Source organism: Pseudoalteromonas sp. T1lg21 (assembly GCF_002964625.1).
GTDB classification, from domain to species: Bacteria; Pseudomonadota; Gammaproteobacteria; order Enterobacterales; family Alteromonadaceae; genus Pseudoalteromonas; species Pseudoalteromonas gelatinilytica.
In genome coordinates, this window is the sequence record NZ_PQBX01000061.1 from 115343 (window position 1) to 173013 (window position 57671).

Genomic DNA, 57671 nt, shown 5'->3' on the forward strand with positions numbered 1-57671 from the left:
CCATATCGCAAATCAAAAAAACGCATTCATAGGATAAAGAAGGCTATTTTTGCATTTAAAAATAGCGGCCTAATCATAACTCACGAAATACGCCACGAGCCGTTATTTGCCGGCTCACTACTCAATGTCTGGGTAGTCAGAGTTCACTCTGATAATACTAGTGAGGGAATTGTACGCAAATATACTTTTCCATTGTGGTAATGCAAAAGCGTATTGCCAACGATAATGTAAGGCGAGGCTTAAGGGCAATGAAGGAGTAGCGTGCTACTCCTTTTTTAATGTAAACCCCTTAGCTTTTGAAAGTTTTTCTTATTTAATCTATTTTAAAAAACAATAGGTTACCAAATTGTAATACAAATATTTGTGTAAACGTTTACATTCATGTGTTTCATAGTGTACATTTTAAAAAGTTAAAACTCTGTTATGAAATATAGAGTTTCTTGCATTGCTTTAATAAATGAGAACACACATGCATCGATTTTATTTGAATACAATTTTATCTTTGAGCTGTTTACTTTTGATTTCTTGTAGTAAAAGCATTACAGATGATAGAGGGGACAACAACACACAATACAGTGGCTATTTGTTTACCTATTTTACAGGGAATAAAGTTAATGAGGAGCAAGTCTATTTTGCATTAAGTGCAGATGGATTTAACTTTGAAGCACTCAATAATAATAGCCCAGTGCTTAACTCATCTTTAATTAGTTCCTCGGGTGGTGTCAGAGACCCTCACATCCTCAGAGCTGAAGATAACTCCTTTTTAATGGTACTTACAGATTTACAAGTAGAGTCTATGGGGTGGGAAAATACAGGTATTGTGTTATTAAAGTCTCCCGATTTAATAAACTGGACACATACTACGATTGATATTCCTAAAGCATTCCCTGAAAAGTTTTCAAATGTTAATCGGGTATGGGCGCCTCAAACTATTTTCGACGAAAAGTCAGGAAAATACATGATTTACTTTAGTATGCGCCAGCAGCAAGGCCCTGACATTATATACTACTCATATGCAAATGATGATTTCAGTAGATTAACTTCAGAACCAAAACAGCTTTATTATCCCCCTGAATGGGCGAAAAGTAAGGCGTCAATTGACCCCGATATTGTTAAATTTGAAGATCAGTATTATTTATTTCATAAGTCCGAAGATGTTAACTCAGGAATAAAGCTAGCAATATCTGATTCGTTGACTCAAGGCTATAAATTAGTTGGTGAGAACAGAGTTGATCACGAAACTAATCCAGTTGAAGGCAGTGCCGTATATAAGCTTTTTGATAGTAATGAATACTTGTTAATGTATGACGTTTACACTCAAGGTAACTATAAGTTTGCGCAAAGTACAGACTTAAAATCATTTCATACCCTCAAAAATAATGTGTCGATGAATTTTAAACCCCGCCATGGATCAGTTATTCCCGTCACTAAGTCTGAGATAGATAAACTGATAAAGACGTGGGGATACAGTAATACTGGAATAGTTTCTTCGAAAAGTGATGCTGTAAAAAGCTTAAATATTACTGTTAACACTGAAGATAAATCTGTTTTCTTACCGGTTAAAAGTGGCACAGATCTATCTAAATACGACCCTAAGTTAATAGTTAGTCCCGGGGCCAACATTTCTCCAAATGGAATACAAGACTTTACGAAAGGTTCAATTCGTTACCTAGTTAGCTCTGGTCAATCTACAGAAGAGTATCTTGTAAATGTTGCTATTAACAATAACCCAGTACTTGAAGGGTACTATGCTGATCCCGAAATTATATATTCCAAAAGAGATAATAAATTTTATATGTACCCTACCAGTGATGGTTTCACCAGTTGGAGCGGTACTTATTTTGAAGCTTTTTCAAGTAGTGATTTAGTTAACTGGGAAAATGAAGGAGTTATTTTAGATTTAAAAAAAGATGTAGTTTGGGCTGACAACAAAGCTTGGGCTCCTGCTGCAACTGAGGTCCTCATTGATGGTGAGTATAAATACTTTTATTACTTTTCCGCAGCCCAGAAGATTGGTGTAGCTACTTCATCAAATCCAACAGGTCCGTTTATTGATTTAGGCAAGCCTTTAATTGATAAGTTTCCCCCTGGTGCAAGTTTTGGTCAGCAAATTGATCCGGATATTTTTACTGATCCAGTTTCTGGAAAACATTATTTGTATTGGGGAAATGGGTACATGGCTGTTGCTGAGTTAGGTGAGGATATGATGAGCATCAAAGCAGGCTCTGAAAAATTATTAACCCCTGATTCAACATATAGAGAGGCCACTGAGGTCTTTTACCGAGATGGTACTTACTATTTTATCTGGTCAGAAAATGACACGAGAGATCCTGAGTATAGACTTCGATATGCCACTGCTCAGTCACCTACAGGCCCTTTGTTTATTCCGAAGGAGAATTTAATTCTTGAACAGGATCCTCAAAAAGGGTTGTTTGCAACGGGACATAATTCAGTTATTCAGCAGCCTGATACTGATAATTGGTTCATCATTTATCATCGATTTGTGCGTCCGAATGGAATAAAAATGGGTCGTGCAGCAGGTTACCACAGAGAGGTGAGTATTGAGTCTTTGAAGTTTAATAGTGACGGCACGATCAAGCATGTCATTCCTTCAACGAAGGGGGTTACTCCCATATCTCTTCTGAAAAATGAACAACATTAATAAGGAATATATATGTCAAAATACAACTTTTTATTCAGTTTTATATTTTTATCAATATCATTTTACTCTAATGCTGAGTGTGAGAAAGTCAGCTATCCACTTTCCACTCAACAGCAGTATATTGTAGATACTAAGAACTGCAAAGTTACCCTCAGAAGTGTAAATTGGTTTGGTGGGGAGTCTGAGGCATTTACCCCAGGCGGTCTAGATTTACGACCTGTATCATCCTTGATATACCAGATAAAAGATGCTGGTTTCAATTCTATTCGTTTGCCGTGGTCAAATGAGATGGTAGCAAAAAACCCAGTTATAAAGGATAGATTGTTATCAGCAAATCCTCATTTACAAGGAAAAACAGCCCTCGAGATTTTTGACTATATCATTGAAGAAGCTGGAAAAGCGGGCTTAATGATAATTTTAGATAATCATAGAAGTCGAGCTGACTGGTGTTGTGATGCAGATCAAGGTGATGGTCTTTGGTATTCAAAGGAATATCCACAAAATATTTTTTTCGAACACTGGGTAAAATTAGTCAATCGCTATAAAGAAGTGCCAAATGTCGTTGCCGCAGAGCTAAGAAATGAGATACGACCTGATCCTACTATTGATTTAACGCCAACTTGGGGTACGGGAGAGGTCGAAACCGATTGGAAAGCAGCCGCCACTAAAGCAGGTAATTTAATTTTAGAGAACAATGCAAATTTACTAATCATGGTAGGTGGCCTCCGCTGGCAAGTTGATCTTGAAGAAGTAAAAGAGCAGCCAATTAAGCTTAAGTCAAAAAATAAATTAGTCTATGTGGCTCATGACTATGTTTGGAATCATGAAGAAGAAGATTTACATGATCCGCAAAGATTTGCATCGTCAGCATATAAACGATGGGGGTTTGTTCTTGAGCCAAATAAACCTTATACAGCTCCGTTATATTTGAGTGAGTGGGGGGGATGCACTCAATTAGGAGCTGATAATAAGCCCTGTCCAGAAAATCGTTACCAGTTCTTAACAGCATTTGTAAACTACCTTTGTGATCTTGAAGAAGGCTCATCTGTTAGTTGGGCTTATTGGCCTCTAAATGGTACTCAATTAATGGGATATAACAGGATTGAAGGAGAAGTTGAAGCATATGGTCTATTAAAGCCAGATTGGAAAAGTTGGGCATCTCCAAGGTTAGTCGCGCGCCTAAACGGCAATTCTTGTAACTCAATTTCACCGAGAGGCAAAGCCCTATGAGTTATTCCCGTAAAATATTTAATGGGTATAACTATTTCTTGTTCTTTGCTGTGCTTTCTGTCTTTATATTATTAGGTTGTTCAGAAAAAAAAATGCGCGAAGTAGGATCTGTTTCTGTTTCTGTTGAGAATCAAGAATGGCAAGATTTATCGATTTTCAAGGTAAACACTTTAAAACCCAAAGCTAGCTTTATTCCTTATAAGACAGCTGAAAATGTGCTGTCAGATGAACCTGAAAAGTCAGTATATTATTATTTGCTGAACGGGAATTGGCAATTTGAACTTTACCCAAATCCTGAGAGTGTCCCTAAAAACTTTCAGGATAAAAACTTTGATCGACAGAATTGGTCAAAAATGCCCGTTCCTGCAAATTGGCAAATGCATGGTTTTGATTACCCTGTATATACAAATGTTAAATACCCATTTCCAATTACTCCCCGTTTAGTTCCTGTTAAAGAGAATCCTACAGGGGCTTACTATAAAGTATTTAATTATAATAAAGCCAAATCTAGTATGCGATATATTTTACACTTTGCGGGTGTTAACTCTGCATATTATGTTTGGCTAAATGGTCAGTATCTGGGGTATAGCGAAGGAAGTAAAACACCTTCTGAGTTTGATATCACAAATGAAATAAAAGAGGGTGAGAATACTATCGCTCTTAAGGTTTTAAGATACAGTGATGGTAGTTATTTAGAAGATCAAGATTTTTGGCGGGTGAGTGGCATAGAGAGAGATGTTTACATATACCAAACTTCACCTATAAGTATTCAAGACTTTTTCGCAAAGACAACGCTTGAAAATAATTATCTCGATGGTGTGTTAGATCTGTCAGTCGATATTAGTAACCCAAATCTCCACGAAACGAAGACAGTATCTTTAGTCGCAACTTTATTTGATGAAAATGAGCAAATCATTGAAAAAAAAGTGCTGCCTTTACCTGATAAATTGCAGCACTCTTTGTCTATCAAAACCAAATTTTATGTCTCCAATGTTGGCAAATGGAGCGCAGAAATACCAGAGCTTTATTCTTTAGTCTTAAATCTTGAATCAAACACACAACCAGAAACTCAATATGTTGGAAGTAAGGTCGGTTTTAGAAAAGTAGAACTGAAAAAAGGGCAAGTTTTAGTTAATGGTAAAGCTGTGCTTTTTAAAGGGGTAAACCGGCATGAGCATGATGAACGTGAAGCACATGTTGTGAGCAAACAGTCAATGCTAAAAGACGTTCAGCTTTTCAAACAAAATAATATAAATGCCGTGAGGACTTCTCATTATCCTAATGACCCATATTTTTACAAGTTAGCTGATAAATATGGTTTGTATGTTATTGATGAAGCAAACATTGAAACGCATGGTTTTGGTTATGAATCAGATAAAACACCTGCGAATATGCCCGAATTTGAAGCAATGCACCAAGATAGAATTGAGCGAATGGTTGAACGTGATAAAAACCATCCATCAATCATTTTTTGGTCGTTAGGAAATGAAGCCGGTGATGGACCTGCTTTTATAAATGGGTATAAATGGGTAAAACAAAGAGATAGCTCAAGGTTGGTACAATATGAACGCGCTGAGCGTCATCCTACTGACTTTCATCAGTGGCACACAGATATTTATAGTTGGATGTATGCTCCACTAGAAGAAGTTCAAAAATATCTTGATAGTAAACCAAAACGGCCTTTTATTTGGATTGAGTATGCCCACGCTATGGGTAATAGTACCGGGAATATGGAAAAAAGCTGGCAAGTTATACGTCGTGAAAGGCAGTTTCAAGGTGGGTTTATTTGGGATTGGGTTGACCAAGGTCTGATAAAAACTAATAAGCAAGGAAAGGAATTTTGGGCATATGGAGGTGACTTTGAACCCGCAGGAGTATATAACGATGGAAACTTTTGTCTAAACGGCTTAGTAAACCCCGATCGTACACCACACCCTGCATTGTACGAGGTGAAGAAAGTATATCAAGATATTCATTTTTCATCACTTGGAGAAGGTAAATTTAAAATATTTAATGAGTACTTTTTTAAGAACACCGATACACTTCAGTTCAATTGGCGCTTAGTTGCAGAGGGGAAGGAAGTAAAAGTTGGTATTCTAAAAGTGAACCTTGAGCCACAAGAAGAAGTAATTTTTGACCTTAAGAGTGAATTCACAGATTTAAATCCCGAATTAGAGTACTTTATTGAATTTTATGTAAAAAATAAGCACGCTTCTGAGTTAATTGATAAGGGGGAGGTGTTAGCTAAATCACAGCACTTGGTTCAAAGCAGACCCACAGTATCACTGAAATTAGAGCATAGGGATGCTATCAAGCTTGAGCAATTTAATGAAAATATGAGAGTAATAGCTGGTAATGCCCTAATTAACTTTGATAGCGAAGGTTATTTAACTAGCTACTTATTGAATGACAAAGAAATGATCCTAGCGCCTTTGAAATTAAATTTCTGGCGGGCACCAACCGATAACGATTTTGGAAGTAGCTTTCAAAGTAGAGCAAAAATATGGAGTGTAGTTACAAATCAACAGGTTAGTCTAGGTGCTAAGGTCGTTTTTCAATCAGAAGAACAGGTGATCTTAGAACAAAGCATTTCTTTAAACCCTATAGATCGAAATGCCAAAATCCGTTATCAAATAAACAGCGTTGGCGAAATCAAGGTTGATATAAATATAAATCTATCTGGTTTAGATGATTCTATTAGTGAGTTACCTCGAGTAGGTAGCTTGATGCAAATGCCTAAAGAGTTTGATCACGTAACTTATTATGGAAGGGGTCCTTTCGAAAACTATAGTGACCGTAAAACATCACAATTCATTGGTTTATATACAGGAGAGGTTGCTGACCTTGGATTTAGTTATATTAGACCACAAGAGAACGGTAACCGAACTGATACTCGCTGGTTTTCTATTACTGATAAAGTAGGGGAAGGTTTGAAATTTCAAGGCCTACCAGTTATGGAGTTTACTGCACGTCATCAAGTTATTTCAGATTTTGATGCAGGTCTAACAAAAAAACAACTTCACTATATTGATATACCAAAACGACCCTTGACAGAGTTATCTATAGATTACAAACAAAGTGGTTTAGGAGGTGATGATAGTTGGGGGGCTAAAGCCCATTCAGAGTTTCTTCTACCTGCAAAGGACTATCATTTTGGATTTATTATTTCGCCTCTGTTTGACCGCTCAGCAAGACTAGTTGCTGAACAAGCTAATATAGCAAGCTCTATTTCAGGTATTGAAGCTAGTAAAGATGAGTGGGCTGATTTCACCAAAGGTAATAATGTATCTCATGATCCTTCACGCATGTTGTTTTCTGATGGGCGTTGGTATATCTATAGCACTCGTTATGAGTATGCAAAGTCCTCCAAAGATGGAATAACTTGGCAAAATGAGACTTCACCTTTAGAAAACGGCTTTCCGGCTTGGGTAAAAGACTATATTCCAAATGAGAATCAAGGTCTTTGGGCTCCTGATATTATTTTCTTCAATAATCAATATTTATATTATTATTCGGTATGCGGTAAAGGAGCGGGCGCTCCTTGTTTGATGGGACTGCTATCTAATACAACACTGGATCATAATTCAGCCAATTATAATTGGGTTGATCGAGGTTTAGTCGCACATAACCCAAGGAATAGTGAAACGATTCAGTTTTCCGCTATTGATGCTGGACCTGTGGTGGATGAGAATGGTGATTTATGGTTAGTTTGGGGGTCTGGTTATGGTAAAGATCCTAAGCGTGATCAGATTTTTGTAACTAGACTCGACAATGAAACAGGCTTACCTATTAAAACCGAAGCTGGTTATCAGGGTGTTATTCAACAAGGGTACCCTTTAAAGCAAGGTATAAAAGAGGGAGCATATATTCATTACAGAGATGGGTATTATTACTTGTTCTGGAATGAAGGCGGCTGTTGTTTTGGTACTGATAGCGATTACACTATTTATGTAGCGCGCTCAAAGAAAATTACAGGCCCTTTTAAAGGGGATCGCCTTTTCTTTGCTACGACAGAAGGGAGACACGGTCCAGGTCATATTGCTATTACTAAAACATGTAACCGTGAAGTGTTTAGCTATCACTACTATCCTGATGAAACCCCGGTTTTAGGTATTAATAATTTGAATTGGGACGATGAGGGGTGGCCTCAAGTAGGTAAGCCTAACTCAGAGCCTTTCAAGTATTGCGAGTAGTTAAGTAACCTCTTCCGTAAATCATATACGGAAGAGGTTTAGATCCATATAATAGAATAAAGTTAGGAAAGTGTTTGGCTTAATGGCTACTATCAAAGATATTGCGAACGCAGCAAACGTGTCCATAGCATCCGTTTCTCGAGTTATTAATAATACGGGGAGTGTTGCCCCTAAAACACGAGAAAAAATTTTAAAATCAGTTGCAGAGTTAGGCTACCGACCTAATGCAAATGCAAGAGCTTTGAAATCTAACCAAGCAAACTCATTAGGTCTAGTTATTGCTGATTGGCATGGAGCTTTTTTTTCTTGTTTGGCAAAAGGTGTAGAAAGCGTAGCAAGAAAAAGAGATGCAACGCTACTAGTAAGTACAGGTGCTTGGCAAGCAGAAACAGAATTAAAAGCGATTGAGTTGTTACTTGAGCAGCGCTGCCAGTCATTAGTTGTTCACAGTAAATTTTTATCTGATGATGTACTTGTTGATCTAAGTAAAGAAGCTCCTATGGTTTTTATAAACCGGTTCATACCACAAGTACCTCAGCAATGCATCTGGCTTGATAACAAGATCGGTGGCGTTATGATGACGCGTTATATCTTAAGCAAAGGTCATCGTAATTTGGTCTTCATTAACAGTAATCAGCATATCGAGGACTCTATAGATCGAGAGGCTGGCATAAAAACTGAGTTAGCAAAGCAAGGGTTGACATTTGACCCTGAAAGAACTGTATATGTTAATCCAAATTATGATGGCGGTGAAGCTGCAATACAGCAGTTTATTGCAAAGGGGATAGAGTTTTCCGCGGTTATTGCCTATAACGATGCGGTTGCTTGTGGAGCAATGTCATCCCTACAAGACTTTGGTGTTGATGTGCCAAAAGATGTATCAGTAATTGGCTTTGACGATACTGATATTGCTAAATACTCCCGTCCAAAACTTACTACTTTAAACTACCCAATTACAGAGATGGCAGAAGTCGCAGCAAATTTAGTACTTGATATGGTACAAGCTAAAGAAAATATAAAACCTTATAACCTATCTTATGTACCAAGTTTGACCATAAGGCAATCTGTTATAGGTTCAAGCAAGTAGTTTTTAGGCAATTTTATTTGATAAGTTTGAAATGCACATTTCTAATAAGCTGAATTTGTGATAATTATTTTCTAGTTTTGAGAGAAGGCATTATGATCGCTCCAATCGTCTTAAAATTTCCAGAGCTTATCCATGTTGGTCACGTATGCAATTATAAGAAGAAACAGACTTTACTAAATGAAGGTGATATCTGTGATTCGGTTTTTATTATTGAAAAAGGTTGTGTTAGGGCTTGGTTTAATGGTGATGGTCATGATGTTACTTTTCAGTTTTTCTTTGAAGGGGATATAGCCACTTCTTTTGAAAGCCTCAAACGTGGCCTTCCTGCTCTTTATAATATAGAGACAATTACAGATACTCGCTTACGAGTCATTTCTAAAAAAGCGCTACTTCATTTACTCAATAGTAATAATAATATACAACAGGCCGTTGATGACTTCATTTCTGAGCGTCTGTATCATTACCAAGCCTTATTCATTTCTCGAATAAAAAATAATCCAAAACAAAGGTATGAAGAGCTACTCAACCTTCAGCCTAATATCTTTGATAAAGTACCACACCATTACATAGCGACTTATTTAGGCATGACTCCTGTGTCGCTAAGCCGAATTAGGGCAAAAAATAGGTGAACAGTTAACATTTGTTAAGGCTGTAAATTTGGATAGATATAAAGTGCTCACCATTCATGATAATGCATAAGGTGAACATAATATGAAAACACAAATTCTGAGGGTCGGTTTTATTGGTCTTGGTAAAATGGGGGCAGGTATCTGTGAAAATATTCAAAAAGCAGGATATCAATTAACGGTTTTCAACAGAACGATATCTAAAACGCTGCCATTTCAAGAGAGAGGCGCAAAGGTTTCTCGTAGTATTCGGGAACTCGTTGAGCAATCCGATATCATTTTTACTAGCTTGTTAGATGACAAATCGATTATCGAGTTATGTTGCGATGAAGGTGGCATGCTTGCTTCTATGACAAGTGATAAAATTCATGTTGGTTTGACTACTATTCAACCCTCCATTGCAGAACATCTAAAATTAGAACATGAGAAACTTGGATGCCAATATATTGCAGCTCCAGTTGTTGGTCGTCCCGATGCTGCAGCTGCAGGCAAACTTATTACTTTCCTAGCAGGCGAACCGAAAGCTATTGAGGTCGTTAAACCTATAATAGCGTCGTATACAGTGAAACAACTAAACGTTGGCACAGTGGCAAGCTCAGCGAATGGTATGAAAGTATGTGTGAATTATATGGTTATGGCACAGCTCTCAATGTTAGGTGAAGTATTTACATTTGCCGAAAAAAGCCAGTTAAATAAAAGACAACTATTAGCTGTTATTCAAATGTTTTTTGCAGGTAATGAAGCTATGTGCTCTTATGCTGAAAAGATCGCATTAAGAGATTTTGATACCGTTGGTTTCGATCTAACTGCTGGTTTAAAAGACGCATTAATATTCGAAACTGCTTTCACAGCTTGTGGCGTAAAGCCATCTGCAATCCAAGGTGCTAAAGATAACTTAGTCACAGCAAATGCAAACGGACTCGGGCAAAAAGACTGGAGCGCATTGACAGAAGTATCTCGATTATTAGCTGGACTAAATGATAAAGCAAAAAGACATTAGGGCTATTCAAAATAAATAGCTCAAATGATGAGTCGTTATTTGCTGGCTCACTACTCAATGCCTGGGTAGTCAGAGTTCACTCTGATAACACTAGTGAGGAATTGTACGCAAATATACTTTTCCATTGTGGTGATGCAAAAGCGTATTGCCAACGATAATGTAAGGCGAGGCTTGAGGGCAATGAAGGAGTAGCGTGCTACTCCTTTTTTAATTCATTAGCTCACTTAATGCAGTGATAATTTTAGATATAGTGGATACTTTAAATAATTAGATATGAAGGCACTGAAGTGTGGCTTAGTCATAGATTCATTATTGTCCTAATTTGAATTTCCCTTGCATTATTGACCAATGACCAGGCGATGCGCAGAAAAAGATATATTCATCTTCTTTATTGAACAAATCGCTTTTAAAAGTCACTGAAGTAGACTCACCTCCACCAATAACCTTCGAAACCACAATTGCTCTCGAGTCATTAGGCTTTACATAATTATTCTTAAAACCAGCTTCAAAGCTGTCATTCGTTAACCCTATTAAATTCTCTTTTTTGGAGATAACCAAATTATGTCCCATTAAAGCTGCGGGTAATTTCCCAGTGTTTTTTAAATTAACAGTGATTGTTGAGCATGTTGCAGGTACGGTTATTTCGTCCTTAGAAAATGTCATATTGTTAGTAGCTTCTATATCGACAGTACAATTGTCTTGTGCATGAGCAGCTGAAATGAACCCTGTGAAAAATAGACCAAGTAAAATGTTACGGATAGACATGTGACCTCATTTATAGTTGGATAAATTAGAATTGAAATTACCAAGTTACGGTTTAACTCTCTAACTAATAAATTAAATCTATTTGATTGATAAAATAGATGCTTTAGTGGCAATAGATAAAGGTTTCTATTAAATAAACGTTGGTTTCATATTTTAAGAATGTAAGGTAAAAGAAGAATGGGGAAGGCATTTAGACTGAGCTAATAACTGACTCGAAAAAGTAGTAATTAAATACATACTTTCAACGACAGATAAAAATGCTTACTCAAGAAGAGGACAGGGTTAACTTATCAAGAGCTAGTACATTTTAAATTCACTGCGAGCCACACCTTGCAGGCTCACTACTCAATGTCTGTGTAGTCAGAGTTCACTCTGATAACACTAGTGAGGGAATTGTACGCAAGTATACTTTTCCATTGTGGTGATGCAAAAGCGTATTGCCAACGATAATGTAAGGCGAGGCTTAAGGGCGATGAAGGAGTAGCGCGCTACTCCTATTTGTATACTTATCATTTAATGCAATAAGAAGCAGGGCTAGTATTCCAACTCGTTGCTGCCCCTAAACGAGTTAACGTAAATGCTCTAAGGATGGCTTTGGGGCTGAACGGACATTGATGATCATAAAAGCTCCAAACCATGTAAGCTTGGACATTACACATCATTGTTAACCATCCGAACTGTTTAAGTAATATTTCCTCTATCAATATCCTGCTATTTATTATTCAAAATCACTCTAGTAACTCCCTTATTTTGGTGACATTTCAGTCACATTAGTTTTGCTAGTATCCCATCATCTCATCAATTAAATTCGCTTGAATGGTGGAGGAAGACGATATGAGCAAGCAATTGAAACGAGTGTTGTGGCTATTGAATATAGGAGCGTCATTATGAGCTGGAAAGTTGATAAACTATCGTGGCTGCTGGCCTTGTGGGTAGTTCTTTTTAGCGTGCCATTGTTTTCCTACGCAGCAGAGGCTCCCGGCGCACTAACTATTATCGTGACATCGAAAAAAACAGAACGACCGCTTCCCAACGTACAAGTTACTCTTAAAAAGCGAGAAACCGCTTCAATACAAACACTAACCACGGATAAACAAGGGCGCATTGTTGTTGACTTGCTTGATCCGGGTTTATACGCGTTAACATTAAAGAAAGATGGCTTTGCTCCACTTTATGAGCCGAGTATTCGTGTCGTTACCCGCAAGAATATGAAAGTAGAGTTCGAGCTAAACGAACAGATCATTGAGGTGATTGAGGTACGAGCACAACAAGCAGATAAAGCGGGTTCAGGCTCAAACACCTATCTGGACAGAGAGGCATTACGTGGTGCTGTTGGTGGAGGTGCAGACCCTTTACTGTCATTAGATGGTTTGCCGGGCTTGGCATCTTCAAGTGAATTCGCGAGCTTCAGTGTTCGTGGACGAGGACCGAGGGATAATCTGGTATTTGTGGATGATCTTCCTTTTGATAAGGCGGTGCATTTTGATGCAACACTTGGAGAAGAAGAAGATGTAGGCGGCGGTGGTCGTTTCTCAATTTTTGCGCCAAACGTTATCGGCGGTGCAGAATTTTCTCCAGGAGGCTGGGGACCTGCATATGGTGGACGTGCTGCATCATTACTTAAGCTTGATGTTGCCGATGGCAACCCAAGTCCATCAGCAAGCTTTCGTTACGATCTTGCTGGCTATGAAGTAGGGTATGATGGCCCTATGGGAATAACCGAAGACGCCACTATGCTGTTTTCTGCTCGACGATTAGACTTTGGTCAATTATTTGAAACAATAGAAGAATTAGACATAGGAAACCCAGTTTTAAGAGATATTATCTTAAAATCGGTTGTACCGATAAATCAGAACCATACTGTTGAAGTTTTATTAATCGATACGCACGAAGATTATACTCGCGATGTGAATCATGTCTTTGCATCACCTAACTTTGAAGATGTTGCTCTTCAAGATGCTGAACAAGATAGTGATTTATATGGTGTAACCTTACGTTCATTGGTTGGCGAAACATCGGTTTGGACAAATAAGTTGTACTACCGTAAAAGTGATAAAGTCAGCTCAGAGGGTGAAGCTTTTCCTGATCTCGTCCCAGAGGGGACACCAGCCTCGGATTTTCCAGTACGTGAAGATATTATTACCATTAGTGAAGGTGAAAAAGAGCTTGGCTGGAGAAGTGATTTTGAAATAGAAAATCAATGGGGTATGTTCAGCGCTGGTGCTAGAGTCACTCAAATTGAATTGGATTACAGCACGGTTTTAGACGGTGATTGGATTCGATTTGTTTATGATGACGATGACTTTAGACCTGACTCAACACAGCGTTATATTGTATTAACACCCCAGAATATGGATTCTTCAATACGTCAAAAGGAAATTAACTATACTGGCTATGTTAATCAAGTATTTGAATTTGATAACTGGAACTTTGCAACGGGGTTGCGCTTTGAACAGGACGGTTTTGCTGACGAAAGCTTGTTTTCTCCCCGATTCAACATTAACTGGACGCCAAGCGATTCCGTTAAATACTTTGCCACGGCAGGGATTTTTCATCAATCACCACGCTATTTAGACATTGCCGCTAATGAAACGAATGATTTGAAGAACGAAAAAATCACTCATAGCAGCATTGGCTTTCAATACTTTTCGAATAATAATTGGTCCATATTAACGGAGGCTTATTACCAAAGTCTTGATGATCTTGTGGTTGACCTGGACCGAGCGAGTGGTACGTTTGCCAATATCGGGGATGGAACGTCATACGGCGTAGACATTGTCGTTAATGCCACTATTTTTGAAGGTCTTTACGCGACTTCTACCTATTCTTACAATGATGCAGTTGTTGATCGCAAAGATGGCCGTGGTGATGTTAGTGCTGAATTTAGTCGGGAGCATGTTGCGACTATTGGACTGACATGGGAAATTAATGACCGTTGGAAAGTTGCTGGTCGTTACAAGTACCTTTCTGGTTTACCTGATGATGAGTTTATAATTCACGAAAATGTATTGGGTGATGGACAACCGTTACGCTATTCCAAAGAAATCATTGAACGTAATATTGGTCGTAAAAGTGGTGCTGGAATATTTAACGTCCGTGTCGATTATCGCAGGGCTTTCGGCCCGTTCGATATGACAGCTTTTCTTGATGTCATTAATGTTACGGCGGCTTCTTCAAATGATGAAAGTGAGTTTGACTACCGTCGTGGTGTTGTTGTTAAAGATGATAGCGAAGCTGAACCGCTAATTGGCTTGCGGTTAGATTACGCTTGGTAGGAGCGAAAATTAAAGGAGAGTTTAGCATGGCACAAGCGCTTGACGATGCAGCAATTAGAGCATTGATTGTAGAAGACAATCGTGACATTTGTGAAAATATTGCCGCATACCTTGAAAAGCATCGCTTCATTTTAGATTTTGCTTATGACGGCATCAGTGCCATGCACCTAGCAAAAACGAATACGTTTGATGTGATTGTTTTAGACCTAATGCTCCCGGGCATGGATGGTTTGCGCTTTTGCCAAAAGTTACGCACTGAGGCTGATGTTGAAACACCTGTGCTCATGCTAACTGCCAGAGATACGCTCGATGATAAACTAAATGGATTTGAAGCCGGGGCTGATGACTACTTGGTTAAGCCCTTTGCATTACAAGAGCTTCATGCTCGACTACAAGCACTGTACAAACGGAGCTTTGGTAAGAAAGACAAGCTATTAGTGGTGGGTGAATTAACCCTAAATCGCTCAACATTAACAGTACACCGTGCAGGAAAACGTATCGATCTCAGCCCTATAAGTATGAAACTCCTACAACGATTGATGGAAGAGTCACCGTCTGTCGTACTTCGTGACACACTTGAAACTTTGTTGTGGGCAGATGAACACCCAGACTGTGATGCGCTTCGATCTCATATGTATAAACTTAGGCAAGCCATTGACAAACCCTTTAATAAACCACTTATTCATACCATACATAGAGTTGGTTACCGACTTGCCGATGAAGAATAATTATGTATAGGTACAGTTTACGAAAGCGAGTTGCCATTGCCTTTGCTGTTTGTGTTGCGATGCTCAGTGTGGTTTGGGGCTTTGCATTTTTTGCCGCAATTAAGCTCAGTGAAGATCGTGTACTAACGGTCAACTTGAGCATGCGGTTGAAGGCTATCCTACTATGCCAGCGAATCTTCGAACCTATGAAGGTATCGATAACTTACCTGAACCTTTGAAAATGTGGGCGCAAGCTCGCCCTGAAATTGGCGTATACGAGTTTGAAAGCGCTGAATTACATGTTGCTGTTATTCAGTCTGCCAACTCTTCTGAAAATGTGTTTATTGTTTTCGATGTTGCTGGTATTGAGGCCGAATCATCTGAAGATTGGTGGTGGCTACTTGGTATTACTGCTGTAGTGGGAGCGCTTGGATTGCTAGGGTTTGGGCTGGGAGTTATTGTGATGCGCAGAGCCGTGGCTCCAGTGACACAACTTGCTAAAGTTGTGGAAAAGATAAACCCAGAACAGCTCACAGATGATGATCATAAACGCATTGAAGCAAGTAAATTCGGTGATGATGAAGTAGGTGTTCTTGCTAGAACTATTGAGCAAACGTTAGAGCGGATCAGTGCATTTGTTGAAAGAGAGCGCTATTTTACAGGAGCTGCCAGTCATGAATTGCGAACGCCTATTACCGTGATAACTGGTGCGTTAGAGTTGCTTGAATTGAGTACTCTTTCAAATTCTGATAAAAAAATACTCGCTCGCCTTAAGCGTGCAAACGTCGATATGAAAACCACCATTGACATGTTTTTGTGTCTAGCCCGTGAAACAGATGATGGTTTATATGATGAGCAGTTTTTTGTTATGCCGCTGCTAAATAAAGCAATTGAGCAACAGCGTCACTTGTTAAATGGCAAAAGCATAGAGTTAGATATTGAACAATTCGCCAATCCTAAAATTTATGGTCATCCCCCAGCATTTTTTATAACGGTCAATAATCTCATTCGAAATGCGTTCGAGCACACACTATTAGAACAGGCTAAGATCTCTATTGTGATTAAAGAAAATGAGCTTTTAATCACTAATCAGCTAAACGTTAAACATGATGAGGGTAATATCTCTATCGAGGAAGCTTCATTTCAGGGGTACGGATTAGGTTTAGGTATTGTACAAAGATTATGTGAACGCAATGATTGGTCATTTTCATTGCGTTCAGAGGATGGCAATATGATTGCTAGTTTGTCATGGTAAGATTTTCATTTTGCCTATCAAGTTCACCCAAAAGACATTAAGGTAAACTAAAACTTATAAATAACCCCGATACCTACTTCAGCCTCAAAATTACTGCGTGCAATAGGGCTATCTCTGACTTCACTACTGAAATACTCAAACAGTGCTTCACCATATATTTGCCAATCACTATTTAAGTTTTCTCGATAATTGTAGTCAATACCAAACGAGCGCAATCCACCACTTAGTTTAGTTTCTTCTAAGCCTGATGATAGTGATTGTATTGCATTAATACCAAACCCTTTGTTTGCGTAGTCACTGTCGTGTACTACGAAAACTAAATTAACTTCAGAACCCGTACCGTCAGTTTGCTCACCGAATCGACGACCAACACCAAATAACGCTAAATTTCCTTCATCACTGGCAACTACACGACTAACTAACCAATAGCGCCAGTCAGGAGTAAATGAGCGGCGAGCTTGTAAAACCAGTTCAAATCCTTCTTCTTGATTACCAAGGCCATCTAATCTGCCATCGTCAGAGTCACTTTCTTCTCGGCCTTCTTCAAACCCGATCAAAGCACCTACCAGCCAATTGTCATTAAGTAGTCCTCGCCAGCCAATTGCTTCTCCTGCAAAGTAATAAATATTATCACCACTTCGCCATTGCACAGCACCAGCTGGCTGTGCTTCAAATCCAAATTCATCTGAACCTTCGTAAGCGGATTCATATTCAATCCCTATCCCTAAGCCAAGTGCCCAGCCATCTTCACCCTCGGTGAAATCATCAACAGACGGAAGAGGAACTAAAACAGGATTGTTTTCTTGTGCCATTACGGCGTTATTAAAGGTAGTTTGTATGAGCAATAAAACGGCTAAATATATTATTTTTTTCATATGACTGATTCATTACATTAAATGTGACATTAGATAATCAGCTATACGAATTCACGTAAGAAATAGTTCATTACCACTTTTATATTTTTATTCTAATGCAGCGTTGTCATAAGAAGCACTAACTTCTGAGTTTGGCACTAAGCACACATTCGTCCTAACTCATTTCTGTCCATCGATGAGTTATAAATATAACTCGCCGTTAACCCAAAATATGTTAATGTAAGCTTTGATGTGTATAGATTGAAAGGATGATTACGATTGTAGTTGCAATTCAGAGAGCTGCTTTGATATCAAACCCTTTTGATGAGAAATGACCTTTCATTAATATACTCTCACTTTGATAGTTTCTTTACTAACCCTATTTTAAACTTTTAATGAGTGCAACAAGAGTTGAGAAATATTGTGTTGTTGCTCGGGTTGATATTAATAATTGTTTTTCATTAAGAGAATGTCTATTAGGGTACACAGTATAGCCATTCAGGCATATTATTGTCGAAATAGTGGAGAGATCAAACACTATGAAATATCTCCTCTTCGATTCAAACCACCGACATTGAGTTAATATGAAATCATAGCTACCACAGATATATTTCAATTTTTCTTAAGATCTAGGATTTTTAAGCGTAGTGTCAACTCTAATCGACATCTGTCCAAATATGAGCTAGAAGCAACGTCTGGCTTAATATCTTATGTGTCTGTTTGATCCTTCCTACAAGAGACCTTAATCAAAAGATCTCATCTTATTAACTCAGAGCGAACTTTATATTCTTAAAGTGGTGCATTCTTTTTCTGTGAATGGGATTAAATGTTCGGGTAGCTTTATAGGTAATTCAGGTTCAATAATACGTTTACCTTTTTTAAAAGCATCTAAGCCTTGCAGAATAATAGCTTCATTAATTAAAAAATATTTATACGCTGTTTCTGCTCTTAAATCATAAAGCTCATCGTTTTTATCGTAATGCTCTCCTGAACGGTCATGCTCTCTTCCTGTATGTCCAAGTATTAGTTTTGACTCAATTTGCGCATTGCTGAGTGAATAACCTTCTTCTTTCACTAGATATCTGACAACATTGGTTTTAGCGTGCTGTCTAAGTAAGGTAAAGCAAGGTCCAGCTGTACCTTTCACATAAAGGTCTTCCAGAGATGATTTATAGATGTCATTAGGGCAAATCAACATGAAGTATTCCCTTAAAGAATTATACGGCATCGCTTTAGTACAGTCTTTAAAGCTGAAAAATAAGTACTCATTAGGCTTATCAGGATGTAGTGATAACTGATTTTTGATTATTTTAGTCATTTGGAGAGTTAACTTTATTTTGAATTGTCCTTTGTTCTTCATGGCTCCTTCTTTGGTCATTGTGGATTTCGGATAAGTTATATATTTAGGGTTCTTTAAGTTATCTAGATAGCTTGTTTTTAATTCAATTATGTTAACTGGCCTAACAGCTGTGAAAGCCATTAAAAGTACAGCGTTCTTTTTTTGGGTGTTGGGCTCCTCTTCTAATCTATACATGAGCTTTGAAATACCCTCGCCATCGGTATACCCATTAAAAGTAGACTTGATAGGTGTTGGAATATAGTTAGCACGAATTTCGTTGATAGATTTATTCTTAAGATTTAGCTTTTCTGAAGCAAAAGCAAATAATGATTTAACTCTATTAGAAACATCATATGTATAATTTGCTTTCTTTTCTTCATATAGTTTGTCAAAAGCAGACTTTATTTCTTCTTGGCTTATATCTAAGAACTTTGCAGAACTGCCAATTACATTCACAAAGGCATTTATTTGTGATGAATATGTTTTGATAGTTTTTTTAGAAATGGCTCTTTTATCATTTTCATGTTTCATTGAGAGGCTTTCAATGAATTTTTCAGCAACTTTTCCAAGCGTTTGACCATATAGGTGATTATATAAAAAGATGGCGCTAAGACTTGCAGCTTCAGCGACTGTCATTGTTTCAAAGTTACCTAAAAGAGTACTTTTTAACCCATCTATTTTAGGAAAATCTGCAAAAACTTTTACGACTCCATTTGGATAAAAAACGTATCTTAAGTTTTTTTCACTGTCATATTTAGACATCCTACGATCTTTTTTTGGTTGACCTGGTTCTGGTTCTGGGTATTCAATTGCTGCAGCGCATTCAGATAATATTAAAATATCTTTATCACTATATGGTGGTTTAATACTGTCGAATTTCGACTTGCTAATACACTTACTTTCACTTTGCTTCTCAGACTCATTTTCACTTGTTATCTTAGATAGGTTTCTAATTTTATCTAATATTCTGCTTATTTTATTTTTCTTAAACTTCTTGTTGGTTTTTTTCATATTTTATTAAGTCTTTATTATTTCATCTGGGATGAATTAACTTTGTCGCTTTTTTATTATGTTGAATGAGTTTTTTGATTGCTGCAAGAGGGGGGAAGCCTTGCCAGCTATGGCTTTAAGCCTATGACTACTAAGATCATTTTGGTGGTGAAATTAAATGGCTTTGTTTAAGCTACTGATAAGTCGTTTATAAGCTTATTATCAAATCTGAGCTTTTTGGTGGTGTATTAGTATGTTTTGGGTACTAAACTTTTTTAATTTTTTTTAAATAAAATTTTTTAACGATTTTTGTGTATTTTTTATAAATTCTTTGTAAGTTCATCAAAATTCAATACTTTTCTTCGTTCTATCGTTAAATTTATTTTTGCCAATACTATTTATTATTTTTGAGCGAAAAGTGTTCATTATCTTTGCTGTTGTACGAAAAATGACCCGGCTTTACACTGAGTCATTATTTAGTTTCTATATGCTCTTTCAGTATACTTTTCGGATGAGTATTTAGCTTAAACAGCAATATCATCAAGGTAACTTTCGATTACAGTTCTACCATCTTTAGTCAGAATTAACTCTTTAACTGATTTTCCTGTATCGCCAAAAGGCTGATTTATGAATTGAATGTATGCACCTTTATGGACAAGAGATGCTTTTATTCGCTCTCTTAGCGCTTTTTTATGTTCCTTATCTTTGATTATTTTTTGTTGGTTTACATGAAATGCTGTCGGCCTTAACTCTAAGCTTTGAAGCTCATGGACTCGTTTTAAAATGCTGACCTCGTGTAACTTAAATACATTAAACTTAAGTTTTGTTGAAGTGCCGTAGAGCTCTTCAGATTTATCGTAGTTAAGCCCATTCGGATCATCAGACTTTCTCAAATGATGAAGTGCTAAACGGGTTAAGTCTTCTGCATGCTTAAAGTGGTAGCCGTTTGATACCATCAGCTCTTTTGTATTGGATTTAAAGAAGCTTCTACACATAGTACAAAATGCACCCGCAGAGCCTTTCATTACAATTTGTTCGATATCACCTTTTACTGCATCAAATGGAGAATAGTCTTTGATAATTTTATCGAGGGAGCGTTTAGAAAATTGCTTCATAGGGTCGCGTGGTTGCAGAAAAATGAACTCTTGATTGCAATTAGGTCGTGCCGATTCCATCCATGCCCTTTGTTCAAGGATAATAGTACGCATCATTTTTGTTAGTGGGAGTCTGTATTCTTTTTGGTTTTTCATTTCACCACGTACACCTACGATTGATGACGGAAAAGTTATTAAGGTCGGAAAGGTAATGCTATTCAGCCATGACCATTTCATTTGAGGAATGTTGATAGGCCTCAAGCCCGTTAAAATCATAAACCTGGCTGCGTTCTTCTGGTGAATGCATGGCGTAGTTGCAAGGTTGATCCACAACTCTGCAATTGAATCTAAGTCAGTGTAGGCTTGACACGGACGGGGAGTATCAACTCGATCCGAAACATAATAATCATCAATGTCAGCAGCAGGATTACGGCCATTGTTAAACTTATTTTTGGCAAACTTCCATATACGCCTTATTTGAGCAAATAGCTCTATGGCTTGGTTGTTGGATTCGCTAGCAATAATTTTATCAATGATTCGCTCAAGATCCCCTGCCGTAATACTTTGAAATCTCGTTTTCATATTAAAGTACTGCTTAAGCTTTTTTACTCTGCACTTATATGTTCTCAATGAACCGGCTGCAAACTTTGTTGGTGCGAGTAAATGTCGGTTTGTCAGGTTCTGCTCATATTCTTTAAAAATAGTGTTTAAATCGGCGAATATCGTTCTTCCCTCTAATATCGTTTGCGTAAGCTCTCTTGCTTTTGCAATGGTGAGTTCTGGTAACTCCCCTAGCTTTACGTTTCGGATCTCTAATTTTTTTGGGAAATTAGAATAGAAGATGACCTTACCTTTTGGGGTGAAAACGAGCCGTAAATTGTGTTGTTGCTCATATTTAGACAAACGAACCAAGGGCTTATTTTTAATCCCTTGTTTTAAAGCAACTTTTCTCTCAAAATTTGAAATTATTTGAATCGCAGTAACACACTTTTTTATGTACAACATTGAAAAAGGTGCCTTCGTCTCTCTCCAAACGGCTTTTGCTTTAATGTATTCGGCTTTTGTAATGGGTTTATTCGTGTTTTTCATTTCTCTAAAACTCAGGTTTATTAAGCCCTGCAGGCCTGTCGTTTGATCTAGATCAACAAAATTTAGAGTGGGGTAAAGTAGAATGCGCGACCGCTTTTGTAACGGCTGCTCATAAACAGAGTGTGCTACGAATTGTGTTATTATTTATCGAATATTTTTTAAACTAAGCTTGTTTGAAAAATATATGTGTTACATACCTACTCATGTAACTATTTGTTTTATAGTGATTTATGTTCGAGGGCATTAAATGGCATTACTCATCAATAACAAATGTATTAACTGTGATATGTGTGATCCTGAGTGCCCGAATGAGGCTATTTATATGGGCGCGAAGATATATCAAATAGACCCAAATAAATGCACTGAGTGTGTAGGGCATTATGATAACCCTACTTGTGTGAGTGTGTGTCCTATTGATTGCATTAAGCCAGATCCAAATCACCGTGAAACGTTAGATGAGCTGGCTGAGAAATACGTTAAATTGACCTCTCAAGCTTCTTAGTTAAATCACTTTTCTTAATTCTTTTTGCTTATTTTAAAGTAGCGCCCTGCGTTAATTGTTCTACAATTTTATGAACAACAACACGTTAATAAAAAATCAGGGCGTTTTATGTGGTTTAATAAATCCTTACAGGCTGAAATTGATGCGTTAAAAGCTGAGCTTTATCCGCTAAAAGATCTCACTTCAGGTATTGATGAAGAGATGTTGGTGCTTAGGCTGCGTGCTGATGGCACAATGGCCTATATTAACCAGAACTTTTTAGATGAATTAGGCTACTCTCACAATCAGCTAATTGACTCGCCCTTCCAAGATATTATTACTGAACAATCTCGAAATACTGACCAGTTTAAAGACCTAAAAAACGCCATTGAAAATCAACAGCATGGAGTAGGGCACTTACAAATAACTCGCTATGACGGCAAGCTTGAGTGGCTACGATTAATTGCTCACCCGGTACACACAGAGCAAGGTGAGCTTAATTACTTTGCTATTTACGGCACTGTGCTTACCGATGCTATTTCTACTTCTCGTGAACAGCGTGACACTATTAATGCCATCTATCGCTCGATGGCAGTTATTGAGTTTGACCTTGAGGGCAAGGTTATTAACGCAAATGAACCGTTTTTAGAGAGTATGGGTTATAAAAAAGATGAGATCGTTGGCAAGCACCATCGTATGTTTTGTGATCATGCACTTGCTGAATCTGCGGAATATGAGAAGTTTTGGCAGCGCTTAAGACGTGGTGAGTTTGTTGTTGATCGCTTTAAACGTGTTGACCGTCATGGCAATGAAGTGTGGCTTGAAGCTTCATACAACCCCATTTCAAATGATTTTGGTGAGCTTTACAAAGTGATGAAGTTCGCCACTGTGATCACTGAGCAAGTTAATCGTGAGCATGCAATTTCACAAGCGGCTGAAATTGCGTATGGCACATCAACTGAGACCGATAGACTCGCTCAACAAGGGGCTGAGGTGTTACAAAACACCATGACAGTGATGAATGAATTAGCTCAGCAGATGGAGCAAGCAGCCCAAGAGATTTCAGCCCTCGATAAACAGTCACAACAAATTGCAGCCATTGTGCAAAGTATTAGTAGTATTGCGGAGCAAACGAACTTACTGGCGCTAAATGCAGCAATTGAGGCTGCTCGTGCTGGTGAGCAAGGCCGAGGCTTTGCGGTGGTGGCTGATGAAGTCAGGCAGCTTGCGTCAAGAACCTCAAAAGCCACTGAAGAAATTGTTGAAGTAGTAAATAACAATCAGTCACTTACGCAAAATACGGTAAAGGTTATTGAGCAAGGCAAGGTGAAAGCCGAGCAAGGTGTGTCTTTATCAAATGAGTCTGGCAAGGTGATGGAAGACATACAACACGGTGCACAGCAAGTGGTTGATGCAGTTGGACAATTTGCAAATCAACTGAATCACTGACAAAAAGCCTACTCAGTTAGGCTTTTATAATGCTATTTGATTAAATCATTTCTTATTTTGCTTCAAGAAACTTCCTAATGTCTTGAAAGCGGCTATTTATCCAACTTTTTTACGCTAATATCATCGAACGGTACAGATTTAGTAGTCCTTATCGAGCTACTCTGTGATGATTTTAGTATTTAAGGTGGGATGATTTATGTTTTTTACCCAGCCATTGAAAGAAAGGATAGCTCAGTTAGAAGATGAATTGTTTCGTGTATCTCAAGTGAAAGATACATTAGATAATAGAATGTTTACGCTGGAACTTGATAGGGAAGGTCGTATCACGTTTGCCAATACGCAAGTATTAGCAGAACTCGGCTTTACAGAAGCTCAATTAATAGGAAAACCTCTGCTTGACTTGGTGCCTAGCAGCGCCAAAGACGCAAAGCATTACCTTCATTTTAAACGAGCTATTTTAGACAAATCAGCTTGGGTCGGTGCTGTTCAACTTTTAAATGCGCAGGACCAGCATGTTTGGTTAAGAGCATTTTTTCATCCAATTTTAAATAAACAGCAGGGCTTTGAAAAGTTTGATCTTCATGCCAGCGTGCTGACCCGAACAATTGAAACATCGCGAGAAAATAAAGACTTAGTGAAAGCAATTAATCGCTCTATGGCAGTTATTGAGTTTGATTTAGAAGGCCATGTTTTAAAAGCGAATGAGCAATTTCTCGCGGGGGTCGGTTATACAAAAGACGAAATTATCGGGAAACATCACCGGATGTTTTGTGAACCAGCCGAAGCAAATTCAACTGGCTATGCTGAGTTTTGGCAGAAATTACAAAAAGGCCAATTTATCTCGTCACGATTTAAGCGGGTGAATAAATTTGGTGACCCCATTTGGTTGGAGGCGACTTACAATCCGGTTTTTAAAGAGCAAGATGTGCTTTATAAAGTCGTTAAGTTTGCAACTGTGATCACCGAACAAGTGAATTTAGAAATGGCTGTGTCTCAAGCGGCTGACATCGCTTACGGCACATCCACCGAAACTGACAAAGCAGCAAAGCAAGGTGCCACTGTTTTAGATGAAATGGTTCATGTAATGGACGATTTAGCGAAACAAATGGAACAAGCAGCAGCTGAAATGGCCGAGCTCGATAAGCAATCGCAGCACATTGCTGCCATCGTACAAAGTATTAGTAGTATTGCGGATCAAACAAACTTACTGGCGCTCAATGCGGCAATTGAAGCGGCTCGAGCCGGTGAGCAAGGTCGGGGTTTTGCGGTGGTGGCTGATGAAGTCAGGCAGCTTGCTTTAAGAACCTCTAATTCGACAGTTGAGATTGTTGATGTTGTAAAACAAAATAGGTCTTTGACTAAACATACGGTTGAAGTAATCGAATTAGGAAAAACGAAAGCTGAGCTGGGTTTTAACCTCGCCTCTGAGTCAGGAAATGTGATGAGCGACATTCAACATGGCGCTCAAAAAGTAGTGGATGCAGTTGGCCAGTTTTCTCAAAAGATAAAGTAATTTTATCTATGTTTATATTGGGTCTTACAGTAACCACGGGATATATCTGGATGGCGCAGTTTTAAGTGTTTGGTTTGCCTACCCGCTGCGCGTTTTCGCCAAAGTTTAAAACTCGAAGGTGTTAATTGCTCACGCATTAGCGCGATAACGTTTTTTTCGTTTAAACCAAATTGTTGGTTTATTGCTTCAAACGGGGTTCTGTCTTCCCACGCCATCTCTATGATGCGTGATACTTCATGATCTAAATGCTGCATTACGGCTCCTTTTTATAGCCTATACGTATTTGCAGCAGATTTAGATTATAAGATATCGTGTTGCCAGTGCTCGGCTAAAAAGTCGATGAACGCTCTGACCACATTTTGTTGGAAGTTACGTGATAAATACACTGCCCATAAGTGAGAGCCTATAGTTGTATGCTCTGACAGTACTTTAACAAGCTCACCTGATGCCAAATAGTTATTGGCGAGATCGCAAGGTAGGTGAGCAATGCCCATTCCTTGTTTTGCAGCTTTTAGAAGTACGCCCATATCGTTGGCAACAATGTTGCCCTTCACGGTCACTTTATGTGTGTTGTCGTCGTGTTGAAATTGCCAAATAGTGTGTTTGTTATGAATAAGGCAATTATGTGCAGTTAAGTCATTCGGCTCAAAAATCGGTGGGTTCGCAGCTAAATAATCGTTAGAGGCACATACTGCGGTTGCGATATACATTAGCTTACGGGCAATAAGACCTTCGTCAGGCTGGTGGATGTAACGCAAAGCGATATCAACGCGGTCATCAACCAGCTGCGATAAACTATCTGAAAGTAACAGTTCAAATCGCGTCTGTGGGTGGCGTTTGGTAAACTCTTTAATGGCATCAAACAGTTTATGTTGGCCAAGCCCAATCGGAGAGGCAACGCGAATAGTACCCACTAATTCGTTGTTATGGCTATGCGCTCGGCTTTGTAAATCAGATACTTGATTTAATATTTGCTGGCAATAGCTAAGGGCTTCTTCGCCTTGAAGGGTTAAACTTACTTTGCGTGTTGTACGATGAAACAATCTTAAATTTAGCCACTTTTCTATATCTTGAATATGTCTAGAAACTTGTAATCGGCTTAAACCTAAATGCTCTGCAGCCTGAGTAAAACTGCCTGTACGGGCAACTTCGACAAAGCTAGTAATTGAATTGAGTTTATCCATTGGTATCTTAAAGTGAAACAATGTGTATCTATATAGTGTATTTATCAGTAATTAGTGAACAAGTAAACTGCAATCATTGAAACAAACAACGGAGAATTCCTCATGAAATTAGCAGTTATTGGCGCAACAGGTTGGATTGGCAGTCACATTACTTCAGAAGCAATCGCACGTGGTCATCAAGTAAATGCATTAGTTAGAGACGTAAGTAAAGTAACGCAAGATAACGTTACTGTGACTGAATTTGATTTAACAAAAGACGATATCGCAACTGCAGCTACAGGTAGTGATGTTGTTATTGCGGCAATTGGTGGTCGTGCTTTAGGGAACCATGAAATTGTTGCAAACACAGCAAAGCAATTATTAAACGCGCTTGCAGGTACAGGCACACGCATTTTATGGGTGGGTGGTGCAGGTAGCTTAGAAGTGGCACCTGGTGTAACACTGGTATCAAGCCCAGACTTTCCTGCTGAATACAAAGCAGAAGCCATTGCTCAAGGTGAAGCACTTGATGTATTTAGAGCATCAACAGTAGCTACAGCTTGGACTTTTGTATCACCAGCTGCGGTCATTTACCCAGGTGAGTCAGAAGGCCCGTACCGTGTTGGTGGCGACAGCTTCTTTACTGATGCAAACGGCGAAAGCAAAATATCAGTCACTGATTATGCTAAAGCGATGCTTGATGAAGCACAATCGGCAGCTCATTTAAATCAACGTATTAGTATTGCTTACTAATAGCGAGCCTTTCTTCAGGCTCATAAAATGGTATTCTTTAGCGATGTGTTAAGTTACCTATTTAATTTATGAGCCTGTTATTTTCTATTGCACTTGCAACCATACCTGCCTTACCAGAAGCCGTCGCGAACAACGCTGTCGCCAAAGTTGTTATTGATGAACAAGCCTACTTTTTAAGTTTTATGGGCTTGAGCTCAGGCAAAGCACATACAGATGTTCACAATAAAGTGTGGGTCCTTAAAGTGGGCGATAACGCGTGGCAAGCGGCTAAAGCCGTGCCAAGTACATTGCCCCTTACTGGTCGTCTAGCGAGTACCGCTGTGGGTGTGGGTCAGCATGCCTATGTATTTGGTGGGTATACCGTTGGCGCTGATCATCAAGAAATCTCTACACCCGATGTATATCGCTATGATGTTCTTTCTAATTCATATACGCAACTGGCCAATATGCCTGTGCCGGTGGATGACAGTGTGGCGCTTTCGTACCAGCAGCGTTATATCTATTTAGTCAGTGGTTGGCATAACGATGGCAATGTTAATCTTGTACAAGTTTATGATACGCATACAGATACTTGGCAACAGGCTTCGCCATTTTTAGGTCAACCGGTGTTTGGCCAAGCGGCGGCAATTAGTGGAAACACTATATTGGTGTGTGATGGCGTTAAAACACAGGCGAATGCTGATAAACGCCGTTCTTTCGCTGCGGTTGCACAGTGTTTAAAAGGTACGATTGATGCTGATAACCCATTAAAGATAGATTGGCGTACGGTACCGCATCCTACAGGTGTTGCCCATTACCGTATGGCAGCAACCAGTTTTAATGGCGACATTTATATGATGGGCGGCTCTGATAACCCATATAACTACAATGGCACGGGATACGATGGCAAACCAGCGCCAGCGAGTGATCATGTTTGGCGCTTTGATGTTGATAAAAACACGTGGCAAGTGATGCCAAAAGCCGCTACCGCGAGCATGGATCATCGAGGTTTATTAGAGCACCAAGGAAGTTTGTATCGTCTTGGTGGTATGGATAATAATCAACAAGTGACAGCCGATGCACTTGCTTACAAGGTAAAGTTATCTCTATGAATACACTCTATATTACAGGGGCGGGAGTGAGTGCCGCTAGCGGTATACCGACCTTTCGTGGCGAAGATGGTTATTGGAACATTGGCAGCAAAAATTATACGCCGATGGAAATGGCAACGCGTGCTATGTACGAAAATAATCCCCGCGAATTTTTAGCTTGGTATTATCATCGTTTTGCAACCTATCGCCATCACGGTCCCAATGAAGTGCATCATTGGTTGAGTGATAAAAATCTCATTACGCAAAATATCGATGGCCTTGATGGCAAAGCAGGTAACACCGACTTTATTGCTATTCATGGTCGCTTAGATCAAATGACACTGTTTCACCATCAAGGTGACGATGTGATGGCTTTTAACGCGCCGTGGGATAATGTTAACGAAGACAACCTGCACCACTCCTTGCTTGAGGTGTTCAATATCAATAACGAAAGCCCCAAGCTCAACGAGTCGTTTAAGCCTTACGTGTTGTTATTTGATGAATACTACACTGAGCTTTATCGAATCTCTGAGGCGCAACAGCGTATGATCGATGCCGATAAAATCGTCTTTATCGGCACCTCGTTTAGCGTCAATATTACCCAAATGGCACTCGATATTGCACGCAGTCAAGGCACGCCAATTGAAGTGGTTGACCCAGATCCTACTCACGTATTTCATCCTAATGTGACATATCACAAGATGACAGCGCTTGAGTATGTTCAGCAGCAAGGGTAAAAAATAAGGCGCTTTAATTAAGCGCCTTATTTAATTATTACTTTTCAGCTTTTGTAGCTGTGATGTTTAACCTTGCTTGTAAGGGGTCCGGTAAAAACTCTGCAGTCCCTGATTTACTCATTTGCAGTATAAAAGATTCATCATTTTTATATGCTTGCCACGTAGGCAAACCTGGGCCATTTGGTGTGCCTAACTTAATAAAGTTTGTCACATAACGGTGCATTATTTTAGCAGCTTGCTTATCTTGCTCAGTGGTGACATGACCATATTTCGCTGCCACAGTATTAAAAAAGTACGGAATTTCGCTAGCGTGCTCTGCACCGGGTTTATCTAAAGTTTGCGCCACATAACCAAATCGATACAAAAAGGCATCCTTACCCATATCTGTCACGCGTTTTGCAACGAACCTTGCTGGCTCTTGCATTAAAGCATCTTGCCCAACTTGGTAATTGAGTAAAGGCAATGGCGTTTCGCCGCTTGCATCGTAAGTCATTTTTGCTTGTGTACTGTGCGGAGCAAAACTTGCGAATAGCGCCTCTTTAGAAGCAAAATTAGCAAAGCCTAAATCCATATCTGTTGTGCCAACCATGGTCGCAACATGGCTAAATGTGCCTTTACTCAAGCGTGCTTCTGTCGCCGAATTGATGATGGTGCCATCAATAATTGGCCCGCCAACGTAAGTAGACTCATCATTATTTTGTCGATTTAATGTGCTCAAATTTAGGTTATCAACCACCTCTTCGGCAGATAACTCACGCAGTGCAGCAAGGGCATTTTCATCACTGCCTAAAATGGTGTGTTGCTTTGCAAAGTTTTCGCCAATTTTTTCGGCGCTTAACACGGTGTCATCATCACTATTAAGTGGCAACTGCTTAAATAGTTCTCGTCCTCCCGCTGACATAATAATCGCTTGCTGGAATAAGCCATTAGCTGCAGGGGTTTGCATCATCGCATGTACCGATGCGCCTCCTGCAGATTCACCCATGAGTGTCACTTTTGCAGCATCACCACCAAATTGAGCGATATTTTGTTTCACCCATTCAATGGCCGCAATTTGATCCATCAAAGCGTAATTGCCCAGTGCATCATTCTCAAAACGACTAAGGGCAGGGTGCGCAAAAAAGCCAAATCGGCCTAGGCGATAATTAAAGCTAACAAAAATAACCCCTTGTTTAGCAAAGCTTTCACCCGAGTAAACAGCGGGTGATGCGCCACCATTTACAAAGCCACCCCCATGTATCCATACCACAACGGGATAAGGAGTATCGCTGTGTTTAGTGGGTTTAAACACATTTAAATAAAGGCAATCTTCCGAAGGGGTTGTTGTAAGCGGTGCAGCGTCGGCTGCAAACGGCTTTTGCATACAGTCAGGCGCGTAATCGTTAAGTACTTTTACATCTTGCCACTTAGGCACAGGTTGCGGTGCTCGCCAGCGTAACTCTCCCACCGGAGCTGCTGCATACGGAATACCTTTATAGGCAATAAAACGCCCTTCTTTTTGTCCTTGGATAAGCCCGCCAGTGACGGCGATTTGATCTGATTGAGGTTGTTCTTGGCAGCCTTGCAAAAATACGGCGGAGCCTAATAGAAAAGATGAGTAAAAAATCGATTTGAGAATACGCGATGTCATAACAAAGCCTAGGCTGTTTGGGGAAGGCTTATAATATTATATATTTGGCCATTCTTTAAGAGGAAAGCGCTTTAGTGTAAAAGCTATCTATAGGTTAAGCTGCTAATCATTAAGAAAAAAGAATTATTTTGTAATTTTATTCCTCGCTCTGCTGGGCTAAACTTTAGCTAAGTACCTTAATAACTGGTGTTTCAATGTGGTTTAGTAAAAATAAAGATCAACTCATTGATGCGTTGCAGCATGATGTTGATAGAAGTCAGCAATATTTAGCCGGGATCAGAGAAAATATTGCTTATATCGAATTTACACCAGATGGAACTGTTCTCGAAGCCAATGATTTGTTTTGCAAAACAATGAAAGTGCAAGCTGGCGATATTATTGGTCAGCATCATCGTAAGTTTTGTGCGCCTGAATATAGCAGCTCAAAAGAGTATCAAACGTTTTGGCAAGATATCGCTAAAGGCCAAGCCAAGTATGGGGTTTTCTCGCGAGTTAATGGGGCAGGCGAAGCCATTTGGCTGCGTGCAACCTATTTTCCGGTACGCGGTGATGATGGCAAGGTACGCTGTGCAATTAAGTTTGCTTCAGAAATAACCAAAGAAGTCGAAAAACTTGATGAAATGTCGGCAATTTATGATGCCGTTAATAAAAGCACTGCAATGATCCGCTTTACGCCGGATGGTCATATTATTTCTGCGAATGATAATTTCTTAAATGTTGTGGGTTACAGTCTCGCTGAAATCCAAGGTCAGCATCATAAAATGTTTTGTTATGACGACTTTTATCAAAAGAACCCCAACTTTTGGCAAGAGCTGGCGAACGGGCGCATTTTTTCTGGGCAATTTTCTCGTAAAAAACGTGATGGCAGCCCGCTTTATTTAGAGGCAACCTATAACCCTATTTTTAATAAACAGGGTAAAGTGACACAGATCATTAAGTTTGCATCTGATGTCACCGCTAGAGTGAACAGCACCGAAGAAGTGAAACATGCAGCAGAAAATGCCGGACACACGTCGGAAGAAACCTCGCAAGTCGTGACAAATGGTCAGCAACGAATTTTAAGCAGTGTTGAGTCATCAAAAAAAGTGAGCGAGCAAGTTCATCAAACCCGCGAACTGTCAGATGTGTTAGCGCAGCAGTCATCACAAATAGGTGAAATTGTAACAACCATTAATAGCATCGCAGAGCAAACAAACTTACTAGCCTTAAATGCAGCGATAGAAGCTGCCAGAGCCGGGGAGCATGGTCGCGGTTTTGCGGTGGTTGCCGATGAGGTTAGAAATTTATCGCAACGTACTTCTGTGTCGACCAGCGAAATATCAGGCCTTATTGGAAAGACGCAAGAGATCGCAGCAAAAATGACGGCTCTTATCGAAGAAATAGAAACACTGTCTGGTGAGTCTCAGCAAAATGTTGAAGAAGTCAGCATGATAATGGAAGACATTAAAACCGGTGCAGATAAAGTGGTGGATCAAATATCCGAAGTAATTATTCGTTACGATACACTATAAACAACAAAAAGCCCGCAATGCGGGCTTTTTAATGGGGTATTGATTCCAATATTATTCAGAAACAGTGAAAGACACGTCTAAGTCTTCACCCGATGTAACTGTAATTGGTTTTACTTGATAAAGCGTAAATGCTTCGTCTTGCGTTTCTACGTCATCGATATGTGCTGCACAGGTATAAGCAAGTTGATAATCACCAGGTTGAATGAACGCAAGTTCAAATTCGTATTGATTATCTTCGCTATCGAAAACAACATCCGCCGTTGCAAGAGGTGCATCTAATGGTGTTTCATCTTCGTTAACTTCATAGTTGTCCATTGGCATTTCAACATCGCTGCTATATAAGTAAACAGCATGACCGAATGAACCATCTTCCAGTGCGATATCGATATTATCTGTTTCACAGTTCGCGATGAGTACGTCGCTCACAGTGCCTTCGATATCTTCAGATTCAGCAAGGTTTTCTAAGCGAACACCGCGTGGTTTTAAGAAGATCTCATCACTATTTTGTGGATCAACTAATGACTTTTTAAGGTCAAACTCAATAACAAACTCGTTACCAGCTTGGTTAAGGGTAAAACCATCAAGTTGGATTTCACCGATACCATCGTTGCCTTTACGTTTAACAACAAGTGGTGCAATGCTGTCATCTTCGTATACAACATGCGAAGTCATAGTTAAATCGTTTGTGTCACCATTGATAACATCTGCACGGATCCATTGATATTCGCCAGCAGGTACTTCTTCATCTTCTAATAAAGAAAATACATCATCACCTGTGTAGTCTAATAAGTTAACCATTTCAGGCATGGTTTCATCATCATCTTCACGGGTCTCAAAAGTGAACTCTTCACCACCTTGGGTTTTCAATGTGATTGAATCAAACACAACATTAACAGCTTTTAAACCTGTCACTGGTGCATCAGACACACCTAATGTGAACTGTGCAGTTTGCGGCTGAGGATCAACCGTATCATTCTTGTCGTCATCTGAGCCACAACCAACAAGTGCAAATAAAACGGCGCTGCTAAGTAATGTAGTTTTAAAGTTCATCATTTCTTCCCTTTGTGTTCTAAAAATTTACTAATAGTGTAATAACTAAAACTTAATGTAACTTGAATTGCTAATAATAAGTTTTGATTAACACCTTTGTACCTTTTATGTAACAACCTGTAAGCCACAAAAAATATAAATGCAAATTTAGCGTGCTTTTTAAGCAAATCCATTTTTCTTCCACATTTTGCTGACACCATCGCAAAAAATAAAAATCTAGGAACAAAAATGAAGGTCATTGATTTAGAAAAGCGCTTTGAGTTGAGGAGTTTGGCACTGCTAGGTGCATTTAACGTAATCTTATTTGTGGGATTTATTAATAGCTCATCAGAAGTAAGCAGCTTACTTTTTAGCTTTTTAGCTTGTGCGGTTACGATGTTATTAGCGCTACTTGTTTTTAATTCAAAGCGCAATTTAACGGTGTGTCGCCATGGTGTGCATTACCGTAATTTATTTGGACAATGCCGTCATATGCATGCAAGACAAGTGCAGTTTATTCACCATTACTCATTTTTTGGTTTGCGCTTAGTACTTATTATGGGCGAGAAGTATATTTGTATTGCGCCTTTTTATAGCCTTAATGACAAACATCAACAACGTCTAAAGCGCTACGATAATGATTTGTTCGATTGGTTAAAGAATTTACAAAAGACCAATGATTTTTGTTAAGCAGGCGTATTCGCCTGCCTAACAATCGCATTAAATATTACGTTTTATAGCGACTTACATTTTGTTCTAATTGCGTTGCTGTGTCTGACAGCTCATGCATGTATGATGTGGCTACATCGGTATCATTAGCGGTTTTGTTAGCAATATCGACAATGGTCGTCATGTTTTGATTAATCGCTTCAGACACTGAAGTTTGCTCTTCAGCGGCTGTGGCAATTTGTGCATTTTGTGATGTGATGGTGTTAACCGAAAGCAACACTTCATTAAGCGCTTTTTCGACTTCGCCCGCCTCATTAACACTGGTTGCACTGCCTGATTTAATTGATTGCATAATGCTGTTTACAGTTGTTGTTCCTTGCTGTACTTGCTCAATCATAGCCTCTATTTCATGAGTACTATCTTGCGTGCGTTTTGCTAAAGTTCGCACTTCATCAGCCACCACCGCAAAACCACGACCCGCTTCACCAGCTCGGGCAGATTCAATTGCCGCATTCAGTGCCAATAGATTCGTTTGCTCGGCAATGTTTCTGATCACATCAAGCACACTACCAATTTGACTCGATTGTTGATTAAGCTGATCGACCGCATTCGCCCCTTCATCAACTTGTTTGGCAAGGCCATTAATCACCTTTATGGCTATGAGTAATTGGTTGTTAGCTTGTTTGACTAAATGATCGGCATGCTCAGCAGCGGTTGAGGCCTCTTGGGCACTACGAGCAACTTCCATTGATGCCGCCGACATTTCGTTTATTGCGGTTGCAACTTGTTCACTTTCTTCATGTTGGCGATTAATACCTGCATGCATATTGGCAAGTAGCTCGTTGAGTTTGTGTGACGCTTGATTCATCGATTGCGATGATTGGCGAATATCAATAACCATCTTACCAACGTCATCGGCAAAACGGTTAAACGAACTGCCAAGCTTGCCGAGTTCATCATCTCGTTTCACCATTAAACGTTGGGTTAAATCGCCATCACCTTGTGATATATCGTTCATTGCTAGTACGGTTGTGTGCAGTGGGCTGGTAATACTGCGCGATACCACTACAGCAATTGCTGCGGTAATTGCAACTGCAAATACTGAAGCGATAATGGTGTTTATAAAGGCATTATCGATACCTTCATTAACCCGTTGTTCTGTTACTGCAACTTGTTGCTCAAGGCCACTGATCCAAAAACCGGTTCCTAGCACCCAATTCCATTTTGGTAGTAAAGCGGCATAACCGAGTTTAGGGTTCACACTGCCATTGGTATTTTTCCAAGAATATTGCACATAGCCACCGCCTTTCTTCGCAGCATCAATAAGCTCTCGTATCAAATAAACCCCATTAGGATCTTTAAAATCATAAAGGTTTTTACCCTCAAGTGAGGCGTTAACGCCATGAGCAATGTTGACACCTTTTACATCATATACAAACACATAGCCTGTATCACCAGCATCATTAAAACGCAAATTACGTAAGATGCTTTTTGCTTGGCTTTGCAGCTGTTCAGTATTAGAGCCATCATCTTGCGCGATGAGATGAGCAATCGAACTCATGGCAATTTTTTGATAGTTACTGACTTCGGCCTTTCGGTCGTTTTCCATTTGTGTGGCAAAACTTTCAACGGTTTGTGCACCACTGTGTTTTGATTGCACATAGTTGTAGAGTGTCAGCATTATTGCAATGAGTAGGGGGGGAAGTAGGGCTAGAAAGAGTACCCGTTGCTGTATTGATAGCGCCATTTATCGCTCCTAATAAAAATCCGCAGTACTAGTTTAGTACGTTTAAAGATTTTTATTAGTCGACTTTATGATTATATCAATTGGCTATAAAAGCAGATCTAGGCAACTTGCTTATAAAAATACACCGTTGCGTCAAATTCACCGGAGGAACTTTTCGCAAACCTAGGAATCGTGCCAGCTTCAATGTAATCGAGTTTTCGATACAAATATGAAGCAGTGTCGCCTTGGCGGGTATCAAGTACCAATAACTGAATACCTAAGATACGGGCGTCGGTTTCTAGGCTATTCATCAATTGTTTTGCAATTCCTTGGCCTTGATATTCGCTGTGTACCATGAGCTTTTCTACCTCGCCGCGGTGAGCGCCATTGGCTTTAGCGCACAAAGAAAGCTGCACGGAGCCAATCACCGTATCACCATCAAGGGCAAGATAAAGCCTACGGTAAGGCGTTGCTAAATCGCCATCGACCCCTTGCCAGTAGTCATGTGCTGACTGTAATGATAGCGGGGCAATAAAGCCGATTGATGCGCCACTGGCAACGCTATCAATCAGTAAACTATTGAGAGATTTAGACACCCCTTTAATAGAGTGTACAGCTTTAATTTTCATTATTTATTCTTGTTGAAATGGATACACAGAGCCTAAATTAAGTAAGTTGGTTAACTCATCAAGTGCTTGATAGCTTTCGGTTAAAAGCATTGGATCGGCAAAGTCGTCACTACTTAACGAGTCACGGTAATGCTTATTCGCCCAACTCACTAGTTGGGTATATTTTTCTTCGCTGAATCGTACACCCGGATTGACCGCGGCTAGTTCGTCAGTATTGAGTGCAACACGCAAGCGCAAACAAGCAGGGCCACCGCCATTTTGCATGCTTTGGCGCAAGTCAAAAAAGCGCACTTGCTGAACTGGGTTATCTGCCAAAATCATTTCTTGAATGTAATCGTGAACAGCTTGATTACGCTGACATTCTTTAGGTGCAACCAGCATCATGCTGTCATCACTTAAGGTAATTAATTGGCTATTAAATAAATAGCTGCCTACAGCATCTGTAATGCTCACTTTATTGGTTGGCACTTCAATAATATGTAGCGGCTTGTTGCCTAGGTAAGCTTGTTTAATCTGTTTTAGCGTATCAGCTTGATGCAAAAACGCTTGTTCGTGGCATAAAAGTACATTGCCATTGGCCACAGCGATTACATCGTTATGGAATACACCTTGGTCTATCACATCAGGGTTTTGTTGAATAAATAACTGATTTTCTGGTTTTAGCTGATGTAGACGGGCAATTGCTTGCGAAGCTTCAAGAGATTGTCTTGCAGGAAATTTAACGGGTTTTGGTAAGGCGCTATTAAAGCTACTTGCCCCATAAACAAAGATCTCAAGCCCTGTATCTGCGTGGCTGTCGCATAATCGATTATGATTTGCGGCGCCTTCATCACCAAAAAAACCTTGATCAGGTAAGTGCGTATGATGGCTAAAGTAACGTTCATCGTTAAACATGGCTTTTAATAAAGCCGTAGTTGTAACGGGCTCTAGCGAGCGGTGAAATTTGTTATTTAAGTTAGCAGCCGTAAAGTGCACTTTGCCATCAAGCGTATCGACTGAAGGCGAGATAGTGCCAGCATTGGCTGTCCACATGGCCGATGCACTGTAACAAGCTCGCAGTAAAACAGGGTCGGCTTTAAATGCTTTTTCAATAATCTGGCTATCGCTGCCTGTAAAGCCTAAACGCTTTAGCACGTTAATGTCGGGGCGAGCATGGGGTGCAAAAATACCTTGTTCTAGCCCTAACTCGTGCATTGCCTTCATTTTTTCAAGGCCTTGTAGCACGGCCTCTTTGGGGTTCGAATGCGAAGAGGCGTGACTTAGTGAAGCGACATTGCCATACGATAATCCCGCGTAATTGTGAGTAGGCCCCACTAAGCCATCAAAGTTTACTTCTACTGCGTGCATACTTAATCCATCATTATTGTGCGTGTATTTTAACCATACAGAAGTTATTTAGCTGAAGCTAGCTAACTCCATTTCTACATTACGTAGACTTTGTTGAAGGCGCTTCTGAGTGGCAATTAAATACGCTTTTTGTTTGTTCTGTTTAACTTGTTGCTGTCGTGCGGCTTTGTATAACACACGCTTAGGAATGTCGTACTGCTCAGACGCTTCGGTGATTGTCAGTTGGTGAACCGAAATTTTTTTAAGCGCTTCAATAAATGCGGGGTCATTATTTAACATAGCGACGCTCCAAATCAGCAACATTATGCGGATCGTTTGCTTCATGCATATGCCATGTGCTGATGTCTAATCGCCAAAGTAGATAAAGAGTGTGAAAGAAGTTAGTCACGTTAGTCTCCTTGTTAGTGCCAGTTCATACTCACTATTGGAAGATCTGTGCCAAACCTTTATTAAATTTAAATGCATTAAAAATCAATCGGTTAATGTTTGATGGTTAGGGCTTCCTTAAAATCAGGCACTAAAATAGTGAAAGGTAAGTGCTGTAATGCACTTTAATGATGCGTGTTATTATTGTTGAGTGAGGAAATACGAGAATAAAACGCAATGTAAAATCGCTGCTACATGCTCGCACCTCGTATCTCGTTTTTCGTAGCCCCGGCTTTATGCCGCGATATTGGTGAGGTAGGGGCGATACGAGAATAAAACGCTATGTAAAATCGCTGCTACATGCTCGCACCTCGCTTCTCGAAACTTTACTCTCGAAACTTTACTCTCGCTAACTTTCCTCTCGTAGCTTTAATCTCGCTAACTTTCCCCTCGCAACTCGCAACTTATTCCTCGTTACTCAAACCCTTCCAACACAAGCTTTCCGCGAGCTTGATGAGATTCTAAAATCCCATGGGCTTTAACAAGGTTTGCTACGTTTATCTTACCTAAATGTTCACCCAATGTTGTTTTGATTGTGCCGTTATCAACTAAGGTCGCGAGCTCTGAAAGAAGCTGATGCTGGGCAATCATATCCTCGGTTTGGAACATTGAGCGGGTATACATAAACTCCCAATGCAGCGAAATACTTTTACGCTTTAACTTTAAAATATCAAAGCTTGCAGGGTCGTCGATCAGTGCCAATTTACCTTGTGGCTTGATCACTTCCATAATGCTATCAAGATGTTGGTCGGTGTGCGTTAAGCTCACTGCGTAATCAAATTCACTCAGGTCGGCCGCAAGACGTTGCTCGTTAAGGTTTTTGCTATGATCAAGCACATGATCAACACCTAAGTCTTTAAGCCAGTTGGCGCTTTCTTCTCGTGCGGCGGTACCAACAACTGTTAAATTGGTAAGCTGTTTGGCAAGCTGCACTAAAATTGAGCCTACACCACCTGCGGCACCTATCACTAATACAGAGGCTGGCTTATTGTTTTTAGATTTTTCAATCTGTAAACGGTCAAACAATAACTCCCACGCAGTAATACTGGTTAATGGCAAGGCGGCTGCTTCACTATTACTCAGGCTTGTTGGTGCAAGACCGACAATGCGTTCATCAACAAGTTGCAGCTCAGCATTACTGCCTTGGCGCGTTAAGTCGCCAGCATAAAACACACGATCACCGACATTAAATAACGAAACCTTGTCGCCAACAGCTTTAACCGTCCCCACTGCATCCCAGCCAATAACTTTGTAGCCAGTGTCTGGTGACACATTAGCGCGAATTTTAGTATCAACGGGGTTTACTGAAATTGCTTCTACGGCGACAAGAATGTCGTGACCTGTCGCAACGGGATCAGGTAATTCAATCGCTTGTAATGATGAGTCCGACAACGTTGGGGTTGCTGTAGTGTATCCAAATGCTTTCATGATGGTGTCCGTATTGATGAGTTTTGAACACTATAGCGTATAGAATTATATTAAAAAGGGTTTAGATACCAGCTCGCAATAATACGTAATCATTTTGAGGGAGCAAACCTGTCGCTACCAGCGTTAAAAATTTCTCATTTAGAACAACTAAATAACGAAATTTTTGCCTTGTTATCAACGAGGTTTTCTTGCCTCAAAAAGCCCACTTTATTAAGCAAGCTGGTATTATCCAAATTCACTTTCAAATAACTTTTGTTAATTAAGGTCACTATTTACTAAATCGAGTAATTCAATCAGTTGCAGTGCTTGTTGTTCGTTAATGCTTGGGAAGCGACAACGAATTTGCGACGGTATATCGGCAGCTTGATCTTGCATCGCCTTGCCTTTGGCTTCGAGCTGCACGAGTCGTTTGCGTTTATCTTGGCTATCTTTGGCGATCGATAACAATGCTTTATCGCTCATTTTTTTCAAAATTTGCGTCATCGCACCGCCATCAATGGCGGTTTTTTCAAGTAATTCAGCAATGCTGATCTGATCTTTTTCCCACAGCGCCATCATCACTACGTATTGCGGGTAGGTTAAATCTAATTGGTTGAGAGAGTCTCGATACGCACGGGCAATCCCATTCGATGCCATATATAAGCGGTGGCATAGCTGGTTATCTAATTTTAGTTGTGGGTATTTCATGCTCGATCCTCAAAATTCAATACGTGCATTTTAATTTGCATACAAAGTATTTGCAATCCCGAAAAAGCTGATCTAATATATTTTGCATGCAAAATATATTTTCACTCAATTAGGAGAGTAATCATGAAAGAACTACAAAGTATCGCATACACAGCAAAAGCAACAGCAACAGGTGGCCGTGAAGGTACAGCAAAATCAGATGATGGTCGTTTAGATGTGGCACTATCAACACCAAAAGGGCTAGGTGGTGATGATGGTCAAGGTACAAACCCTGAGCAGTTATTTGCAGCAGGTTACGCGGCTTGTTTTATCGGCGCATTAAAGTTAGTGGCTGGCCAGGCAAAAATTAAATTACCTGCAGATACTCACATTAACTCTGAAGTATCTATTGGTCCTATCGAAGGTGGTTTTGGTATCGCTGTTAAGCTTGCGGTATCTGTGGGTGATCTTGATAAAGACACCGCTCTTGCACTGGTTAATAAAGCGCACGAAGTATGCCCATACTCAAACGCAACGCGTGGTAACATTGCTGTCGAATTATCAGTGATCTAATCGCTATTTATCAAAATAGGCCGTGCTTTATGCACGGCTTTTTTGTTTTTCAGCAATCGATTTTGCTAAATCACCTGAACCAGTCAGCGCTGATACTAGGCCTTCGCGTGGTTCACTAAATTGTATTGGCTTTATCTTGCTTGCTCGGGCTGCATCGAATACCGGTACTTGGCTCATCGCGTATTCAGACAATGCGGTAATGGTTAATGATGGGTTTACCCCTAAATTACCCGGTATGATTGAGCCGTCAATAACACGCAAGTTTTGATAGCCGAACACTTCTCCTGAGCTATCAACTACGCCGTTAGAAGCATCAGTCCCCATGGCGACTCCACTCATTATATGCGCCGTCATCGGGGCACCAAAGAGCACTTCAGATAAGGCAGACCCCGGCACGCCACCGAGTTTTTCGGCGTAGAGTTTGGTTGCTTCTTCTGCTTTTGGAAAACTAACACTAAGCGGCGTGTCATTGTCTTTTTGCACCGCAGTAATGCCGTTTTTAAATAATCGATACCATTTACGTCGCCATTCAAGGTGAATAAACGCCTCGGATTTTTGCATCACCAAAAAGAGAATTGAGCTGCGGGCTTTTCCTTTTGGTCGCAAGACTTTGGCTGTTTTTATTGGATGGCGCAGTGTATTAACTAAAAACTTAGCAATACGCTTGAGGCCTTTTCCAGTCACCATAGGAACGTAAGGTAAATAAAGCCATGTGCCATCGGCGCCTTCTCTAAACCGGCAAATTTCAATATTGGTGTCTTTGTCGACCGAAATAAATGAGCTGATCGCAACGCCATCATCAACTTTTTTAGTGGTGTTATTCGCGGTGGTGAGGGTTTCTGAATTAGTGCGAATTTGCTGACCTAGCCAAGCTGAAATATTGGGCAATGTTTTGTCTTTATCGCGCATTTTTAAAAGCAAAGGCACGGTGCCCATGACCCCTGCGCTTAGCACAACGCCACGTGTTGTTAGCGTATAAATATGGCTGTTGCGATGACTGGTATCTTTAATCTTAATTTTGTATCCGGCGCTGCCATCTGCATTGAGCGGGGTGATTTTGATTACTTCAGAGCTGGGTCTTATCTCTACGCCATTGCGCTCGGCAAAGTACAGATAGTTTTTCATTAAGGTGTTTTTGGCATTATGGCGACAACCAATCATGCAGCTACCACAGTAATGGCAGGTATTTCGTCTTGGACCATCGCCATTAAAGTATGGGTCGGGTAGCTCTTTGTTATAGGCTTCGCCGGGTTTTGCAAAAAGCACCCCGGTATTCACGGTTTTGAACGAGTCACCTTGCCCCATCTGCTCTGCAATCTCTTTTAGTGTGTGATCGGCAACATTGGTATAGGTATTTTTGGCACTGCCTAACATGCGTTGTGCAAGGCCATAGTAGGGCATTAGGCTTTCTTTCCAGTCTGATTTTATGCGTGTCCACGCTGGAGATTGAAACACTTCATCATCAGGAATAAGGTGCACATTGGCATAAATTTGTGAGCCACCACCCACACCCACACCATGCAGCACAGTGACTTTACTGGTAAACGAAAATTGAATGCAGCCTTTAAGGCCAATTTCTGGCTGCCACATATAATTTTTGATATCTAGGTTGGTCTTTGGAAATTCTTTATCGTCGCGGCGTAGGCCTTTTTCGAGTACTAAAACTCGGTTGCCTTTTTCGCTTAGGCGAAGCGCACTCACAGAGCCGCCAAAACCAGAGCCTATAATAATTTGGTCAAAATCAAATGTGTGTTGCTGCATTATTATCACCTGTTGGTGTTTATTATTATGAATTTAATTTACTTAAAAAGGCTAAAAGCTTATCGGCAAATCTGCCGTAAGGCGGCATTAAAAATTTCACGCTCGAAAACTTGGCTTGATAAAACACCGGGCGTAATTTTGAAAAGGTTAAAAAGCCTTCATAGCCATGGTAATGCCCCATACCACTGGCACCTACGCCACCAAAAGGTAAGTCGTGCTGACCAACATGAAACAGGGCATCGTTAACGCTTACACCCCCCGACATCACCTGCTCAATATAAAAGTTAATAAGCTGTTTGTTGTAGCTAAACGGGTAAAACGCTAAAGGCCTATCTCGCCCTGCAATATAATCAACGACTTGCTGCGAGTCTTGATAGGTTTTTACCATTAAAATAGGTCCAAATGTCTCGCGGGTATCAATGCTCATACTGTCATTGCTGTTTAAAATTAATGTCAGTGGCAGTTTTCGCGTGTTGGCATCTGCAACTTGATCGCTGAGAGTAATAACGTCAGCGCCGAGTTGTTTGGCTTCTTCAATACAGGTTGTAAGGCGTTTAAATGCGCGGTCATCAATAATGGCTGTGTAATCTTGGCTATGAATATCTGGTACATGCTTTTTTGCCCAGCGTGTGGCTGTATCGATAAACAGCGCAAGTTGAGACTGATGCACAAATACATAATCAACATTGGTACAAATTTGCCCAGCGTTCATTTGCTTTACATACATGATGCGCTCAACAGCTTTTTGCATCGGGTAATCAGTAGCAATCACAGCAGGAGATTTACCTCCTAACTCAAGGGTTACAGGCGTTAGGTTTTGCGCCGCTGCAGCCATCACTTTTTTGCCGGTTTCACCTGAGCCTGTGAACATTAAATGATCAAAGGGAAGCTTTGAAAAGGCGATGCCTACTTCACCAGTCTCACAGTAAAATTGCAGCTTTTCGGGCTTAAAATAATTGCCCACTAGCTCGCCTAAAAGCGCGCTTAAATGCCGTGAGTTTTCAGACATTTTAACCATCGCCTTATTACCTGCTGCAAATGCTGCGGCTAATTGACTAAAGGCTAAGTTTATCGGGAAATTCCACGGCACAATTAACCCTACAACACCAAGCGGCTGGGGAATAACTCGGTTCTTTGCCCCTAAATACATACGGTGATCAACATGTCGCTTTTGCACTTTCATCCACTTTTTAAGGTGCTTTAACGTGCTATTGATATCTGCACAGGCATTAATGATTTCGGCAAGTAAGGTTTCATGGCGAGAGCGATTCCCATAGTCTTGATTAATGGCCTCGATAATACGTGCTTGGTTCTCAGTAATCATGGCTTTTAACGCAAGTAAGTGTTCACGTCTTTGCTGGTAGTTTTCAATACCTGCTGCTTTGGCATGGCTGCGCTGCGCGACTAAGTCGGCCATTAAAATGCTATCGATGCTTACTGGTTTAGTGGCAATGTTCATCTGTATGTTCTGTTTATCAGAGTTTGTTCTAGCATAAATAAATCGCTTGCAGTTGATTTGACTTTTTAGGACACTGAAATGACTCTTTAGGACAAAAGGCACACTGTGTGGAAAGTTTAATTCGCTCTTCTAGTTTAGCTGGGTTTGAGAATTTAGTGAGGCAATATGGTGTAAATCCAATTACTTTGTTGGAGAAAGCAGGTATTTTACCCGCACAGTTACGCGACCCAGACAGCTTTGTTGTTTACGCTCATTACCTTGAACTACTTGAACTTGCTGCCCAAGCGTGTGATGAGCCATGTTTTGGCTTAAAGCTTGGCGCATCACAAAGTATGAGTACTGTGGGCTTAATTGGTGCTTACATGTCGCGCCAGCCTACGATTCTTGATGCCCTTAATGTTGCCCAAAAATACATATACCTGCATGCCGAAGGCATTGTGCTTAACCTTGCACTGCTTGGGCAAACAAGTTGTGAGGTCCGTTTTGTCCGACTCTCTGACGAAAAACACGAGTTTGAGCAAAAATCTCAGTTGGCAGTGTGTTTGGTCAATAAAATATTAAAAGAATTAGTTGGCCCGAAATGGCACGCCGATAAAGTGTGTTTACGGCAATCTGTGGCGGTGAAACAGCGGCCATTATTTAATAAAGTGCTTAATTGTGAAGTTGAGTTTAACAGTGACGTGGATGCGATTTATTTTTCTAGCGCATTTTTATCCTTTAAACCCCAGCTCAATGATGCCATTTTAGACACCTTAATAGCGGATCAACTTGAGCTGCAACGCCTCAATAAACTCCCCGATGAAATGCTGCAAATAGAAGGTGCGATGAAAATCTTGCTAGCAACCGGTGAGTGCAATAAAGAAAATACCGCTAAAAGTGTTGGGCTACACCCCAAAAAGCTGCAACGTATATTAACTGAGCATAACACCAGTTATCGGCAATTGTTGGACGAAGTTAGAAAGTCAGAGGCAATGCGACTATTACAACAAAAGCATATCAATATGACCGACTTAGCACTGCGTTTAGGCTATGCGGAGCTGTCGATTTTTAGTCGTCGCTTTAAGCTATGGTTTGGTGTGTCACCCACCGAATGGCAGCAAAATTTGCGCTAACTTTACAAAAAGGCTCAATCACACTAAAACTTCATACTTTTTTTTCTAATTGTCCCTGTGAAGTCATGCAAATGGTCTAAACTATTAGCAAACCTACAATAAAAACAGGAAATGTCGATGCGGCAGTTAGCATTAGCGAAAAAGCTATTATGGCTTACGGTAGGCAGTATTTTTATTACTGTGTTTGTTTTATCAAGTGTTTTATGGTGGCAACTGTCAAACAGTAACCAGCAATTAGCTGCGCAATCAGAAAAGTTGATTGTTGCTGAAGTTGAAGACAAACTCGCCTCAAATGCCGCCGCATATGGTGAACAAGTAGCTGGGTTTATTAACGAAGCGTACCGAGTACCTTACTCATTTGCCGCTATCTTAGGCGATCATGATGCTGCAACGACCCTAACACGTGATGCTGTGGTTGAAGTAAATCGCTCGTTACTTAAAAAAAATACAATTCTTTCATCTATTTATTCGCAATTTGAAGCAAATGCGTTTGATGGCCGTGATGCAAATTTCATCAGTGGTTATGACCACTCTGTAGCAGGTGTTGGCACACTCGAAATTTATTTCACACGCAATCGAGATGGTGCCATTGAACAACAGGTGGTTGACGATGCGGCTGAGAAGTATGTCGATACGCTCAATGAATTTGGCCAGCGGGAAGCTGAGTGGTACTTGTGTGTAAAGGATACCAAAGTGCCTTGTATAATGGAGCCCTACTTATACGAAATCACCCCTGGTTACTCTGAAATGATGACCTCTTTAACTGTGCCCATTCTCCGTGATAACGAATTTATTGGTGTTGCTGGGGTTGATTTAACCCTGCCAGTGTTTCAAAGCATGACCGAAAAACTCTCAAAAGAGCTGTACAACGGTAAAGCACGCGTCACCTTATTAAGCTCACTCGATTTAGTGGTTGGTAGTAGCCATTACAAAGATAAGTTAGGCAGACCGTTAAAAGAGGCGGTGGCCAAAAGCACTTTAGACAATTACGTAAAAGCGAAAAAACAAAGTGGTGTATTTAAAGTCGGTGATGAGTATTTAGTTAACTACCCAATTACCATAAAGCTTGCAAAAACACAGTGGAACTTATTGATTGAAGTACCCGCTGAGCTTGCCCTTGAAGGGCCGCATGCACTGGCTAATAGCATGAGCGAAAATGCCAATACACTAGGCGGTTTAATCTTGGTAACGGGTATTATTATTGCTGGTGCCGCCTTTGTGATCATGACCTTAGTGATCCGCACAATTGTGGCACCACTACAGCAAATTCAACAGCGCGTTGATAACCTTGCCAGTGCTGAAGGTGATTTAACTCAAACCTTGCATGTTGATACTCACGCTGAGCTAATCGCATTGGCAACAGGCTTTAATGCATTTCTTGCTAAATTGCGCGATTTAATTGGTGAGCTTAAAAATGTATCAACGCAAACCAAAGAGCAGGCTCACTTAGCGACTAGTGTTGCTGTTGATACTAAACACAACGTTCAAGCTCAGTTCCAAGAAATTGAGAGCGTAGTAACCGCCATGAATGAAATGAGCGCGACAGCACTCGAAGTAGCAAGAGCCTCAGAGCAGTCAGCACAACAAGCCGATGAAATAAACAGCCTTGTGGTGAGTAGTGAATCGAGCTTGTCGTCTGCGGTTACCCAAGTTAAAACCATGTCGGATGAAATCAAAGAGGCCAATCAAGCGGTTGAAAAAGTCGCGGCACGTAGTAACGACATTACACAAATTTTAGATGTGATCAGAACAATTGCAGAGCAAACAAACTTACTTGCACTGAATGCAGCAATTGAAGCGGCAAGGGCCGGTGAACAAGGCCGTGGCTTTGCGGTAGTAGCAGATGAAGTAAGGGCTCTCGCTTCAAAAACACGTTCATCAACCGATGACATCAGCGGCCTAATCGACAGCTTACAGCTAGAAGTAGGCAACGCTTCTAAGGTCATTGAGCAAGGTGTTGTGCGTGCACAAACCGCGGTAGATGAAACCTCCGTTGCATTTGATGCATTACACGAAGTTGTAGTCAAAGTGGATGAAATCACGCAGCAAATTACTCACATTGCAACGGCTGCAGAAGAGCAAAGCTCAGTCACAGAAGAGATAAACCGCAACCTGACGTTAATTTCAGATGCCGCATCGCAACTAGCTGAGCTATCTACCCAAGCCGGAGACGGTAGCCAAACCCTCAATGCACTCGTTGCACAACAAGATGATGAGTTGAATAAGTTGAAGACGAAATAGTTATAAGGTGCTAGTTGTTAGGCTCTAGGCGCTAGGCTCTAGGCTCTAGGCTCTAGGCTCTAGGAGCTAGGAGCTAGGAGCTAGGAGCTAGGAGCTAGGTGCTAGGAGCTAGGCGTTAGGAGCTAGGCGTTAGGAGCTAGGCGCTAGGTGCTAGGTGCGAGGTTCGAGAAAAACGCGATGTAAAATCGCTGCTACAGACTCGTTCCTCGATTCTCGTAACTTTACTCTCGTAACTCGTACCTAATACCTTATTTCGCGCGCCAAGCAAGCGTGACGCCTACAAAGTAGCAGCGGCTTTATGCCGCGACTAAGGGTAAAAATATCGCTATGCGATGAAGTAATCGGATCTGAAAATCGATTAAGGGTGGTTATGCATCGCTCGTAATTGTTAGATATTTATTTTTACCAAAAGTAACGTAATAGATGGGTAAAAATAGACCCGATAGTAAGTGACTGCTCATAGTGTTCGAAACAGTTACTTTATTTGATTGAATATCTTTGACAGAAAGTTTAGGGCTAGAGCACCAATCAATGGAGAACCAGATAAATTTAGTGTCATCAGGTATTGTGTAGTTGGTTAAAGAGTTGGGTTTGATTTTGCCGATTTTTTTAGAGTCGGCCCATAAAGTGTAATCTCTAATTTTATCATGATATTGTTTTGGTCTGGTTACTTCAATTTCCATTTGAACCTCACAAGGATAGTAATTCCATTAAACTTAACGGGCTTATAGCTCGTTTTCTTCTATAGTCAGTGTATTTTTAACAGAGCCGTTAATTAATTTCTAGTCGTATAGTGCAAGGAATCTTAGGCTCATGCTCGCATCTCGCAACTTTACTCTCGTAACTCGTAACTGAATCTAACTACACTGCGCTTGATTACGGCCTTGGTTTTTGGCTTGGTATAATGCTTTATCGCGCGTTTTAACATCGATTCTATGTGCTGATCGCTTGCTTGTAAGGTGCTAACACCAATACTCACGGTGAATTTAACGTGTTTGTTGTCGGCGATGATGTCTTGCTGTTCGATATCGGCTCTGATCCTTTCTGCGATAGCAAATGCCGTGTGGTTATTTGCCATAGGTAAAAATAAGACAAATTCTTCTCCACCAATGCGACCCGCAATATCTGATGATCTGCTATGTTGGATGAGCTTATGTGCAGTGGTTCGTATTACCTCATCGCCAGTAGCGTGGCCAAATTTATCGTTTATACCTTTAAATTGGTCTAAATCTAGCAGTAACAGAGAGCAGGTACATTGCACGTCATGATATTTTGCAAACTGCTGATTAACCTTTTCGAAGAAGCCGCGGCGATTATAAAGTTGTGTTAAATGATCTGTTACAGATAAGGCTAATGCCTCATGCTTAGCACGTTCTAGCTCATAGGTTCGCTCTTCTACTTTTTGTTCGAGCATGGTGGTTAGTTTTTGTTGCTCTTTCTTGCGCTGAATAAACACGGCTTGAATAAGTAATATCGCTGAAAGAGTAAATAAAAAGAAAAACTGCATGGTCACTTCTGCTGTTTTAGGATGATGATAATAAAAATACCCCCAGCCTTGATTACTTCCGACCCAAGCTGCAAAAAACACCAACATATTCATGCAACTGGTGGCAGTTGGTGATAACCGCGTAGCGGCATAAAGCAGCGGAAACAGCAGTAATGCAGGTTGTAAAAATGGTAATGTCATGGTTGTGTATGCGGGGCCAAAAATAAAATAACACAACAAAACCACCGTCAGAGTAAGCAACAGAAGTTTAGAAAATTCACTAGAAGTGACTGTATGCGGCCAATTTCGCCATAAAAAGTAAAGGGCAGGGGTGAACACAATTGCCGCTAAGGCATTGCTAATACTCCAATTTAAGATGCCTACATACAAGCCATTAAACCACTCGATACCAACTAGTGAGTATATGCCCACACCGAAAAGTGCAGAAATCACACCAATCGCTATGCAAGCAACAATAAACACTCTGGCTAAACTGGTAACGCTCGTCAGCAGCGTGTGTTGTTTAAGTTTTCGGTTAATTAGCCAAAATGCTGTTAAAGCAGCGAGAGTATTACCTGTGGTTGTCGCGGCATTTATTGCTATGTGTTTAAACGTGAATGGATTCAAGCCGCTGAGATAAAAATAACAAAACACAACTAAACAGGTGCCTGATGCAACGCCCAACCAGGCTTTACGACCAAATAACATCAAGCCTGCCAATGCGACTCCTGCTGGTGGCCATACCGCTAGTGTTTTTAACACTTGCATAGTAAACAAGCCAAACAGCAGATAAACAGAGCAAACAATGATATTAAATTGCCAAGGCTTGAGCTGTGTGTTCATACATCCCTTTATGTGCTTATGTAAGAAAGCCACCGACTTGCGAGTTAGCATTAATCAAACTACTAATAAATTAGTGTATTAGTAGTTAGGAATTAGGCAAATTCAGTTAATTTAAAAGTAGTTTTTATAACACTGTTTGCTATTCATACAATTTATTAGACTAATAGTTAATGTGCTTAAAAAACAATCTTTAGCTTACTCTTTAAAAGCGTTTAAAATCAGTAAAGTTATAAATATCAATGTATTAAATTTGTTTCTGATACTCTCAACTTATTAAAAACACCTATTTTATAAATTCATACCCGACCTTTTGCCTAATCGTGTTTTGTATCTGGCTGCTTTACCCTAACTGGAAAATAAAAACTCACACAATTTTTCAAGATAGGCAGTAGGAGAACTCATGAATACGAGGCAGCAATCAGCGTCAAAAACGCCTGCTGAACAAGGATCGGATACTCATACCGACCAGCAAAGCTATCAAGCTCTTCATAAACCCAGCAGTGAATTTTCGAGTCGTGACGAATACCTTGAACACGAATTACAAATTATGCAGCCTAAGCGCTGGCGTCCTAACTTACCATTTCGTGATTATCGGTTTGAATTAGAAGACTCTATCCCTGCTATGGCAGGCACCATAGGCAAGGTGGTTATGGTGGGTGCAATTGCTGCAACGTTTGCAGCGCCACTGGGCTTAGGTGAAGGTTTTATTCTAGAAAACGTGCGCTATGAGCTGTTAATTGTATCGATCTTCATTTTATTATTTTCAGGCTTCTTTTTACCAACAGCAAACTTAGCGGGTACGCATGGGCCGCTTATTCCTTTGATCCCGATTGTGGTTGCTGCGGGTGGTCACCCAATGGCCTTCGGTTTACTGATAGGGGCGTTTGGTCTATTACTGGCGCTTAGTAAAGGCGGGAGTTTACTGGCGGGGTTAACCAGCCGAGGCGTGTGTGGCGGTTTACTGCTTTACCTTGGTTTTATTGGCACGATTTCGCAGGTTAAAAAGCTATTTGCATGGGCTGAAGGCATTGATATGACCCATATCGCTTTCATTGTGATTTTGTCGACTATCGTGTTGTATGCATTACTTGAGCACTACAAAAAACGTTGGTTAGCCGTGCCATTAAGCTGTTTACTTGGCGGTTTAATTGCATTTTTACTGGGAGCGCCGTTTGAGTTTAAGACCGCACCGGGTTTACCAAATATGAACCCAATGTATTGGTGGGGTGAAAATACCGGTTGGATGCTGGGTTTACCAACCCTAGAGAGCTTTGTGGTGGTATTGCCATTTGCGGTGCTTGCGGTTGCCATGTGGTCACCTGACTTTTTAGGGCATCAAGTATTCCAAAAAATTAGTTACCCAGAACGCACAGAAAAAGTACAAATGAACATTGACGATACCATGTTCAGCGCTTCAATCCGCCAGACATTTGGTTCCTTGTTAGGCGGCTCTAATTTTACCTCGTCATGGGGAACCTACATCGTGCCAGCAGCCATCGCTAAACGCCCAATTCCTGCCGGAGCGGTGTTAACGGCATTATTTTGTATTATTGCCAGTATTTGGGGCTACCCAATGGATTTAGCTATTTGGCAACCCGTGTTATGCGTCGCGCTAATAGTTGGTGTGTTTATCCCGCTTCTAGAAGCGGGTATGGAAATGACTCGCGAAGGTAAAACTACGCAATCGGCTGCTATTGTGGTGTTTTCATCGACTTTAGTGAATCCTGCATTTGGCTGGTCATTAACTATGTTGCTCGACAATCTGGGCTTAATTGGTTGTAAAGAACGAAGCTCTGAACTATCCCCAATGAGCCGCTGGATCATTCCATTAGTAATGTTTGTTATTTTAACAAGCGTGATGGCAATGGTGGGTATGTTGCCAGGGATCCCAGCATTAATGGCAGACTTTAGACATTAATATATAAGGGTAAGGTGATAAACGCCTTACCCTTTTTTAAAGCTTTTATTTAAACTTAACTGTTTTTTCGCTGCGGGTGTAAGTTCGGGTATCGGGTTTTGTCCATTGACCTTTTTTAAGGTAAGAGGTCGACACTACAAAGCTGTTGTTTTTAAACTCGCTTGTCGATTTCACCTTAGTGATCCCTTCTTTATTACCCGTTACATTTTCATAAGCAACAAATTGAGTAGGGCTAAGTACATTCATAGTGCCTTGGGTATAAAAACCTGCCGTAGTGAAGTAATAAAACACCAAAGACTGCTTTTTATTGTCCCAAAAAATCATCGACTCACCACCATATTCACCTTCATTGATAGAGTGTATGGTTTTAATCGCCGTGCCATTGAGCGCGCGTTGCCAGCTACTCACATCTTGCACGGCAGGCTTACCTGCTGCGACATTAAAGTCTGACTGCCACGTGCCTAAGTAAGGCTCAAACACTTTTAGCTTGTCATCAAGTTGTTGATCTGCAGCAATAGCAGAAAGTGAACATAGGCAGATTGATAGTAAAAGTGATTTTAGGTATGCCATAATAGCGTCCCGATAAAATTAATTTGTTTTGCAGAGTATAGGTGATAATTCTTTGATTAAGAAAACATTAATTACATTTTCATTGTTGTTTCTAGCGCTGCTATGGCTGGTATCGTGGCAACTTAATATTACCTACTTTATTGCAGGCACTTACAGCGTAACGAGCTTAATAAGCTTTTTGGTATATGGCTGGGATAAACGTTTAGCGATGCAACATGGCGAGCATGTGATAAGAGTACCTGAGCGTACACTGCATATTTTAGGGTTAATCGGCGGCTGGCCAGGTTCATTAATTGCGCAGCAATGGTTAAGACACAAATCAAAAAAACGCAGTTTTATTGCCGTACTTTGGTTAACAATTATTGTTAATGGCAGTGCACTGTCTTCACTGTATTATTTGCAGTTAATTTAAAAGAAGATCAAAAAAGGAAAGCAACAGCTTTCCTTTTTTGTGAAAACCACTTATTGAGCAGCTTGAATTGATTCAATACTATCAAGCTCAATCGTTAGAATTGTTTTCTTATCAACAACAACCCATTTGCGGTAAGTTAAGTAACCTGGCTTTGTTACTTCAATGTCGTACTTACCTTCATCAAGTTCTATACCATCTTCATAAACAGGTTTAATATTCATAATACGAACACGCGCATCATCAGGTGTTGTGACCACTGTTAATGAAATAACCGATTCATCCACAACTACTTCAGGTGTTACTTCTGCAATAGGCTCTGGTTGCGGCTCAACATCATGGCTTGATGAACAGCCGGCTAAAACCAATAAGGCACAGGCTAAGCTTAATTTTTTCATAATTACTCCATTAAATTACACTATTTATTAAACGTTATAGAAAAAGAATGGCGTTCGAAAATATACTTGTGCAAATTCGTTCTTCCGTGACGTTTGACTATTTAAGTTTGAGCTAGATTGTATTTTCTAGACTCTTTCTAATTTCTTCGCTGCGTTCGACAAGCCTTTCGGCTGTTCTATACATTTTTTGTTTCATCAAGCTACTTGCCATAGAGATATAAGTCGTCGCGATTTGATCTTTGATTAATAAAATCGGCTCAAATGATTCGGGAAAAATTTCAGCTTCCTTACTAAATGATTCATCAAATTCCATAAGCTGCTTATAGTCAGAAACACTAGCAAGTTGCGTGTTAAATCTTTCTAATTTTTCTTGATAAAATATTTTGGCATCATCACCAGGGTAGCTCACTGTCTTCCCTTCACTCGTTTTTCTCTTATATTCAGCTAATGCGACCATAGCTGACTCTTTTTTTCTCAATGCCGTAACGAGTGGCTCAAGTTCTGAAGTATTTGAAAAAACTAATTCACCGACATCAAGTAACGTTTTCTGCGTGACGAAATCTTCATTTTCAATAGACGTTAAAACGGCCAGTTTGAAATTATTTATATGTTCTTGGTTAGGTACATAGCTATAACTAGCATCGATAATTTTTAATTGAGATACAAGGCCGTGAATATTGTTGTCCCCACTTTCATCATATCGAGACTGCGATAACAGTACATCTAAACGATAACTAAGATCAGAAAGGATCGACTGTCTTTCAGTTAGTAAACTTTCGAGCTTGTTATTTACTGTTTCTGAATCGGGATAGATTTTTTTTGCTTCGTCATAAATATCAATAGCATCATCATAGGCTCTTGTATTTATGGCGGTTCTTGGTAAATCATCAACTTGTTTAGTAAATTTTTCCACGACTTTACTTTGATGAACAGCCAAGAGCCCTTCTTTTAAAACTTGGTATTGTGGTGGAATTTCATTTAAACGTTGTGGTAGGCCATCACTAGGCCAATTCATCCATGTTTCAAGCTGTTCTACTTTTGCGAGCGAGTTTTGATAGTTTGCTTCAATCAATTGCTGTTTATCGCTTTGAGATAAAAACTGATACCCTGCAGCACCCAGAAGTAATGTGTAGCAAGCGGCATGGATCACTAGAGATGTTCTATTGTTGTTTAGTTCAGACCTAACTTCGAGCAATGATTTAGGGCGCATTGCGGCATCAAGTGAGAGGCATTTTTTTAGTTTAAGCCAAACATTCAGTGAACAATTGCTCGGTTTTTTTACGCTTGTTTCTTTTGCTACTTGATTTGCAGCGACTCTGTTGTATGGGTGCTTACTCGTTAATAACTCAAATGCGATACAACCAAATGCAAATATATCGTCTTTAGCTGAAGATTTGTCGCCATTTAGTTGTTCAGGGCTCGCGTATGTGGGGGTATAACCATTGCTATTTGGTAATTCATTGTTATTTGGCGCTGCATATTTATCTTCGTGAAGATTTGTTTTTGCAATCCCAAAATCCAAGATTTTTAAGTTTCCTTGCGAATCAAGAATAATATTTGAAGGTTTTAGGTCGCTATGAACGATTCCTTTTGTGTGAGCATAAGTAAGGGCATCAATTAATTGATTTAAAATTGGTTTAGCCCTTTTTTGAGATAAACCACTGGGCTTATTTCTTTTGATCAACTGTTCAAGAGTTTCGCCTTCAATCCATTCCATTACAACGAAATGATAGTTGTCACTTGATGACGCTGAAAACACTTTAACAATGTTAGGATGAGAAAGAGAGCGCGTTTTTATTGTTTCATCTTTTAGCAACAGTAGCGCATCTTCAGAGTCTGCCAGTTCTGGGTGCAATATTTTGATAGCGACGATATCGTCTTGATTTGAATTAGTATTTAGATAGGTATCTCGCGCTCGATAAATATAACCCATTCCGCCTTCGCCAATTAATTCTTCAATTAAGTAGCGCTTTGCTAGATATTTACCAATTAAGTGAAGCTTACTTTCTTTCGATACTGCATTTTTATTTTTTATTGAAGCAATACGTGTTTTATCATTTTCGGCAGTCATTATAATTCCTTGTATAAAAATCAATATCCTTTTGACTGGTGCCATATTTTACAAAAAATACACCAATAAGCAATCATTCAGTTTATATTAATGAAGTGGTACTTAAGGTTTACTTTCAGAGTAGGTTATTTGTTTTATCCTTTTTATTCTGTTTTTTGAAACTATTTTAAATTTTATTTTTGGGTATTTTTCCGCGTTGACTTTATTCCGTGAAGTATTTTATCCTAATAGAATGTTTGTATTTATGGGACTAACAATCAAATGGAAGTGATTCTAAATGTTACCAGTTATCACAGGCTCTCTCCTGAGATAGATGCGAAAAAAGTAGTAAAAAATGAATTAACTTTTGGTCGTTCAGAAGATTGCGATTGGTATTTACCTGATCCTGAAAAAGTAATATCAGGTCGCCATGGCAAAATCGTAAAAGAGACCGATGGATTCTATGTATATGACTACTCTACCAATGGATTGTTTATAAACTTTTCAGTTTCACCGTTAGGAAAAGAGAATAAACACCGTCTAAATGATGGTGACATTCTCACGATTGGTGATTTTCAAATAGAATCAACTCTACAGCAAGTTAACCAAGTTCAAGATTTTGAGCCACAAATCAATTCTTTCAACACCTCGCTTTCTGAAATGCCAAAAGATTCAAGCGATGATATTAAGGGGTTTGCTGAACAGCAAATGGCTTATGGCAGTGCAAACGAATTTGAAGAAGCAATGATTGCGCCTACTTTTCAGAAAACACCGAGTGATAATATTGACATTTTTTCACAACAAAATCTGAGTCAACCTATTCCCGAGGATTGGGATGAACTCGCACAACTATCAGCTACAGTAGAAGAAAGAGAAAATAGCGTGCCTGTATTACCGGTAGAAGAGCCTGTAATTAGCACTCCAGCTGTTAATGATAGTAAGCCGTTTAATAATGGCAATAGTGCAATGGCTGCAAATAACGCCCCAGTTAGTGCACCTATAAAAGATAATCAAATTCCAAACTCATCGAAGTTAATCTCTTCATTTTTAAATGGTTTAAGTGTTAATGAAAAGCTATCAGTAGAGCTGCAAAATGAAGACACATGGCAGCGTATGGGCGAGTGCTTTAAGCTTTTCCTTGAAGGCTCGATGGATTTGATTCGCCAGCGAACAAATATTAAGAACCAACTTAAATTGAATCACACAACGTTTAAAGTTGAACAGAATAATCCACTTAAGTTTTCAGCAACAATTGATGATGTAATGCAGAATCTTTTTGTTAGCAATAGCGCAAGTTTTTTGCCAGCGAATGAAGCAGTTAAAGAAAGTTTTGTTGATACAAAACTTCACGAGCAAGGGTTATTAGCAGGTGCGACTGGGGCACTTAATGGTCTTTTAGAACAATTATCACCCGATGGCATAAAAGCACAAAGCAATAATGGTGGGTTACTTAGCTCATTGTCTGCTTATGGTGATGCTTCAAGCTGGCGTATATATAACGAATTGTATGCTGACATTACAGATGATGTTAAAGCTAAAGGAGTTTTAGCATTTTCTGATGATTTTCTGAAGGCTTACAATGGTGGAAATTAGCTGTATTACAATGAAGGAATAATGCAATGTTGAAGTTCAAGCTTACTTTTGTAGGTGCTTTATGGGTATTTTTAACAGCCTGTACAACAGTAAACAAGTTTGTGCCCCCATCTACTGATTTAAATATTTCAGTGGCCTCAGATGTGAACCCAGATATCTCTGGTCGTCCTTCACCTGTTGTTTATAAAGTGTTTGAACTGAGCTCTCGCACCATTTTTGATACGCAAGATTTTTTTAGCTTATATGAAAATCCTGAAGCAGTACTTGGTCCAGATCTACTTAAGAAAGATGAGCTTGAATTACAACCTTCGGCAAACATTGAATACAAAATGAACTTGAACAGAAACACACGTTTTGTTGGTGTTGTGGTCGCTTACAGAGATATTGAAAAGGCCCGTTGGCGAGCTGTTATAGAAGTTGACCCAACAGGCTATGATGACATCGACGTAAATGTTGAGTCGTTAGCTGTATATATGAAAGATTAAAGGAATAAACATGAGTGATTACACGCGGGTCGCATGGACAGAAGGAATGTTCTTAAGGCCTCAGCATTTTCAACAAGCAGATAAGCATGTTTCTAGTGTAATTAGAAGAGTTATAGAGGGCACTGTTGCTGATTCATGGGGGGTCATTGAACTCGAAATTGATAGCGAACTACTTGTAACTGGTCAATTTGCTATTGATAAATTGTCGGCTATTTCGCCAGATTTATGCCCAATTCAGATGCCAAGTGATGAGTTTCTTCCTGATCCCTTAGTGGTAGCTAAAAGTGCCTATGATGAAATTATATGCCTTGCAATTCCAGCCTTGAAGGGAAGTGGGATCAACATCTCTTCTAGTGAAGACGAATTAGTGACACGTTACA

At 39.9% G+C, this 57671-nt stretch carries 47 protein-coding genes (2 of these 47 running past the window's edge); 26 read left to right on the top strand and 21 right to left on the bottom strand.

Going from position 1 to position 57671, the window contains the following annotated elements; translation table 11 throughout:
• From C2M25_RS17270 to C2M25_RS17300, 7 genes are all read left to right on the top strand, one after another.
• On the top strand, positions 1–32 hold the end of the coding sequence (locus tag C2M25_RS17270; RefSeq protein WP_105181688.1) for a hypothetical protein. It extends 415 nt beyond the left edge of the window; the window shows 32 of its 447 coding nt (coding positions 416–447); its start codon lies beyond the left edge, outside the window; its stop codon occupies positions 30–32.
• A 437-nt stretch (positions 33–469) separates the two neighbouring features.
• Positions 470–2662: a family 43 glycosylhydrolase gene (locus C2M25_RS17275; protein WP_105181689.1), complete on the top strand. Its 2193-nt coding sequence runs from the start codon at positions 470–472 to the stop codon at positions 2660–2662.
• A gap of 12 nt (positions 2663–2674) precedes the next feature.
• Positions 2675–3892, top strand: a complete 1218-nt coding sequence (locus C2M25_RS17280; protein ID WP_105181690.1) for a glycoside hydrolase family 5 protein — start codon at positions 2675–2677, stop codon at positions 3890–3892.
• Positions 3889–8085 (top strand): glycoside hydrolase family 2 TIM barrel-domain containing protein, encoded by a 4197-nt coding sequence (locus C2M25_RS17285; RefSeq protein WP_105181691.1) that lies wholly within the window; start codon positions 3889–3891, stop codon positions 8083–8085. Before C2M25_RS17280 ends, C2M25_RS17285 begins: the two co-directional genes overlap by 4 nt.
• A gap of 82 nt (positions 8086–8167) precedes the next feature.
• Positions 8168–9172 carry a LacI family DNA-binding transcriptional regulator gene (locus C2M25_RS17290; protein WP_105181692.1) on the top strand — a complete coding sequence of 335 codons (1005 nt, stop codon included), beginning with the start codon at positions 8168–8170 and terminating at the stop codon, positions 9170–9172.
• Between the two features lie 92 nt (positions 9173–9264).
• Positions 9265–9801, top strand: coding sequence for a Crp/Fnr family transcriptional regulator (locus C2M25_RS17295; protein WP_105181693.1), 537 nt, complete (start codon positions 9265–9267; stop codon positions 9799–9801).
• An 82-nt stretch (positions 9802–9883) separates the two neighbouring features.
• On the top strand, positions 9884–10798 hold the full coding sequence (locus tag C2M25_RS17300) for an NAD(P)-dependent oxidoreductase (protein ID WP_105181694.1): 915 nt from the start codon (positions 9884–9886) through the stop codon (positions 10796–10798).
• A gap of 309 nt (positions 10799–11107) precedes the next feature.
• Here the strand turns inward: C2M25_RS17300 and azu are convergent, their stop codons facing one another.
• Positions 11108–11563, bottom strand: a complete 456-nt coding sequence (azu, locus tag C2M25_RS17305; RefSeq protein WP_105181695.1) for an azurin — start codon at positions 11561–11563, stop codon at positions 11108–11110.
• Between the two features lie 887 nt (positions 11564–12450).
• Between azu and C2M25_RS17310 the strand changes: the two genes are divergently transcribed.
• From C2M25_RS17310 to C2M25_RS17320, 3 genes are all read left to right on the top strand, one after another.
• A complete protein-coding gene (locus C2M25_RS17310) occupies positions 12451–14838 on the top strand; it encodes a TonB-dependent receptor (protein WP_105181696.1) in 2388 nt (795 codons plus the stop codon).
• A 26-nt stretch (positions 14839–14864) separates the two neighbouring features.
• A complete protein-coding gene (locus C2M25_RS17315; RefSeq protein WP_442793029.1) occupies positions 14865–15566 on the top strand; it encodes a response regulator transcription factor in 702 nt (233 codons plus the stop codon).
• 163 nt (positions 15567–15729) lie between these two features.
• On the top strand, positions 15730–16800 hold the full coding sequence (locus C2M25_RS17320; RefSeq protein WP_234003602.1) for a sensor histidine kinase: 1071 nt from the start codon (positions 15730–15732) through the stop codon (positions 16798–16800).
• Between the two features lie 47 nt (positions 16801–16847).
• Here C2M25_RS17320 and C2M25_RS17325 read toward each other — a convergent pair whose 3' ends face one another.
• From C2M25_RS17325 to C2M25_RS17335, 3 genes are all read right to left on the bottom strand, one after another.
• Entirely contained in the window at positions 16848–17675 is an 828-nt protein-coding gene (locus tag C2M25_RS17325) for a MipA/OmpV family protein (RefSeq protein WP_105181697.1), read from the bottom strand.
• A 760-nt stretch (positions 17676–18435) separates the two neighbouring features.
• The gene (locus C2M25_RS17330; protein WP_105181698.1) at positions 18436–20004 is read right to left on the bottom strand and encodes a hypothetical protein; all 1569 of its coding nucleotides are present in this window, start codon (positions 20002–20004) and stop codon (positions 18436–18438) included.
• A gap of 503 nt (positions 20005–20507) precedes the next feature.
• Entirely contained in the window at positions 20508–22166 is a 1659-nt protein-coding gene (locus tag C2M25_RS17335; RefSeq protein WP_105181699.1) for an integrase family protein, read from the bottom strand.
• Positions 22167–22413: 247 nt separating this feature from the next.
• Here C2M25_RS17335 and C2M25_RS17340 point away from each other — a divergent pair, with 247 nt between their 5' ends.
• From C2M25_RS17340 to C2M25_RS17350, 3 genes are all read left to right on the top strand, one after another.
• On the top strand, positions 22414–22668 hold the full coding sequence (locus C2M25_RS17340; protein WP_054562570.1) for a YfhL family 4Fe-4S dicluster ferredoxin: 255 nt from the start codon (positions 22414–22416) through the stop codon (positions 22666–22668).
• 108 nt (positions 22669–22776) lie between these two features.
• Entirely contained in the window at positions 22777–24096 is a 1320-nt protein-coding gene (locus C2M25_RS22320) for a methyl-accepting chemotaxis protein (RefSeq protein ID WP_063704355.1), read from the top strand.
• 196 nt (positions 24097–24292) lie between these two features.
• Positions 24293–25609: a methyl-accepting chemotaxis protein gene (locus C2M25_RS17350; RefSeq protein WP_105181700.1), complete on the top strand. Its 1317-nt coding sequence runs from the start codon at positions 24293–24295 to the stop codon at positions 25607–25609.
• 2 nt (positions 25610–25611) lie between these two features.
• On the opposite strand, the gene C2M25_RS17355 is transcribed toward C2M25_RS17350, so the two are convergent.
• The gene (locus C2M25_RS17355) at positions 25612–25863 is read right to left on the bottom strand and encodes a TIGR03643 family protein (RefSeq protein ID WP_105173674.1); all 252 of its coding nucleotides are present in this window, start codon (positions 25861–25863) and stop codon (positions 25612–25614) included.
• Between the two features lie 45 nt (positions 25864–25908).
• Complete coding sequence (locus C2M25_RS17360; protein WP_105181701.1) at positions 25909–26793, bottom strand: LysR family transcriptional regulator; 885 nt, start codon at positions 26791–26793, stop codon at positions 25909–25911.
• A 102-nt stretch (positions 26794–26895) separates the two neighbouring features.
• On the opposite strand from C2M25_RS17360, the gene C2M25_RS17365 reads away from it, so the two are divergent.
• The 3 genes from C2M25_RS17365 to C2M25_RS17375 all read left to right on the top strand — a co-directional run bounded on the left by C2M25_RS17365 (position 26896) and on the right by C2M25_RS17375 (position 29332).
• Positions 26896–27525 carry an NAD(P)-dependent oxidoreductase gene (locus C2M25_RS17365; protein WP_105181702.1) on the top strand — a complete coding sequence of 210 codons (630 nt, stop codon included), beginning with the start codon at positions 26896–26898 and terminating at the stop codon, positions 27523–27525.
• Positions 27526–27593: 68 nt separating this feature from the next.
• On the top strand, positions 27594–28616 hold the full coding sequence (locus C2M25_RS17370) for a Kelch repeat-containing protein (protein ID WP_105181703.1): 1023 nt from the start codon (positions 27594–27596) through the stop codon (positions 28614–28616).
• A complete protein-coding gene (locus C2M25_RS17375) occupies positions 28613–29332 on the top strand; it encodes an SIR2 family NAD-dependent protein deacylase (RefSeq protein WP_105181704.1) in 720 nt (239 codons plus the stop codon). Before C2M25_RS17370 ends, C2M25_RS17375 begins: the two co-directional genes overlap by 4 nt.
• Before the next feature lie 37 nt (positions 29333–29369).
• Here the strand turns inward: C2M25_RS17375 and C2M25_RS17380 are convergent, their stop codons facing one another.
• Entirely contained in the window at positions 29370–30962 is a 1593-nt protein-coding gene (locus tag C2M25_RS17380) for a carboxylesterase/lipase family protein (RefSeq protein ID WP_105181705.1), read from the bottom strand.
• 194 nt (positions 30963–31156) lie between these two features.
• On the opposite strand from C2M25_RS17380, the gene C2M25_RS22260 reads away from it, so the two are divergent.
• Positions 31157–32473 carry a methyl-accepting chemotaxis protein gene (locus tag C2M25_RS22260; protein WP_063704512.1) on the top strand — a complete coding sequence of 439 codons (1317 nt, stop codon included), beginning with the start codon at positions 31157–31159 and terminating at the stop codon, positions 32471–32473.
• Positions 32474–32524: 51 nt separating this feature from the next.
• On the opposite strand, the gene C2M25_RS17390 is transcribed toward C2M25_RS22260, so the two are convergent.
• Entirely contained in the window at positions 32525–33523 is a 999-nt protein-coding gene (locus tag C2M25_RS17390; RefSeq protein WP_063704372.1) for a DUF4382 domain-containing protein, read from the bottom strand.
• Between the two features lie 228 nt (positions 33524–33751).
• On the opposite strand from C2M25_RS17390, the gene C2M25_RS17400 reads away from it, so the two are divergent.
• On the top strand, positions 33752–34192 hold the full coding sequence (locus C2M25_RS17400) for a hypothetical protein (RefSeq protein ID WP_063704378.1): 441 nt from the start codon (positions 33752–33754) through the stop codon (positions 34190–34192).
• A 37-nt stretch (positions 34193–34229) separates the two neighbouring features.
• Here C2M25_RS17400 and C2M25_RS17405 read toward each other — a convergent pair whose 3' ends face one another.
• The 6 genes from C2M25_RS17405 to C2M25_RS17430 form a co-directional block, all read right to left on the bottom strand.
• Positions 34230–35918 carry a methyl-accepting chemotaxis protein gene (locus tag C2M25_RS17405; protein WP_063704381.1) on the bottom strand — a complete coding sequence of 563 codons (1689 nt, stop codon included), beginning with the start codon at positions 35916–35918 and terminating at the stop codon, positions 34230–34232.
• Positions 35919–36016: 98 nt separating this feature from the next.
• Positions 36017–36526, bottom strand: coding sequence for a GNAT family N-acetyltransferase (locus C2M25_RS17410; protein WP_063704383.1), 510 nt, complete (start codon positions 36524–36526; stop codon positions 36017–36019).
• Positions 36527–36529: 3 nt separating this feature from the next.
• Positions 36530–37873: an N-succinylarginine dihydrolase gene (astB, locus tag C2M25_RS17415; protein ID WP_105181707.1), complete on the bottom strand. Its 1344-nt coding sequence runs from the start codon at positions 37871–37873 to the stop codon at positions 36530–36532.
• A 48-nt stretch (positions 37874–37921) separates the two neighbouring features.
• Positions 37922–38152 carry a helix-turn-helix domain-containing protein gene (locus tag C2M25_RS17420; protein WP_054562555.1) on the bottom strand — a complete coding sequence of 77 codons (231 nt, stop codon included), beginning with the start codon at positions 38150–38152 and terminating at the stop codon, positions 37922–37924.
• A 561-nt stretch (positions 38153–38713) separates the two neighbouring features.
• Positions 38714–39727 (bottom strand): zinc-binding alcohol dehydrogenase family protein, encoded by a 1014-nt coding sequence (locus C2M25_RS17425; RefSeq protein ID WP_105181708.1) that lies wholly within the window; start codon positions 39725–39727, stop codon positions 38714–38716.
• A gap of 255 nt (positions 39728–39982) precedes the next feature.
• Positions 39983–40414 (bottom strand): MarR family winged helix-turn-helix transcriptional regulator, encoded by a 432-nt coding sequence (locus C2M25_RS17430; protein ID WP_105181709.1) that lies wholly within the window; start codon positions 40412–40414, stop codon positions 39983–39985.
• 123 nt (positions 40415–40537) lie between these two features.
• Between C2M25_RS17430 and C2M25_RS17435 the strand changes: the two genes are divergently transcribed.
• Positions 40538–40966, top strand: a complete 429-nt coding sequence (locus C2M25_RS17435) for an organic hydroperoxide resistance protein (RefSeq protein WP_063704391.1) — start codon at positions 40538–40540, stop codon at positions 40964–40966.
• Between the two features lie 27 nt (positions 40967–40993).
• Here C2M25_RS17435 and C2M25_RS17440 read toward each other — a convergent pair whose 3' ends face one another.
• Positions 40994–42727, bottom strand: coding sequence for a GMC family oxidoreductase (locus C2M25_RS17440; protein ID WP_105181710.1), 1734 nt, complete (start codon positions 42725–42727; stop codon positions 40994–40996).
• Between the two features lie 25 nt (positions 42728–42752).
• Positions 42753–44186, bottom strand: a complete 1434-nt coding sequence (locus tag C2M25_RS17445) for a coniferyl aldehyde dehydrogenase (protein ID WP_105181711.1) — start codon at positions 44184–44186, stop codon at positions 42753–42755.
• A gap of 107 nt (positions 44187–44293) precedes the next feature.
• Here C2M25_RS17445 and C2M25_RS17450 point away from each other — a divergent pair, with 107 nt between their 5' ends.
• Together C2M25_RS17450 and C2M25_RS17455 are read left to right on the top strand one after the other, a co-directional pair.
• On the top strand, positions 44294–45298 hold the full coding sequence (locus C2M25_RS17450; protein ID WP_105181712.1) for an AraC family transcriptional regulator: 1005 nt from the start codon (positions 44294–44296) through the stop codon (positions 45296–45298).
• A gap of 117 nt (positions 45299–45415) precedes the next feature.
• On the top strand, positions 45416–47539 hold the full coding sequence (locus C2M25_RS17455) for a methyl-accepting chemotaxis protein (protein WP_063704397.1): 2124 nt from the start codon (positions 45416–45418) through the stop codon (positions 47537–47539).
• 368 nt (positions 47540–47907) lie between these two features.
• On the opposite strand, the gene C2M25_RS17460 is transcribed toward C2M25_RS17455, so the two are convergent.
• Together C2M25_RS17460 and C2M25_RS17465 are read right to left on the bottom strand one after the other, a co-directional pair.
• A complete protein-coding gene (locus C2M25_RS17460) occupies positions 47908–48222 on the bottom strand; it encodes a hypothetical protein (protein ID WP_105173659.1) in 315 nt (104 codons plus the stop codon).
• A 149-nt stretch (positions 48223–48371) separates the two neighbouring features.
• Positions 48372–49868, bottom strand: coding sequence for a sensor domain-containing diguanylate cyclase (locus C2M25_RS17465; protein ID WP_158679741.1), 1497 nt, complete (start codon positions 49866–49868; stop codon positions 48372–48374).
• A 400-nt stretch (positions 49869–50268) separates the two neighbouring features.
• Between C2M25_RS17465 and C2M25_RS17470 the strand changes: the two genes are divergently transcribed.
• Positions 50269–51786 (top strand): DUF3360 family protein, encoded by a 1518-nt coding sequence (locus tag C2M25_RS17470; protein WP_105181714.1) that lies wholly within the window; start codon positions 50269–50271, stop codon positions 51784–51786.
• A 45-nt stretch (positions 51787–51831) separates the two neighbouring features.
• Here C2M25_RS17470 and C2M25_RS17475 read toward each other — a convergent pair whose 3' ends face one another.
• Positions 51832–52356, bottom strand: coding sequence for a hypothetical protein (locus tag C2M25_RS17475; RefSeq protein WP_105181715.1), 525 nt, complete (start codon positions 52354–52356; stop codon positions 51832–51834).
• Between the two features lie 52 nt (positions 52357–52408).
• Between C2M25_RS17475 and C2M25_RS17480 the strand changes: the two genes are divergently transcribed.
• Complete coding sequence (locus tag C2M25_RS17480; protein WP_105181716.1) at positions 52409–52768, top strand: DUF1294 domain-containing protein; 360 nt, start codon at positions 52409–52411, stop codon at positions 52766–52768.
• Positions 52769–52818: 50 nt separating this feature from the next.
• On the opposite strand, the gene C2M25_RS17485 is transcribed toward C2M25_RS17480, so the two are convergent.
• Positions 52819–53163, bottom strand: coding sequence for a PEGA domain-containing protein (locus C2M25_RS17485; protein WP_105181717.1), 345 nt, complete (start codon positions 53161–53163; stop codon positions 52819–52821).
• 112 nt (positions 53164–53275) lie between these two features.
• Positions 53276–55234 carry a serine/threonine-protein kinase gene (locus tag C2M25_RS17490; protein WP_158679742.1) on the bottom strand — a complete coding sequence of 653 codons (1959 nt, stop codon included), beginning with the start codon at positions 55232–55234 and terminating at the stop codon, positions 53276–53278.
• Between the two features lie 261 nt (positions 55235–55495).
• Between C2M25_RS17490 and tagH the strand changes: the two genes are divergently transcribed.
• The 3 genes in view from tagH to tssK are tightly spaced (at most 26 nt apart) and all read left to right on the top strand, a layout consistent with a single transcriptional unit that may run on beyond the window.
• Complete coding sequence (gene tagH / locus C2M25_RS17495) at positions 55496–56806, top strand: type VI secretion system-associated FHA domain protein TagH (RefSeq protein ID WP_105181719.1); 1311 nt, start codon at positions 55496–55498, stop codon at positions 56804–56806.
• 26 nt (positions 56807–56832) lie between these two features.
• Positions 56833–57291 (top strand): type VI secretion system lipoprotein TssJ, encoded by a 459-nt coding sequence (gene tssJ / locus C2M25_RS17500; RefSeq protein ID WP_105181720.1) that lies wholly within the window; start codon positions 56833–56835, stop codon positions 57289–57291.
• Between the two features lie 10 nt (positions 57292–57301).
• Positions 57302–57671, top strand: partial view of a type VI secretion system baseplate subunit TssK gene (gene tssK / locus C2M25_RS17505; RefSeq protein WP_105181721.1) — the beginning only. Its footprint extends 959 nt past the window's final position; 370 of the gene's 1329 nt are visible here — the first part of the coding sequence; it begins with the start codon at positions 57302–57304; its stop codon lies off the right edge, out of view.

What these genes read in the sequence shown, in the direction of transcription:
- C2M25_RS17485 (WP_105181717.1), bottom strand. Translation starts at nt 53,163, where the DNA reads ATGAAAAAATTAAGCTTAGCCTGTGCCTTATTGGTTTTAGCCGGCTGT.
- C2M25_RS17390 (WP_063704372.1), bottom strand. Translation starts at nt 33,523, where the DNA reads ATGAACTTTAAAACTACATTACTTAGCAGCGCCGTTTTATTTGCACTT.
- C2M25_RS22320 (WP_063704355.1), top strand. Translation starts at nt 22,777, where the DNA reads ATGTGGTTTAATAAATCCTTACAGGCTGAAATTGATGCGTTAAAAGCT.
- C2M25_RS17490 (WP_158679742.1), bottom strand. Translation starts at nt 55,234, where the DNA reads ATGACTGCCGAAAATGATAAAACACGTATTGCTTCAATAAAAAATAAA.
- C2M25_RS17290 (WP_105181692.1), top strand. Translation starts at nt 8,168, where the DNA reads ATGGCTACTATCAAAGATATTGCGAACGCAGCAAACGTGTCCATAGCA.
- C2M25_RS17425 (WP_105181708.1), bottom strand. Translation starts at nt 39,727, where the DNA reads ATGAAAGCATTTGGATACACTACAGCAACCCCAACGTTGTCGGACTCA.
- C2M25_RS17340 (WP_054562570.1), top strand. Translation starts at nt 22,414, where the DNA reads ATGGCATTACTCATCAATAACAAATGTATTAACTGTGATATGTGTGAT.
- C2M25_RS17300 (WP_105181694.1), top strand. Translation starts at nt 9,884, where the DNA reads ATGAAAACACAAATTCTGAGGGTCGGTTTTATTGGTCTTGGTAAAATG.
- C2M25_RS17400 (WP_063704378.1), top strand. Translation starts at nt 33,752, where the DNA reads ATGAAGGTCATTGATTTAGAAAAGCGCTTTGAGTTGAGGAGTTTGGCA.
- astB (WP_105181707.1), bottom strand. Translation starts at nt 37,873, where the DNA reads ATGCACGCAGTAGAAGTAAACTTTGATGGCTTAGTGGGGCCTACTCAC.
- azu (WP_105181695.1), bottom strand. Translation starts at nt 11,563, where the DNA reads ATGTCTATCCGTAACATTTTACTTGGTCTATTTTTCACAGGGTTCATT.
- C2M25_RS17325 (WP_105181697.1), bottom strand. Translation starts at nt 17,675, where the DNA reads ATGAAAAAAATAATATATTTAGCCGTTTTATTGCTCATACAAACTACC.
- C2M25_RS17435 (WP_063704391.1), top strand. Translation starts at nt 40,538, where the DNA reads ATGAAAGAACTACAAAGTATCGCATACACAGCAAAAGCAACAGCAACA.
- C2M25_RS17295 (WP_105181693.1), top strand. Translation starts at nt 9,265, where the DNA reads ATGATCGCTCCAATCGTCTTAAAATTTCCAGAGCTTATCCATGTTGGT.
- C2M25_RS17360 (WP_105181701.1), bottom strand. Translation starts at nt 26,793, where the DNA reads ATGGATAAACTCAATTCAATTACTAGCTTTGTCGAAGTTGCCCGTACA.
- C2M25_RS17465 (WP_158679741.1), bottom strand. Translation starts at nt 49,868, where the DNA reads ATGAACACACAGCTCAAGCCTTGGCAATTTAATATCATTGTTTGCTCT.
- C2M25_RS17310 (WP_105181696.1), top strand. Translation starts at nt 12,451, where the DNA reads ATGAGCTGGAAAGTTGATAAACTATCGTGGCTGCTGGCCTTGTGGGTA.
- C2M25_RS17365 (WP_105181702.1), top strand. Translation starts at nt 26,896, where the DNA reads ATGAAATTAGCAGTTATTGGCGCAACAGGTTGGATTGGCAGTCACATT.
- C2M25_RS17440 (WP_105181710.1), bottom strand. Translation starts at nt 42,727, where the DNA reads ATGCAGCAACACACATTTGATTTTGACCAAATTATTATAGGCTCTGGT.
- C2M25_RS17355 (WP_105173674.1), bottom strand. Translation starts at nt 25,863, where the DNA reads ATGCAGCATTTAGATCATGAAGTATCACGCATCATAGAGATGGCGTGG.
- C2M25_RS17380 (WP_105181705.1), bottom strand. Translation starts at nt 30,962, where the DNA reads ATGACATCGCGTATTCTCAAATCGATTTTTTACTCATCTTTTCTATTA.
- C2M25_RS22260 (WP_063704512.1), top strand. Translation starts at nt 31,157, where the DNA reads ATGTGGTTTAGTAAAAATAAAGATCAACTCATTGATGCGTTGCAGCAT.
- C2M25_RS17470 (WP_105181714.1), top strand. Translation starts at nt 50,269, where the DNA reads ATGAATACGAGGCAGCAATCAGCGTCAAAAACGCCTGCTGAACAAGGA.
- C2M25_RS17320 (WP_234003602.1), top strand. Translation starts at nt 15,730, where the DNA reads ATGCCAGCGAATCTTCGAACCTATGAAGGTATCGATAACTTACCTGAA.
- C2M25_RS17315 (WP_442793029.1), top strand. Translation starts at nt 14,865, where the DNA reads ATGGCACAAGCGCTTGACGATGCAGCAATTAGAGCATTGATTGTAGAA.
- C2M25_RS17405 (WP_063704381.1), bottom strand. Translation starts at nt 35,918, where the DNA reads ATGGCGCTATCAATACAGCAACGGGTACTCTTTCTAGCCCTACTTCCC.
- C2M25_RS17335 (WP_105181699.1), bottom strand. Translation starts at nt 22,166, where the DNA reads ATGAAAAACACGAATAAACCCATTACAAAAGCCGAATACATTAAAGCA.
- C2M25_RS17370 (WP_105181703.1), top strand. Translation starts at nt 27,594, where the DNA reads ATGAGCCTGTTATTTTCTATTGCACTTGCAACCATACCTGCCTTACCA.
- tagH (WP_105181719.1), top strand. Translation starts at nt 55,496, where the DNA reads ATGGAAGTGATTCTAAATGTTACCAGTTATCACAGGCTCTCTCCTGAG.
- C2M25_RS17445 (WP_105181711.1), bottom strand. Translation starts at nt 44,186, where the DNA reads ATGAACATTGCCACTAAACCAGTAAGCATCGATAGCATTTTAATGGCC.
- C2M25_RS17280 (WP_105181690.1), top strand. Translation starts at nt 2,675, where the DNA reads ATGTCAAAATACAACTTTTTATTCAGTTTTATATTTTTATCAATATCA.
- C2M25_RS17455 (WP_063704397.1), top strand. Translation starts at nt 45,416, where the DNA reads ATGCGGCAGTTAGCATTAGCGAAAAAGCTATTATGGCTTACGGTAGGC.
- C2M25_RS17475 (WP_105181715.1), bottom strand. Translation starts at nt 52,356, where the DNA reads ATGGCATACCTAAAATCACTTTTACTATCAATCTGCCTATGTTCACTT.
- C2M25_RS17330 (WP_105181698.1), bottom strand. Translation starts at nt 20,004, where the DNA reads ATGAAAAAAACCAACAAGAAGTTTAAGAAAAATAAAATAAGCAGAATA.
- C2M25_RS17410 (WP_063704383.1), bottom strand. Translation starts at nt 36,526, where the DNA reads ATGAAAATTAAAGCTGTACACTCTATTAAAGGGGTGTCTAAATCTCTC.
- C2M25_RS17460 (WP_105173659.1), bottom strand. Translation starts at nt 48,222, where the DNA reads ATGGAAATTGAAGTAACCAGACCAAAACAATATCATGATAAAATTAGA.
- C2M25_RS17275 (WP_105181689.1), top strand. Translation starts at nt 470, where the DNA reads ATGCATCGATTTTATTTGAATACAATTTTATCTTTGAGCTGTTTACTT.
- C2M25_RS17430 (WP_105181709.1), bottom strand. Translation starts at nt 40,414, where the DNA reads ATGAAATACCCACAACTAAAATTAGATAACCAGCTATGCCACCGCTTA.
- C2M25_RS17375 (WP_105181704.1), top strand. Translation starts at nt 28,613, where the DNA reads ATGAATACACTCTATATTACAGGGGCGGGAGTGAGTGCCGCTAGCGGT.
- C2M25_RS17420 (WP_054562555.1), bottom strand. Translation starts at nt 38,152, where the DNA reads ATGTTAAATAATGACCCCGCATTTATTGAAGCGCTTAAAAAAATTTCG.
- C2M25_RS17350 (WP_105181700.1), top strand. Translation starts at nt 24,293, where the DNA reads ATGTTTTTTACCCAGCCATTGAAAGAAAGGATAGCTCAGTTAGAAGAT.
- C2M25_RS17285 (WP_105181691.1), top strand. Translation starts at nt 3,889, where the DNA reads ATGAGTTATTCCCGTAAAATATTTAATGGGTATAACTATTTCTTGTTC.
- tssJ (WP_105181720.1), top strand. Translation starts at nt 56,833, where the DNA reads ATGTTGAAGTTCAAGCTTACTTTTGTAGGTGCTTTATGGGTATTTTTA.